This window comes from Streptomyces sp. NPDC045968 (genome assembly GCF_056430475.1).
Genome location: NZ_JBWKLF010000003.1, coordinates 623,969 through 681,639, shown reverse-complemented (window position 1 = coordinate 681,639; position 57,671 = coordinate 623,969). Strand labels below are relative to the sequence as shown.

The 57,671-nt window shown below is 71.5% G+C and carries 44 protein-coding genes, 8 tRNA genes, 1 other RNA gene, 1 pseudogene and 1 riboswitch (1 of these 55 cut by a window edge); of the genes and pseudogenes, 24 read left to right on the top strand and 30 right to left on the bottom strand.

Features of this window, described 5'->3' with window-relative positions; all coding sequences use genetic code 11:
* Positions 1-66: 66 nt before the first annotated feature.
* The 5 genes from AC07FA_RS12770 to AC07FA_RS12750 all read right to left on the bottom strand — a co-directional run bounded on the left by AC07FA_RS12770 (position 67) and on the right by AC07FA_RS12750 (position 4,637).
* On the bottom strand, positions 67-2,496 hold the full coding sequence (locus AC07FA_RS12770) for a DEAD/DEAH box helicase (protein ID WP_479075112.1): 2,430 nt from the start codon (positions 2,494-2,496) through the stop codon (positions 67-69).
* 232 nt (positions 2,497-2,728) lie between these two features.
* Entirely contained in the window at positions 2,729-3,307 is a 579-nt protein-coding gene (locus AC07FA_RS12765; protein ID WP_479075111.1) for a hypothetical protein, read from the bottom strand.
* 93 nt (positions 3,308-3,400) lie between these two features.
* Positions 3,401-3,775: a fluoride efflux transporter FluC gene (locus tag AC07FA_RS12760; RefSeq protein WP_479075110.1), complete on the bottom strand. Its 375-nt coding sequence runs from the start codon at positions 3,773-3,775 to the stop codon at positions 3,401-3,403.
* Positions 3,772-4,221 carry a FluC/FEX family fluoride channel gene (locus tag AC07FA_RS12755; RefSeq protein ID WP_479075190.1) on the bottom strand — a complete coding sequence of 150 codons (450 nt, stop codon included), beginning with the start codon at positions 4,219-4,221 and terminating at the stop codon, positions 3,772-3,774. Before AC07FA_RS12755 ends, AC07FA_RS12760 begins: the two co-directional genes overlap by 4 nt.
* A 65-nt stretch (positions 4,222-4,286) precedes the next feature.
* Positions 4,287-4,637, bottom strand: a complete 351-nt coding sequence (locus AC07FA_RS12750; RefSeq protein ID WP_479075108.1) for a metallopeptidase family protein — start codon at positions 4,635-4,637, stop codon at positions 4,287-4,289.
* Between the two features lie 101 nt (positions 4,638-4,738).
* Between AC07FA_RS12750 and AC07FA_RS12745 the strand changes: the two genes are divergently transcribed.
* The 4 genes from AC07FA_RS12745 to AC07FA_RS12730 all read left to right on the top strand — a co-directional run bounded on the left by AC07FA_RS12745 (position 4,739) and on the right by AC07FA_RS12730 (position 6,630).
* A complete protein-coding gene (locus AC07FA_RS12745) occupies positions 4,739-6,265 on the top strand; it encodes a metallophosphoesterase family protein (protein WP_479075107.1) in 1,527 nt (508 codons plus the stop codon).
* 79 nt (positions 6,266-6,344) lie between these two features.
* Positions 6,345-6,417 (top strand) — tRNA-Glu (locus AC07FA_RS12740).
* A gap of 39 nt (positions 6,418-6,456) precedes the next feature.
* Positions 6,457-6,531 (top strand) — tRNA-Asp (locus AC07FA_RS12735).
* Positions 6,532-6,553: 22 nt separating this feature from the next.
* A tRNA-Phe gene (locus AC07FA_RS12730) sits at positions 6,554-6,630 on the top strand.
* Between the two features lie 38 nt (positions 6,631-6,668).
* On the opposite strand, the gene AC07FA_RS12725 is transcribed toward AC07FA_RS12730, so the two are convergent.
* From AC07FA_RS12725 to AC07FA_RS12715, 3 genes are all read right to left on the bottom strand, one after another.
* Complete coding sequence (locus AC07FA_RS12725; protein WP_479075106.1) at positions 6,669-7,490, bottom strand: cytochrome c biogenesis CcdA family protein; 822 nt, start codon at positions 7,488-7,490, stop codon at positions 6,669-6,671.
* Positions 7,487-8,275: a DsbA family protein gene (locus AC07FA_RS12720; protein WP_479075105.1), complete on the bottom strand. Its 789-nt coding sequence runs from the start codon at positions 8,273-8,275 to the stop codon at positions 7,487-7,489. Before AC07FA_RS12720 ends, AC07FA_RS12725 begins: the two co-directional genes overlap by 4 nt.
* A gap of 67 nt (positions 8,276-8,342) precedes the next feature.
* Positions 8,343-8,702, bottom strand: a complete 360-nt coding sequence (locus AC07FA_RS12715; protein WP_479075104.1) for a hypothetical protein — start codon at positions 8,700-8,702, stop codon at positions 8,343-8,345.
* Between the two features lie 155 nt (positions 8,703-8,857).
* Here AC07FA_RS12715 and hrpA point away from each other — a divergent pair, with 155 nt between their 5' ends.
* The 3 genes from hrpA to AC07FA_RS12700 all read left to right on the top strand — a co-directional run bounded on the left by hrpA (position 8,858) and on the right by AC07FA_RS12700 (position 13,486).
* Entirely contained in the window at positions 8,858-12,805 is a 3,948-nt protein-coding gene (gene hrpA / locus AC07FA_RS12710; RefSeq protein ID WP_479075103.1) for an ATP-dependent RNA helicase HrpA, read from the top strand.
* Between the two features lie 148 nt (positions 12,806-12,953).
* A tRNA-Asp gene (locus tag AC07FA_RS12705) sits at positions 12,954-13,028 on the top strand.
* A gap of 140 nt (positions 13,029-13,168) precedes the next feature.
* Positions 13,169-13,486 carry a DUF6274 family protein gene (locus tag AC07FA_RS12700; protein WP_479075102.1) on the top strand — a complete coding sequence of 106 codons (318 nt, stop codon included), beginning with the start codon at positions 13,169-13,171 and terminating at the stop codon, positions 13,484-13,486.
* A gap of 463 nt (positions 13,487-13,949) precedes the next feature.
* Here the strand turns inward: AC07FA_RS12700 and bldC are convergent, their stop codons facing one another.
* Together bldC and AC07FA_RS12690 are read right to left on the bottom strand one after the other, a co-directional pair.
* Positions 13,950-14,156 (bottom strand): developmental transcriptional regulator BldC, encoded by a 207-nt coding sequence (gene bldC, locus AC07FA_RS12695; protein ID WP_003949541.1) that lies wholly within the window; start codon positions 14,154-14,156, stop codon positions 13,950-13,952.
* 630 nt (positions 14,157-14,786) lie between these two features.
* The gene (locus AC07FA_RS12690) at positions 14,787-15,632 is read right to left on the bottom strand and encodes a DUF8083 family protein (protein WP_479075101.1); all 846 of its coding nucleotides are present in this window, start codon (positions 15,630-15,632) and stop codon (positions 14,787-14,789) included.
* 177 nt (positions 15,633-15,809) lie between these two features.
* Here AC07FA_RS12690 and AC07FA_RS12685 point away from each other — a divergent pair, with 177 nt between their 5' ends.
* Positions 15,810-16,892, top strand: a complete 1,083-nt coding sequence (locus AC07FA_RS12685; protein WP_479075100.1) for a Leu/Phe/Val dehydrogenase — start codon at positions 15,810-15,812, stop codon at positions 16,890-16,892.
* 302 nt (positions 16,893-17,194) lie between these two features.
* Entirely contained in the window at positions 17,195-17,449 is a 255-nt protein-coding gene (locus tag AC07FA_RS12680) for a DUF3073 domain-containing protein (RefSeq protein WP_479075098.1), read from the top strand.
* A gap of 134 nt (positions 17,450-17,583) precedes the next feature.
* Here the strand turns inward: AC07FA_RS12680 and purM are convergent, their stop codons facing one another.
* The 7 genes from purM to purS form a co-directional block, all read right to left on the bottom strand.
* The gene (purM, locus tag AC07FA_RS12675) at positions 17,584-18,651 is read right to left on the bottom strand and encodes a phosphoribosylformylglycinamidine cyclo-ligase (RefSeq protein WP_479075097.1); all 1,068 of its coding nucleotides are present in this window, start codon (positions 18,649-18,651) and stop codon (positions 17,584-17,586) included.
* A 60-nt stretch (positions 18,652-18,711) separates the two neighbouring features.
* On the bottom strand, positions 18,712-20,238 hold the full coding sequence (gene purF, locus AC07FA_RS12670; protein ID WP_479075095.1) for an amidophosphoribosyltransferase: 1,527 nt from the start codon (positions 20,236-20,238) through the stop codon (positions 18,712-18,714).
* Between the two features lie 392 nt (positions 20,239-20,630).
* Entirely contained in the window at positions 20,631-21,461 is an 831-nt protein-coding gene (locus AC07FA_RS12665; RefSeq protein WP_479075093.1) for an META domain-containing protein, read from the bottom strand.
* Positions 21,462-21,544: 83 nt separating this feature from the next.
* Complete coding sequence (locus AC07FA_RS12660; protein ID WP_479075091.1) at positions 21,545-22,345, bottom strand: maleylpyruvate isomerase family mycothiol-dependent enzyme; 801 nt, start codon at positions 22,343-22,345, stop codon at positions 21,545-21,547.
* Between the two features lie 137 nt (positions 22,346-22,482).
* Positions 22,483-24,732: a phosphoribosylformylglycinamidine synthase subunit PurL gene (purL, locus tag AC07FA_RS12655; protein ID WP_479075089.1), complete on the bottom strand. Its 2,250-nt coding sequence runs from the start codon at positions 24,730-24,732 to the stop codon at positions 22,483-22,485.
* Entirely contained in the window at positions 24,729-25,409 is a 681-nt protein-coding gene (gene purQ, locus AC07FA_RS12650) for a phosphoribosylformylglycinamidine synthase subunit PurQ (RefSeq protein ID WP_479075087.1), read from the bottom strand. Before purQ ends, purL begins: the two co-directional genes overlap by 4 nt.
* Positions 25,406-25,657, bottom strand: coding sequence for a phosphoribosylformylglycinamidine synthase subunit PurS (gene purS, locus AC07FA_RS12645; protein WP_479075085.1), 252 nt, complete (start codon positions 25,655-25,657; stop codon positions 25,406-25,408). The genes purQ and purS overlap by 4 nt, the downstream gene beginning before the upstream one ends.
* A 375-nt stretch (positions 25,658-26,032) precedes the next feature.
* Between purS and AC07FA_RS12640 the strand changes: the two genes are divergently transcribed.
* The 5 genes and pseudogenes from AC07FA_RS12640 (at position 26,033) to AC07FA_RS12620 (ending at position 27,491) form a co-directional block, all read left to right on the top strand.
* A complete protein-coding gene (locus tag AC07FA_RS12640; protein ID WP_479075083.1) occupies positions 26,033-26,368 on the top strand; it encodes a histone-like nucleoid-structuring protein Lsr2 in 336 nt (111 codons plus the stop codon).
* A gap of 153 nt (positions 26,369-26,521) precedes the next feature.
* Positions 26,522-26,593, top strand: a tRNA-Gly gene (locus AC07FA_RS12635).
* Positions 26,594-26,672: 79 nt separating this feature from the next.
* Positions 26,673-26,745: transfer RNA gene (locus AC07FA_RS12630), tRNA-Gly, on the top strand.
* Between the two features lie 59 nt (positions 26,746-26,804).
* A pseudogene (locus tag AC07FA_RS12625) lies at positions 26,805-27,392 on the top strand (response regulator transcription factor).
* Between the two features lie 23 nt (positions 27,393-27,415).
* A tRNA-Gly gene (locus AC07FA_RS12620) sits at positions 27,416-27,491 on the top strand.
* Positions 27,492-27,543: 52 nt separating this feature from the next.
* On the opposite strand, the gene AC07FA_RS12615 is transcribed toward AC07FA_RS12620, so the two are convergent.
* The 6 genes from AC07FA_RS12615 to ffs form a co-directional block, all read right to left on the bottom strand.
* Positions 27,544-28,458, bottom strand: coding sequence for a phosphoribosylaminoimidazolesuccinocarboxamide synthase (locus AC07FA_RS12615; protein WP_479075081.1), 915 nt, complete (start codon positions 28,456-28,458; stop codon positions 27,544-27,546).
* Positions 28,459-28,563: 105 nt separating this feature from the next.
* Positions 28,564-30,027, bottom strand: a complete 1,464-nt coding sequence (locus AC07FA_RS12610) for a N,N-dimethylformamidase beta subunit family domain-containing protein (protein WP_479075079.1) — start codon at positions 30,025-30,027, stop codon at positions 28,564-28,566.
* Between the two features lie 181 nt (positions 30,028-30,208).
* Positions 30,209-31,915 (bottom strand): M48 family metalloprotease, encoded by a 1,707-nt coding sequence (locus AC07FA_RS12605; protein ID WP_479075077.1) that lies wholly within the window; start codon positions 31,913-31,915, stop codon positions 30,209-30,211.
* A gap of 355 nt (positions 31,916-32,270) precedes the next feature.
* On the bottom strand, positions 32,271-33,521 hold the full coding sequence (purD, locus tag AC07FA_RS12600; RefSeq protein WP_479075075.1) for a phosphoribosylamine--glycine ligase: 1,251 nt from the start codon (positions 33,519-33,521) through the stop codon (positions 32,271-32,273).
* A gap of 99 nt (positions 33,522-33,620) precedes the next feature.
* Positions 33,621-35,903, bottom strand: coding sequence for a DNA polymerase III subunit gamma and tau (locus tag AC07FA_RS12595; RefSeq protein WP_479075073.1), 2,283 nt, complete (start codon positions 35,901-35,903; stop codon positions 33,621-33,623).
* A gap of 76 nt (positions 35,904-35,979) precedes the next feature.
* Positions 35,980-36,074: signal recognition particle sRNA small type (gene ffs / locus AC07FA_RS12590), an RNA gene on the bottom strand.
* A gap of 122 nt (positions 36,075-36,196) precedes the next feature.
* Between ffs and AC07FA_RS12585 the strand changes: the two genes are divergently transcribed.
* Positions 36,197-36,284: transfer RNA gene (locus tag AC07FA_RS12585), tRNA-Ser, on the top strand.
* Between the two features lie 101 nt (positions 36,285-36,385).
* On the opposite strand, the gene AC07FA_RS12580 is transcribed toward AC07FA_RS12585, so the two are convergent.
* Together AC07FA_RS12580 and AC07FA_RS12575 are read right to left on the bottom strand one after the other, a co-directional pair.
* A complete protein-coding gene (locus tag AC07FA_RS12580) occupies positions 36,386-37,552 on the bottom strand; it encodes a serine hydrolase domain-containing protein (RefSeq protein WP_479075188.1) in 1,167 nt (388 codons plus the stop codon).
* A gap of 62 nt (positions 37,553-37,614) precedes the next feature.
* Entirely contained in the window at positions 37,615-38,808 is a 1,194-nt protein-coding gene (locus AC07FA_RS12575) for a serine hydrolase domain-containing protein (protein ID WP_479075071.1), read from the bottom strand.
* A 139-nt stretch (positions 38,809-38,947) separates the two neighbouring features.
* On the opposite strand from AC07FA_RS12575, the gene AC07FA_RS12570 reads away from it, so the two are divergent.
* The 3 genes from AC07FA_RS12570 to AC07FA_RS12560 all read left to right on the top strand — a co-directional run bounded on the left by AC07FA_RS12570 (position 38,948) and on the right by AC07FA_RS12560 (position 43,008).
* Entirely contained in the window at positions 38,948-40,189 is a 1,242-nt protein-coding gene (locus tag AC07FA_RS12570; protein ID WP_479075070.1) for a sensor histidine kinase, read from the top strand.
* A 23-nt stretch (positions 40,190-40,212) separates the two neighbouring features.
* Positions 40,213-40,938, top strand: a complete 726-nt coding sequence (locus tag AC07FA_RS12565) for a response regulator transcription factor (protein WP_479075069.1) — start codon at positions 40,213-40,215, stop codon at positions 40,936-40,938.
* A 384-nt stretch (positions 40,939-41,322) separates the two neighbouring features.
* On the top strand, positions 41,323-43,008 hold the full coding sequence (locus AC07FA_RS12560; protein ID WP_479075068.1) for a lysyl oxidase family protein: 1,686 nt from the start codon (positions 41,323-41,325) through the stop codon (positions 43,006-43,008).
* A 165-nt stretch (positions 43,009-43,173) separates the two neighbouring features.
* On the opposite strand, the gene cobN is transcribed toward AC07FA_RS12560, so the two are convergent.
* Positions 43,174-46,779 (bottom strand): cobaltochelatase subunit CobN, encoded by a 3,606-nt coding sequence (cobN, locus tag AC07FA_RS12555; RefSeq protein ID WP_479075066.1) that lies wholly within the window; start codon positions 46,777-46,779, stop codon positions 43,174-43,176.
* A 67-nt stretch (positions 46,780-46,846) separates the two neighbouring features.
* Positions 46,847-46,995, bottom strand: a riboswitch (cobalamin riboswitch).
* Positions 46,996-47,556: 561 nt separating this feature from the next.
* Here cobN and cobG point away from each other — a divergent pair.
* From cobG to AC07FA_RS12540, 3 genes are read left to right on the top strand one after another with little or no spacing between them, the layout of a single operon-like run.
* On the top strand, positions 47,557-48,933 hold the full coding sequence (gene cobG / locus AC07FA_RS12550; protein ID WP_479075065.1) for a precorrin-3B synthase: 1,377 nt from the start codon (positions 47,557-47,559) through the stop codon (positions 48,931-48,933).
* Positions 48,934-48,989: 56 nt separating this feature from the next.
* Positions 48,990-49,616, top strand: coding sequence for a precorrin-8X methylmutase (locus tag AC07FA_RS12545; RefSeq protein WP_479075064.1), 627 nt, complete (start codon positions 48,990-48,992; stop codon positions 49,614-49,616).
* Between the two features lie 2 nt (positions 49,617-49,618).
* The gene (locus AC07FA_RS12540; RefSeq protein WP_479075063.1) at positions 49,619-51,175 is read left to right on the top strand and encodes a precorrin-2 C(20)-methyltransferase; all 1,557 of its coding nucleotides are present in this window, start codon (positions 49,619-49,621) and stop codon (positions 51,173-51,175) included.
* On the opposite strand, the gene AC07FA_RS12535 is transcribed toward AC07FA_RS12540, so the two are convergent.
* Entirely contained in the window at positions 51,172-51,933 is a 762-nt protein-coding gene (locus AC07FA_RS12535; RefSeq protein ID WP_479075061.1) for a cobalt-precorrin-6A reductase, read from the bottom strand. The genes AC07FA_RS12540 and AC07FA_RS12535 overlap by 4 nt on opposite strands.
* A 14-nt stretch (positions 51,934-51,947) precedes the next feature.
* Here AC07FA_RS12535 and AC07FA_RS12530 point away from each other — a divergent pair, with 14 nt between their 5' ends.
* Positions 51,948-53,066, top strand: a complete 1,119-nt coding sequence (locus tag AC07FA_RS12530; RefSeq protein WP_479075060.1) for a cobalt-precorrin-5B (C(1))-methyltransferase — start codon at positions 51,948-51,950, stop codon at positions 53,064-53,066.
* Positions 53,067-53,193: 127 nt separating this feature from the next.
* Here the strand turns inward: AC07FA_RS12530 and cobM are convergent, their stop codons facing one another.
* Both cobM and cbiE read right to left on the bottom strand, forming a co-directional pair.
* Positions 53,194-53,943, bottom strand: coding sequence for a precorrin-4 C(11)-methyltransferase (cobM, locus tag AC07FA_RS12525; protein WP_479075059.1), 750 nt, complete (start codon positions 53,941-53,943; stop codon positions 53,194-53,196).
* Positions 53,940-55,154: a precorrin-6y C5,15-methyltransferase (decarboxylating) subunit CbiE gene (gene cbiE, locus AC07FA_RS12520; protein WP_479075058.1), complete on the bottom strand. Its 1,215-nt coding sequence runs from the start codon at positions 55,152-55,154 to the stop codon at positions 53,940-53,942. The genes cobM and cbiE overlap by 4 nt, the downstream gene beginning before the upstream one ends.
* A gap of 287 nt (positions 55,155-55,441) precedes the next feature.
* Between cbiE and AC07FA_RS12515 the strand changes: the two genes are divergently transcribed.
* A complete protein-coding gene (locus tag AC07FA_RS12515; RefSeq protein ID WP_479075057.1) occupies positions 55,442-55,849 on the top strand; it encodes a YciI family protein in 408 nt (135 codons plus the stop codon).
* 10 nt (positions 55,850-55,859) lie between these two features.
* On the top strand, positions 55,860-57,092 hold the full coding sequence (locus AC07FA_RS12510) for an RNA polymerase sigma factor (RefSeq protein ID WP_479075055.1): 1,233 nt from the start codon (positions 55,860-55,862) through the stop codon (positions 57,090-57,092).
* 34 nt (positions 57,093-57,126) lie between these two features.
* On the opposite strand, the gene AC07FA_RS12505 is transcribed toward AC07FA_RS12510, so the two are convergent.
* Positions 57,127-57,671, bottom strand: partial view of an aldo/keto reductase gene (locus AC07FA_RS12505; RefSeq protein ID WP_479075053.1) — the 3' portion only. The gene runs 439 nt beyond the window's last position; the window shows 545 of its 984 coding nt (coding positions 440-984); its start codon lies off the right edge, out of view; its stop codon occupies positions 57,127-57,129.

Genomic DNA, 57,671 nt, shown 5'->3' with positions numbered 1-57,671 from the left:
AAGCGGGCCCGTTCGTGAAGAACGGGCCCGCTTCAGCAGGTCACAGGCTTACGCCGGGGAAGGCGATCAGCCGTTGCGCTTCCAGCGCGGCTTGTCGTCGCGGCGGCCGAACGAGCCGGTGCTCGTGCCGGTGCCGGTGCCACCGCGGTGGTCGTCGCGGCGACCGGTCGGACGCTCGCTGGCGCCGCCGGCGCGGAAGCCGCCCGCGGGACGGTCGTCCCGACGGTCACGGTTGAACGGACGGTCGCTGCCGCCGGAGCGGAAGCCACCGGACGGACGCTCGTCACGACGGTCACGGTTGAACGCCGGACGGTCGTTGTCCCGGTTGAACGACGGGCGGTCGTTGTCGCGACGCTCGAAGGAACGGCCACCACGGTCGTCACGACGGTCGCCGCCACCGGCACCGCCGGAGCGGAAGCCACCGGACGGACGCTCGTCACGACGGTCACGGTTGAACGCCGGACGGTCGTTGTCCCGGTTGAAGGACGGACGGCCACCACGGTCGTCACGACGGTCGTTGCCACCGGAGCGGAAGCCGCCCGACGGACGCTCGTCACGACGGTCACGGTTGAACGCCGGACGGTCGTTGTCCCGGTTGAAGGACGGACGGCCACCACGGTCGTCACGACGCTCGAAGGAACGGCCACCACGGTCGCCGCCGCGGTCGTTGCCACCGCGGTACCCACCACGGTCGCCACCGCGGTCGTCACGCTTGCCGAAGTTGCCGCGGTCGTCGCGACGGTCCTCGCGGACGGCCGGCTGCTCCGGTACGGCTGCGGCGGCGGCCTCGATCGCGGCCTCCGCCTCGGCGGCGGCCGCGGCCACTGCCTCCTCGGGGTCGTCCCCCCGCTCGCGGGCGGCGCGGGCGACCAGACGGTCGGCCTCCTCGCGCAGCTCGCCGGCGCGGCGCTGGATGCGCTCCAGCTGCTTCGTCAGGTCGGCGACCTCGCGCTCGGCCTGCTTGGCGGCGTTGTTCGCGGAGTCGGCCTGCACCTCGGTCAGGGACCGGGCACCGGTGATCTCGGCGACCTCGGGCTCGAAGACGCCCGCGCCCTGCACGATGTGACGCGAGGCGTCGACGCCCGCGTCCTCCATGAGGCGGAAGATCTGGCGACGCTGGTGCGGAAGCGCCAGCGACACGACGACACCGGACTTGCCGGCACGGGCGGTACGGCCCGAGCGGTGCAGGTAGTCCTTGTGGTCGCCGGCCGGGTCCACGTTCAGGACCAGGTCGATGCCGTCGACGTGGATACCGCGCGCGGCGACGTCGGTGGCGACGAGCGCGTTGACGTAGCCCTTCTTGAAGTCTTCGAGGACGCGGGTACGGGCACCCTGCGTCATGCCGCCGTGCAGCGCGTCCGCCTTCACGCCGGACTCGATGAGCTGCTCGGCGATACGGTCGGCGCCCAGCTGGGTGCGGACGAAGATGATCGTGCGGCCCTTGCGGGCGGCGATCGCGGCCGTGACCGGCGCCTTGTCCTTCGGCTTCACGACGAGGACGTGGTGCGACATGGTCGAGACGTTGCCCTGGGCGCTGTCCACCTCGTGGGTGACCGGGTTGCTCAGGTAACGCTTGACCAGCGTGCCGATCTCGTTCTCCATGGTGGCGGAGAAGAGCATGCGCTGGCCGCCGCCGGGGATCTGGTCGAGCAGCTCGGTGACCTCGGGCAGGAAGCCCAGGTCCGACATCTGGTCGGCCTCGTCGAGGACGGCCACCTGGACGTTGGCCAGGGAGCAGGCACCGCGGTTGATGATGTCGCGCAGACGGCCCGGGGTGGCGACGAGGACGTCGACACCGCGCTCCAGCGCGTAGATCTGGTTGCTCATCGACGTACCGCCGCAGACGACCTTCATCTTCAGGCCGAGTACGTCGCCGTACGGCTGAAGCGCGTCCGCGACCTGCATCGCGAGCTCACGCGTCGGCGTCAGGATGATCGCGCGGGGCTTCTTCTTCTCGGTGTGACCGCCGGCCAGCGTGGCCAGGGTCGGGAGACCGAAGGAGAGGGTCTTGCCGGAGCCGGTACGGCCACGGCCGAGGATGTCCTTGCCGGCCAGGGCGTCCGGGATGGTCGCGGCCTGGATCGGGAAGGGCGCGGTGACGCCGTTCTGGGCGAGCTTGCGGACGATGCCCTCGGGCAGACCGAGGGAACCGAAGGTGACGGTCGGCTCGGCGTCCTCGGCGTCTTCGGCCTCGGCGCTGTCGTCGGCGGCGACCTCTGCGGTCTCCACGGTCTCAGCGGCGACGGTCTCGACGGGGGCGGCCTCGGCGACCTCGGCGGCGGCGGTCTCGACGACCTCCACGACCTCGACCTCGACGACCTTCACGACCTCGGGGTCGGCGGCGACGGCGGTTGCGGTGTCGGCCTCGGCCACGACGGCCTCGGCGAGCTCCGCGAGCTCGTTGTCCTCGACGCTCTCGATGGTGTCGAGGGTGATCAGCTCGTCGTTGTCGACGTTCTCGGGCATGACGGTGTGGTCAGAACTGGAAATTGACATGCGAAATGCGAAACCTTCCGGAGTCTCGGCACGCGCCCGTAACTCCGTGATTCGCAATTTCGACCGCCTCAATGCGGTCCAGCCACGGCAAGGGAGAGTACGCGCCACACGGCGCTCTTCTGTGTCGGCGCCGGGCAATGGGATCAAACGATCTATAACCATACGCACCCTTACCCACTTAGCGCAAACCGCCTGCCCGCAAGGGCCTTCCCGCACCCCGCCACGCCCTCGCTCACGCGGGCGCGACCTGCGGTGATGCCTCGGGTGTGCGCTGCGTCTCAGGGCCTTCCGGAGCGCCCATCGCGCGGTTTCTGAGCTGTGCGGCGGGCGATGCGGAGGGCGGCTCCGAGGGCTCCGGCGGCGGAGTCGGTTCCGGGTCGGGACCGGGGTCCGTGGGGGGTGGACCGGGCGGCTCGGAAGTGACCGGCGGAGGTGGCGGCTCGCCCGGCCCCGGCACCGAGGGCTGCGGGGCCGGCGGGTCGCCCGCACCGGTCGGCAACGGCGCGCCGGGCTTCGGAGCGGGCCGCGCCCCGCCCGGGCCCGCCGAGGGCGTGGCGCCCGAGGCGCTCGGGTCCGGTTTCGCGCCGGCCTCCCGGTCGGACTGCGCCTCGGCACGGCTGCCGCCGTGGCCGGCCCGGCCCGAGTCCGGGACCGTACCGCCGTTCGGTTCGGCCGAGGCTCCCTTCGGACCGGCCGACCGCGAGGGCGCCGGTTTCCCGCCGTCGTCGCCGACGCTCATGCAGCCGGTGGACGCGGCGATCGTCAACGCGGTGACGGCTGCCCAGCGGACAGGGGCGGACAACTGGCGCACGGGTGGCACCTCCGGGGCGTGAGAGGGAACGGGGAAGGCGGGGCTCCGTGCCCAACTCCCCCGACCCCACCGGGGACACGCCCGCGAAGCGAGCTACCGCCCGAACCCGCCCGCGAGCTCCGCCCCCAGGAACACCGCGCCGAGACCCGCCAGCAGGGACGTCACGACATTGGCCGCGGCGAGGAACGCCCGGCCGCTCTCGGCCAGCCGCAGCGTCTCGTACGAGAACGTGGAGTACGTCGTCAGCGCCCCGCACAGCCCCGTACCGAGCAGGGCGTACACGGGTTCGGACACCGCCGCCCCGGTCAGTACGCCGAGGAGCAGACTGCCCGCCGCGTTGGCGGTGAAGGTCCCCCACGGGAACACGTACAAAGGTCCGCTGCCGTGACGCGCCTGCACCGCGCGGTCCGTCAGATAACGCAAGGGGGCCCCGACGGCCCCGCCGAACACCACCAGGAGCCAGTTCACGCGGCCCTCTCACCGCCGCGCGCGCCCAGCAGCGCCCGGGTCGCCGCTGCCGCGGCCCACACCGCGCCGAGCGCCCCCACGACCGTCGCCGCCGCGTACGCCATGGCCGTCAGCGCCTCCTGGCGGTCCAGCAGCTTCGACACATCGGCCGCGTACGTCGAGAAGGTCGTGAAGCCGCCGAGCACCCCGACCCCCAGGAACGGCCGCACCAGCGGGTGGGCCGCCCCGTCCCGCTCGACGACCAGCACCATCAGCACGCCGATCAGGGCGCAGCCGGTCACATTGACGCCGAGGACCGCCCAGGGGAACGCCCCGTCGGCGGCCGGCCAGAGCTCCAGCGCCCCGTACCGCGCGACGGCGCCCAGCGCCCCGCCCGCCGCGACGGCCGCGAGCACCTTCCACTTCGCGCGACCGGCGGTCTCCGCCCGTTGCGCGGGATCGGACAGGTCGACATCCGGGTCGACGGCGGGGCCATGCGGACCGCCGGCTTCCGGCTCGGGGTGGAGCGTGCTCACCCGTACCCCAGGGCGTGCAGCCGCTCGTCGTCGATGCCGAAGTGGTGGGCGATCTCGTGCACCACGGTGATCTCGGTCTCGGCGACGACGTCCTCGCGCGCCTCGCACATCCGCAGCGTCGGCCCGCGGTAGATGGTGATCCGGTCCGGCAGCACCCCCGCGTACCACTCACCGCGATCGGTCAGCGGCGTGCCCTCGTAGAGCCCGAGCAGGTCGGGATCGCCGGGGTCCGGTTCGTCCTCGACGAACACCGCGACGTTGTCCATCAGCCGCATCAGCTCCGGCGGAATCCGGTCAAGAGCTTCGCTCACCAGCTCTTCGAACTCCTCGCGCGTCATCTCCAGCACCCCGCCATTGTCACGTATGACAGGCCCGCACCGCCTGCTCCGTCCGCACCCACTGCCGTACGCCCCGCATGCCCCGGACCGAACCAGGGCATACGGGCCCAATGGCCAGCGCCCCGTTCCGCGCCGCAGTCGTCCGTCTCCGGCACCGCTCCCGCTCCACCACCCCCGCCGGCACCCTCGCCGACGCCCCGCGCCCCGTCACCCGCGCACTCGGCCTCGTCGCCGTCGTCGTACTGGGAGCCTGGCTGGGCCTGCTGGTCGTCGGCAGTGTCCGTACGCCGGTAGGGCCCATGGACACCGACATGACCCTGCGCCCGTCCCTCAGCGGCGGCACCAAGATCAACGTGTCCCCGCTCGGCGCCCTGGAGCTGGACTCCCACACCGCCCCGATCCGCCTCGACGTCGACGTCGACCGGCTCGACCCGGTGCGCTCCCAGGCCCTGGTCAAGCACCCCGAACGGCTCTCCGGCCTCCAGGACGAGGTCGCGTCCGACGTCGTCTCCGGCACCCGCGACCTGGCGATCCGCTCCTGCGTGGCCGTCGTCTCCGGCGCCACCGCCCTCGGCCTCGCCGTCTACCGCCGCCCGCGCCGCGCCCTCGCGGCGGGCGGCCTGGCACTGGCGCTCCTGGCCGCCTCGGGCATCTCCGCGTACGCCACGTGGAACCCCAAGTCGGTCCTGGAGCCGAAATTCTCCGGGCTGCTCTCCAGCGCCCCCTCACTCGTCGGCGACGCACGCTCGATCGTCACCGAATTCGACGTCTACCAGCAGGAACTGGCCCGCCTGGTCACCAACGTCACTAAGCTGTACGACGCCACGTCCACGCTGCCCGTCTACCGTCCTGACCCGGCCACGATCCGCGTCCTGCACGTCTCCGACATCCATCTCAACCCGGCGGCCTGGCACATCATCGGCTCGCTCGTCGAGCAGTACGAGATCGACGTGATCATCGACTCCGGCGACACCATGGACCACGGCACCGCCGCCGAGAACGGCTTTCTGGACCCGATCCGCGACCTCGGAGCGCCGTACGTCTGGGTCCGCGGCAACCATGACTCGAAGGTCACCCAGAAGTATCTGAAGGGTTTGCGCAACGCGCACGTCCTGGACGAGGGCAGCGCCCTGAACGTCGGCGGGCTACGGGTGGCCGGCACGGGCGACCCCCAGTTCACCCCGGACCGCTCGGTCCCCGCCCAGGGGAAGGCGGCCGAACGGATGGCGGGGCTCCGGCTGGCCTCGGCCCTGCGCGACCAGGAGCGGGCCGGCACCCCGGTGGACATCGCGGTCGCCCATGACCCGAATGCCGCACGCGAGACCGACGGCACCGTCCCCCTCGTCCTGGCCGGCCATGTGCACCACCGGGTGAACGAGGTGCTGAAGCTCGGTACGCGGCTGAAGGTCGAGGGCTCCACGGGCGGCGGGGGCCTGCGCGCCGTGCAGAACGAGAAGCCCGAGAAGGTGCACGCCTCGGTGCTCTACCTGGACCGCTCGACCCGCCGCCTCCAGGCGTGGGACGAGATCACGCTCGGCGGTCTCGGCCTGACGACGGCCGAGGTCAGCCGCCACCTTCCGGAGGAGAACACGGCCGGCCGCTCCCCCTCCCCGACGGCTCCCACGCCCTCCGGCTAAACCGTTTTGGCGTTCGCCGCCGCATCCCATATGCTTCTGACGTCCCCGACGCGCTGGAAAGCAAACCGGCGGGCCCTTAGCCCTCATCGTCTAGTGGCCCAGGACGCCGCCCTTTCAAGGCGGTAGCACGGGTTCGAATCCCGTTGGGGGCACGCTTTACCGTGTGCGAGACTTGTCTCGCACACTAGCTTGGTCCTGTGGAGCAGTTTGGAGTGCTCGCCACCCTGTCAAGGTGGAGGCCGCGGGTTCAAATCCCGTCAGGACCGCTGCAGCCCGTATGAGCTGCGTGGCTGGGTAGCTCAGTTGGTACGAGCGATCGCCTGAAAAGCGATAGGTCGCCGGTTCGATCCCGGCCCCAGCCACCACCCGAAGGCCCCGTCCACTGGACGGGGCCTTCGTCGTGTCAGGCCCGGCGGCGCCACGCCCGTACCGCGAACACCAGCGCCACTGTCGCCACCACGGCTCCCAGCAGCGCCGCGTCCGGCACGTACGCGCCGAGGCGCTGGGCCCACTGCTCCACGGCGAACGAGTCGTCCACGTTCAGCAGTCCCGGCAGCGCGGTCGTCCCGTCGTAGACGAGGAAGAGCGTGCCGAGGCCGATGAAGAGGAGTCCGGACAGCAGGGTGGTGCTGTGCAGTTCGAAGCGGCCGACGCGCAGGACGCGGCCCCTGAGCCACGCCCGGCGCCCCAGCTCGTACCGCTCCCAGAGCAGGGCGAGCAGGAACAGCGGTACGGCCATGCCCAGCGCGTAGACGGCGAGCAGCAGCCCGCCGTAGACGGGGCTGCCGCTGACGGCGGCCACGGTGAGGACGCTGCCGAGGATCGGGCCCGCGCAGAAGCCGGCCAGCCCGTAGACCGCGCCCAGGGCGTACACCGAGAACGCGGTCGTGGGGCGGATGCGTCCGCTGAGGGCGGCGATCCGCCGTGAGGCGAAGCCCAGGCCCACGATCTGGGCGATGCCGAGCGCGATGATCAGCCAGCCCGCGCCGAGGACCAGTGCGTCGCGGTGGCCGTAGAAGAGCCGTCCGGCGTACGAGCCCGCGGCGCCGAGGGGCACGAGGGTGGTGGCGAGTCCTGCGTAGAAGATGCCGGTGCGGGCCAGCAGCCGTGAGGCTGAGTCGACGGAGTAGGCGAAGAAGGCGGGCAGGAGCAGGGCGCTGCACGGGCTGACCAGGGCCAGCAGCCCGCCGAGGAAGGCCGCGAAGTAGCCGATGTCCGCCGTCACTTCGCGGTGTCCTCGGCTTCCTTGGCGTCCTTGGTGTCCTTCGCCCTCTCCGCCTCGGCCGCCGCCTCGATGGCCTGCGTGAAGGTCTCCTTCGGCTGGGCTCCGGCGATGGGGCGGCCGTTGACGAGGAAGGACGGCGTGGAGGTGGCGCCGATTCCGTATCCCTGCTCCTGGTCGGCGCGGACCGCGTCCGCCGCGGCGGTGCCGTCCGTGTCGCGGACGAACCGGTCGAGGTCCTTCACGCCGGCCTGCCGGGCGAGTTCCTTCAGGCGGTCCTTGCCGAAGCCCTTCTCCTTGGCGCCCTCGGCGTAGGCGGCGCGGTGGAACTCCCAGAAGCGGCCCTGCTGTCCCGCGGCCCAGGCGGCGCGCGCGGCGGCCTCGGACTCCTCGCCGAAGATCGGGAAGTTGCGCCATTCGATGCGCAGGGTGCCGTCCCGCACGTACTTCTTGATCAGGGCCGGCTCGGTGTCCCGGGCGAACTTTCCGCAGTAGCCGCACTTGAAGTCGGCGTACTCGATGAGGACGACGGGTGCGTCGGTGGGGCCCTGTGCCAGCTTGTCGCCCGCGTCGCGGCGGGCCAGCCCGGCCAGCTCCGCGTAGACGTCGGCGGACGGATCGGCGCTCACCTCGGCGACCGAGGAGGAGGCGGCGGGGCCGGAGCCGTCCGGTCCGGTGGCGGCGTAGGAGGCGTAGCCGAGGAGCCCGGCGGCGAGGACGACGACCGCGCCGTACAGCAGCGGCTTCTTCGATGAGGACGACGAGGATGTGGACGAGGGCGTGGGCATGCGTCACTCCGTGCGGTGGTGTGCGAGAAGAGGGAGAGGGGAATCGGTGCCGGCCGGCCGGCTCCGCCTACACCCTGAGCACGGAGAGTTCTATGGGGCTGGGCGTGACAGGTGCGGGCCCGCGCACCCTGATCCGCACGAGAGGTACCGCGGGCACCGCGCCGGTGGCGGCCGGGAGGCCCCACTCGGCGAGGCCGGGCGCCTGGTCGTGCGCGGCGCGGCCCCGGACGGGTCCGGCGGGCTCGGTGCCGTCGTGGCCGCTGTCCCTGCCGCATCCGGGCGCGCGCGGCCCGTCATCGGCAGGACCGGCGGCCACGGCCGGGTGACCCCCGGCCGGCGGGGCGACGGACGCGGTGGCCGGCCCGCAGAACAGCCCCAGTACGACCGTGAGCACCGCCAGCAGGCAGCACCACTGCGTACGGGACACGGCGACCGGCCTCTCGGGACATGGGTACGGTGATCAGTTGCCCGAAATGGTACGTGGTGTGATGCGGCCCCACCCCGCGGTCACGGAGGGCGTGACGGAGACCGCGCGAAATGCGTTCGCCACTCCTCGGGCCCGGGTGCGATCCTGGGACCCGTATGTCTACTTCCTTCGCCGATCTCCAGTCACAGCTCGGACAGCTCTCACTCCGCGACGCGAACCGGCTCGGCCGGCGCCTCGAGGGTGCGCGCCGCATCCGTAAGCCCGAGGCCCGACAGTCCGTGCTGGACGAGATCGCCGCCGAGGCCGGGAAGGCGGCCGAGCGGCTCGCGGGGCGTGCCTCTCGGATGCCCGCTCTGTCGTATCCGGAGCAGCTTCCCGTCAGCCAGAAGAAGGACGAGATCCTGGAGGCGATACGCGACCACCAGGTCGTGATCGTCGCGGGTGAGACCGGCTCCGGGAAGACCACGCAGATCCCCAAGATCTGTATGGAGCTGGGGCGCGGCGTCCGGGGCATGATCGGGCACACCCAGCCCCGCCGGATCGCGGCCCGCACGGTCGCGGAACGCATCGCCGAGGAGCTGGACACGCCGCTCGGCGAGGCCGTCGGCTGGAAGGTCCGGTTCACCGATCAGGTGAACCCCGAGGCGACCTTCGTGAAGCTGATGACGGACGGCATCCTGCTGGCGGAGATCCAGACGGACCGCGAGCTGCTGGCGTACGACACGATCATCATCGACGAGGCGCACGAGCGGTCGCTGAACATCGACTTCCTGCTGGGCTATCTGGCCAGGCTGCTGCCCAAGCGCCCGGATCTGAAGGTCGTCATCACCTCGGCGACCATCGACCCGGAACGCTTCGCGCGGCATTTCGGTGAGGCGCCGATCGTCGAGGTCTCGGGACGTACGTATCCCGTGGAGGTCCGCTACCGGCCGCTCCTCGAAGAAGAGGGCGAGGACTCCGACCGCGACCAGATCACCGCGATCTGCGACGCCGTCGACGAGCTCGGGTCGGAGGCGCACGGGGACGTCCTCGTCTTCCTCTCCGGCGAGCGGGAGATCCGCGACACGGCGGACGCGCTGAACAAGCGCAACCTCAGACACACCGAGGTGCTCCCCCTCTACGCCCGCCTTTCGCACGCCGAGCAGCACCGCGTGTTCCAGCGCCACACCGGCCGCAGGATCGTTCTCGCGACGAACGTCGCCGAGACCTCGCTGACGGTCCCCGGCATCAAGTACGTGATCGACCCGGGCAACGCCCGTATCTCCCGCTACAGCCACCGCACGAAGGTCCAGCGGCTGCCGATCGAGCGGATCTCGCAGGCCAGCGCCAACCAGCGCAAGGGCCGCTGCGGCCGTACGTCGGACGGCATCTGCATCCGGCTGTACTCCGAGGACGACTTCCTGACCCGGCCGGAGTTCACGGACCCCGAGATCCTCCGTACGAATCTGGCCTCCGTCATCCTTCAGATGGCCGCGGCCGGGCTGGGCGACATCGAGAAGTTCCCGTTCATCGACCCGCCGGACCACCGCAACATCCGTGACGGTGTGCAGCTGCTCCAGGAGCTCGGTGCGCTGGAGCTGGGCGAGAAGTCCCCCCAGGAGGGGAAGCGGGGGCAGCGGCTCACGCCCCTGGGACGCAAGCTCTCCCAGCTGCCCGTCGACCCGCGTCTGGCCCGCATGGTCATCGAGGCCGAGCGCAACGGCTGCGCGCGCGAGGTCATGGTGATCGCCGCCGCGCTCTCCATCCAGGACCCGCGTGAGCGGCCCGCGGAGAAGCAGACGCAGGCCGACCAGCACCACGCCAGGTTCAAGGACGAGACCTCGGACTTCCTGGCGTTCCTGAACATGTGGCGTTACATCCGCGAGCAGCAGAAGGAGCGCGGCTCCTCCAGCTTCCGCCGGATGTGCAAGCAGGAGTACCTGAACTTCCTGCGCATCCGCGAGTGGCAGGACATCTACGCCCAACTGCGTACGGTGGCCAAGCAGATGGGCATCGAGGTGAAGGAGTCCCCGACGGGCGCCGACGCCCCGGAGCAGGCGGTGCACACCTCGCTCCTCGCGGGCCTGCTGTCGCACATCGGGCTGAAGGACACCGAGAAGAACGAGTACGTGGGCGCGCGCAACGCCAAGTTCGCGATCTTCCCGGGCTCGGCGCTGTTCAAGAAGCAGCCGCGGTTCGTCATGTCGGCCGAGCTGGTCGAGACGTCCCGGCTGTGGGCCCGGGTCAACGCGAAGGTCGAGCCGGAGTGGATCGAACCGCTCGCCGGACATCTGCTGAAGCGCACCTACAGCGAACCGCACTGGGAGAAGGACCAGGCGGCGGTCATGGCGTACGAGCGGGTGACGCTGTACGGGGTTCCCATCGTCGCCCAGCGCAAGATTAATTTCGGCCGTATCGACCAAGAGGCCTCGCGCGAGCTCTTCATCCGCAGCGCACTGGTCGAGGGCGACTGGCGCACGCACCACCAGTTCTTCCATGACAACCGCAAACTCCTGGGCGAGGTCGAGGAGTTGGAGCACCGCGCCCGGCGCCGCGACATCCTCGTGGACGACGAGACGCTCTTCGATTTCTACGATCAGCGCATCCCCGAGCACATCGTCTCCGGTGCCCACTTCGACTCCTGGTGGAAGCACAAGCGGCAGGACGAGCCGGACGCGCTCGACTTCGAGCGCTCGATGCTCATCAACGAGAAGGCCGGGACCGTCACCAAGGACGACTACCCGGACTCCTGGCGCCAGGGGAAGCTCAAGTTCCGGGTGACGTACCAGTTCGAGCCCGGCGCGGACGCCGACGGTGTGACCGTCCACATCCCGCTCCAGGTCCTCAACCAGGTCACGTCCGAGGGCTTCGACTGGCAGATCCCGGGCCTGCGCCAGGACGTGGTCACGGAGCTGATCCGTTCGCTGCCCAAGCCGATCCGCCGGCACTACGTGCCCGCTCCGGACTACGCGGGCAAGTTCCTGGACCGGGCGGTGCCGCTCCAGGAGCCGTTGCCGTTCACGCTGGCCCGGGAGCTCCAGCGGATGGTCGGCGTCCCGGTGAAGGCCGACGACTTCGACCTGGCCCGGGTCCCGGACCACCTGAAGATCACCTTCCGGATCACCGACGAGCGGCGCCGCACGGTGGCCGAGGACAAGGACCTGGACGCGCTGAAGCTCCAGCTGCGCCCCAAGGCCCGCCAGGCGCTCTCCAAGGCCGCCGCGGCCACCGCGGGGCCCACGGGCGAGTCCATCGAGCGTTCGGGCCTCACCGACTGGACGATCGGCACCCTGAACCGGGTCTTCGAGACCCGCAGGGCCGGCCAGCCGGTGAAGGCGTACCCGGCCCTCGTCGACCAGGGCGAGACCGTGGCCGTACGGCTCTTCGACACCGAGGCCGAGCAGCAGCAGGCGATGTGGCGCGGCACCCGGAAGCTGATCCTGCTCAACATCCCGGTGAACCCCGCCAAATTCGCCTCGGACAAGCTCACCAACCAGCAGAAGCTGGCCCTCTCCCGCAATCCGCACGGCTCCATCCAGGCCCTGTTCGACGACTGCGCCACGGCGGCCGCGGACCGGCTGATCGCCGCGCACGGCGGCCCCGCCTGGGACGAGGAGTCGTTCCGGAAGCTGTACGACAAGGTGCGCGCCGATCTCGTGGACCTGACGGTCCGCACGGTCGGGCAGGTGCAGCAGATCCTGGCGGCCTGGCAGGCGTGCGAGCGCCGGCTGAAGGCCACCAGCAGCCTGGTCCTGATCAACAACGTCACGGACGTACGGGAGCACCTCGCCCGCCTCGTACCGCCGGGGTTCGTCACCGCGACGGGGCTGCGCAGGCTGCCCGACCTGATGCGCTATCTGGTCGCCGAGGACCGCAGGCTCCAGCAGATGCCGACGAACGTCCAGCGCGACACCACGCGCATGGAGAAGGTCCACGAGATGCAGGACGAGTACGCCTGGCTGCTGGAGCAGCTGCCGCAGGGGCGGCCGGTGCCCCAGGAGGTGCTGGACATCCGCTGGATGATCGAGGAGCTGCGGGTCAGCTACTTCGCGCACGCCCTGGGCACGGCGCAGCCCGTCTCGGACAAGCGGATCATCAAGGCGATCGACGCCGCGGCACCCTGATCCGGCGGGCCGCACGGCCCGCCGGAGGGGGCACCGGAGGGGGCGTCCGCCCGTAACGGGAGCGCCACCCTGGGTGAGTTCGACCGCACCCTCCCGCCTCCTGTACAGTCTGGTTTCGCAGCCAGCCGCAAGGCAGCCGCGAAAACCTGGTCCTGTGGAGCAGTTTGGAGTGCTCGCCACCCTGTCAAGGTGGAGGCCGCGGGTTCAAATCCCGTCAGGACCGCAAGAAACGAAAGCCCGGATCTTCTGATCCGGGCTTTCGTGCGTCTTGACTGCGGCATCCGCCCCGGGTAACCCGTAGAGCAGAGGCTGCCCCTGTTTCCCTCGGCGAGGGGCCGCGCGGCCCACCGGGAGGTGGCACGTATGTCTGCGCCCACGGCACGGCACGAAACCCGTGCGCTGCTGCGCGCCCACCTGGCGGCGGCGTCCGGCTACAAACACCTCACCCGGCACTGCCCGATCTGCCACCGGCTGCTGCGCCTCGCCCTGGAGCCCACAGCGGCCCCACGGGCGTCCGACGCCCTCCGGGACCCCTCCCGCCCTCCCGAGGGCCCCGAGCGCCCCTCCGGGGGCACCGAGAGCTCCGAAGTGCCGGACGACGGCGCGACCGCCCCCGACGGCCCCCCGGGGCCGCGGCGGGCCACCGGGCAGAGCGAGGGCGAAAGTCCCGCCAGGACATGACCTTTGGCCGCTCCGCCCGCCTCCGGTGAGTGGCAGGCTGGATGTTGGCAAGTCTCGGCCGGTGTGACGGGTGTCACCGAACGAGTTTCTGGAAGGGGTGGCTTTACCCCCTTCTTACAACTGGCGAATTTAATATGTGCAATTGCACCCCTCACGCAACGCGCCCGCGACCGTCCCACGGAGGTCGACCCGGAAGCGCCAGGAGGCCCGCACAGGGCCCCGGACAGCTCCGTCCACGGTCGGCGAACAGCCCGGCGCAGCGGCCCGCACACGGCCCCGCCGCCGGCCGTTCGGGCATAAAAAAATCGCGCTGGACCCGGCGGAGTCCAGCGCGATCGGGTGACGTACCCGTATTGCATAGGTATGACGCCCGTTGGGGCAGGCGTCCGTCATGTGGAGCTATGGGTGGGCACGTGGGGTTGGGGGACCCGGAAGTGCCCTGTTATGGCGCGACAGGGGTGTGTCAGGCCTCGCTGCGCTGCTGCGGAATACCCGCAAGCAGTGCGCGGACCTCTGCCTCGCGGTACCGGCGATGTCCACCGAGCGTGCGGATGGACGTGAGCTTGCCTGCCTTCGCCCAACGGGTGACCGTCTTCGGGTCCACGCGGAACATCGTGGCAACCTCAGCCGGGGTCAGCAGCGGCTCGGCATCAGGGGTGCGAGCGGTCATGAGCGGCCTCCTCGGGAGAACCGAACCATCTCGGTTCTTTCCTCTAAATTCTGCACCTTGACCCGCGTTGCCCGAAATGGCGGACGCGGGCCGAGTCGGTTATAGGACGAACGGCTTGTCCTCGGCACTACAACTACACCATCCGTCCAGCCGCGTCGGCCAAACCGATGGAATTGCCCTCCCAGGTGTTCATCAGCGACGGAAGCCGATGGACCATGCCATAGCGGACAGTCACGCCACAGTGACGATCAGTCACAGAGCGATCAGGAGTCACCAGACCCCCCATAGAGTGCAATACCGAGCTTTCCGCCCATAGTTAGACGGAAGGAGTCCTCCCCGGACTCCTTGTCCTATTTTGGCACGAGGAGTGGGGATCGGCGCAAGGGCGCCGTTAGTGCTATCCGTCACGCTTGAGGCAAAGGCCCGGTTCAGGACGTAGGTCCTGAGCTCCGCCGCGTACTCCCCCGCCCCACAGGTCACACAGGTCACACAGGACGCACTTTCACGCTTCGTCAGCTCACCGGCGCGCGCCTCGGCGCACTACAAAAGCGTGGATGCGCTCCGGCTCGCACACCTCTGCGCCGGTTGATGCGCCTCTGCACCGATTGCCTATGCCTGGGAGGTTTCGCGTCAGTTGGCGAACTGACGGTCCCGCACCGCCCGCCAGCGCTCGGCGAGACGCGCGTACGCCGTGCTCGCCCCTTCGCTGTCGCCGGCCCGCAGCGCCGCGATGCCCTCGGTCACATCCGCCGCCGAACGGTCACCCTCCAGGTGCTCCGCCGGCAGCGCGTGGACCAGCCCCCCGTAGTCGAGCTCGACGAGCGCGCGCGGATGGAACTCCTCCAGCCAGCGGCCGACGTCCACCAGGCCCTCGGTCAGCGGCCCTTCGTCGACCGTCTCCCGCAGGGTCTTCAGCGCCCGCGCCAGCCGGCGCCGCGCCTGCACCATCGGGGTCCGGTAGCGCAGCACCGGCGCTCCGCCGCCCTCGCCCGCCGCCTCGTACTCACGCTCCTCGTCCGCGAAGAGCACGAACCAGCGCACCGGAACCTGCCATACCGCCGTCCTGATCCACGGCCGGGCGTCCGGATTCCGCTCCCGCCACCGCTCGTAATCGGTGAGCGCCTGACCCCGCACGACCGGGGGCAGCACCGCGTCGAACACCGTGGCCGGAAACATCCCCTCAAGTTCCTCCAGCGCCAGCCATCCCCGCAGCCGGGTCCGCCACGGACAGACGCACACCACCCCGTCCACCTCGGCGACGAACGCGTCCGCGCTCTCGTGGACGGGCACCCCGACCGGCGGGGTGGCCGCCAAGTCGGCGAGCGAACGACGCAGTTCGTCCTGGGCCGTGGGGAAGGCGGAACGCTCCGCGTACCGGGCCCAGTGGGCCCGTTCGGGCCCGGGAAAGGCGGCGAGCGGCTCGTACACCCGCAGGTAGGACGAGTAAGGGACGAGCACTGAAGACACCACCGACATGCGCCGAATCGTGTCACGCCCGTACTCCGCGAGGGGGTGATCCTCGGCACCGGCACAGATCTCCGTACGCGGAGGACTTACGCTCTTGCCCAGTCGGGCCGACCGTGCCGGTCGGCCCGGGGCCCTCCCCACCTTCAGGAGGGCCTTTCCGCCGCTTCGTACTTGGGAGTCACCACAGTGACCGATGTGACCGACGGCGTCCTGCACACCCTGTTCCACTCGGATCAGGGGGGCCACGAACAAGTCGTGCTCTGCCAGGACCGTGCCAGCGGCCTCAAGGCCGTCATCGCCATCCACTCCACCGCCCTGGGCCCCGCCCTCGGCGGCACCCGCTTCTATCCGTACGCCTCCGAGGAGGAGGCCGTCGCGGATGCGCTGAACCTGGCGCGGGGCATGTCGTACAAGAACGCCATGGCCGGCCTCGACCACGGTGGCGGCAAGGCCGTCATCATCGGGGACCCGGACACGATCAAGTCGGAGGAACTGCTGCTGGCCTACGGCCGGTTCGTCGCCTCCCTCGGCGGGCGCTACGTGACGGCCTGCGACGTCGGCACGTATGTCGCGGACATGGACGTCGTCGCCCGTGAGTGCCGCTGGACCACCGGCCGCTCCCCCGAGAACGGCGGCGCCGGGGACTCCTCCGTGCTCACCGCCTTCGGTGTCTTCCAGGGCATGCGGGCCTCCGCCCAGCACCTGTGGGGCGACCCGACCCTGCGCGGCCGGAAGGTCGGCGTCGCCGGCGTCGGCAAGGTCGGTCACCACCTCGTCGAGCACCTGCTAGCCGACGGTGCCGTCGTCGTCATCACGGACGTACGGGAGGAGTCGGTACGCCGGATCACCGACCTGCACCCGGAGGTCACCGTGGCCGCGGACACCGACGAGCTGATCCGTACCGAGGGCCTGGACATCTACGCCCCGTGCGCACTCGGCGGAGCGCTCGACGACGACACCGTGCCGGTGCTCACCGCGAAGGTGGTGTGCGGCGCCGCCAACAACCAGCTCGCACACCCGGGCGTGGAGAAGGATCTGGCCGACCGCTCGATCCTGTACGCACCCGACTACGTGGTGAACGCCGGTGGCGTGATCCAGGTCGCCGACGAGCTCCACGGCTTCGACTTCGACCGGTGCAAGGCGAAGGCGACGAAGATCTTCGACACCACGCTGGCCATATTCGCACGTGCGAAGGCGGACGGAATTCCGCCGGCCGCGGCCGCCGACCGGATCGCCGAACAGCGGATGGCCGAAGCACGCCGTCGCTGACCGGTGACGGGATCTGCGGGACCCGTCACCGGACACGGCCCGCCGACCGGCGAGACAAGACTCACGCCGGTCGGCGGGTCGGCCGCTCAGAAGAGGTTAAAATCGCAGTTGACCAGCGGGGACGGGGCTCCTCGCCGGGTCGGTACCGGGGTGCTTCATGCGGGCGGCGTACCGTATGGCCGCGGAAGCAGGTACCGTTAAAGCCCTACAGGCGCGGTCTCTCAGCCGGGAGTCCGTCCTGAAACATGAACGCGTGTCAAGACTCTGGGGCCGTCGAGCCCCGTCACCGAGGGGGTCGAGCCATGGGGCGCGGCCGGGCAAAGGCCAAGCAGACCAAGGTCGCCCGTCAGCTGAAGTACAGCAGCGGCGGGACTGACCTGTCGCGTCTGGCCAATGAGCTGGGCGCATCACCTTCGAGTCAGCCACCGAACGCTGAGCCGTTCGAGGACGACGACGAGGAAGATGACCCGTACGCACAGTACGCGGAGCAGTACAACGACGCGGACGAGGACGAGGACGATCAGTCCGGTCCCTCGTCACAGCGCCGCGGCGCTTGACCTCGCGCTGACACAACAACCCGGTCCGGGCTTGCTCGGACCGGGTTTTGTGCTGCCCTGGTGACGCCGGGCCGGTCTGCGACGGAGAGTCGGGGCGGGTCACCGGACGATCCCGGTGACCCGCCCCGTCCTGCCTACTTCGCGTAGTCGCCCACGAGCTCGGCGCCCGAGGTGTGCGCGCCCCGGTCGGTGATCTCACCGGCGACCCATGACTCGACCCCTCGGTCGGCCAGGGTGGTCAGGGCGGCGTCCACGGAATCGGCGGGGACGATCGCGATCATGCCGACACCCATGTTGAGCGTCTTCTCCAGCTCCAGCCGCTCGACCTGTCCGGCCTTGCCGACCAGGTCGAAGACCGCGCCGGGCACCCACGTGGAGCGGTCCACGGTGGCGTGCAGCGTGTCCGGGACGACCCGGGCCAGGTTGTTGGCCAGGCCGCCGCCCGTGACGTGGCTGAAGCCGTGCACCTCGGTCGTGCGGGTCAGGGCCAGGCAGTCCAGCGAGTAGATCTTGGTGGGCTCCAGGAGCTCCTCGCCGAGCGTCCGGCCGAACTCCTCGACCTGGCGGTCCAGCGACCAGCCGGCGCGGTCGAAGACCACGTGCCGGACCAGCGAGTACCCGTTGGAGTGAAGACCGGAGGACGCCATCGCGATGACCGCGTCCCCCTTACGGATACGGTCCGGGCCGAGCAGGTGCTCGGCCTCGACCACGCCCGTACCGGCGCCCGCCACATCGAAGTCGTCGGGGCCGAGGAGACCCGGGTGCTCGGCGGTCTCGCCGCCGACCAGGGCGCAGCCCGCGAGGACACAGCCTTCGGCGATGCCCTTCACGATGGCCGCGACACGCTCGGGATGCACCTTGCCGACGCAGATGTAGTCGGTCATGAAGAGCGGCTCGGCACCACAGACGACCAGGTCGTCGACGACCATGCCGACGAGGTCGTGGCCGATGGTGTCGTACACGCCCATCTGGCGGGCGAGGTCCACCTTCGTACCGACGCCGTCGGTCGCGGAGGCGAGCAGCGGACGCTCGTAACGCTTGAGCGCCGAGGCGTCGAAGAGGCCGGCGAATCCACCGAGGCCGCCCAGGACCTCGGGACGCTTCGTCTTCTTCACCCACTCCTTCATCAGCTCGACGGCACGGTCACCGGCTTCGATGTCGACGCCCGCTGCCGCGTAGGAAGCACCTGTTGTCTCAGACATTGCCTGGGATCTTTCGTGTGGAAATACGGGGCTGGTGGGGGAAGCGCCGGTCGTTCCGGGTCACGGACGACGCAGCGCGTCGGCCGCCGCGGTCGCGGCAGGGCCGGCCGCCAGCTCGGTCTCCAGCAGCTGCTTGCCGAGCAGCTCCGGGTCCGGGAGCTCCATCGGGTATTCACCGTCGAAGCAGGCGCGGCAGAGATTCGGCTTGGCGATCGTCGTCGCCTCGACCATCGCGTCGAGCGAGATGTACGAGAGCGAGTCGGCACCCATCGAGGTGGCGATCTCGTCGACCGTCATGCCGTTGGCGATCAGCTCGGCGCGGGTCGCGAAGTCGATGCCGAAGAAGCAGGGCCACTTGACCGGCGGGGAGGAGATCCGGATGTGGATCTCGGCGGCACCGGCTTCGCGGAGCATCCGGACCAGTGCGCGCTGGGTGTTGCCGCGGACGATCGAGTCGTCGACGACCACCAGGCGCTTGCCCTTGATGACTTCCTTGAGCGGGTTCAGCTTGAGCCGGATCCCCAGCTGGCGGATGGTCTGGGACGGCTGGATGAAGGTCCGGCCGACGTACGCGTTCTTGACCAGACCGGCGCCGAACGGGATTCCGCTGGCTTCGGCGTATCCGATCGCGGCGGGAGTGCCGGATTCCGGAGTCGCTATGACCAGATCCGCGTCGGCCGGGGCTTCCGCGGCCAGTTTGCGGCCCATCTCCACACGGGAGAGGTAGACGTTCCGCCCGGCGATGTCGGTGTCGGGGCGGGCCAGGTAGACGTACTCGAAGACACAGCCCTTGGGCTTCGCTTCCGCAAAGCGGGAGGTGCGCAGGCCGTTCTCGTCGATGGCGATCAGCTCGCCCGGCTCGACCTCACGGACGAAGCTGGCGCCGCAGATGTCGAGGGCGGCGGACTCGGAGGCCACCACCCAGCCGCGCTCCAGGCGTCCGAGGACCAGCGGGCGGATGCCCTGCGGGTCGCGGGCGGCGTAGAGCGTGTGCTCGTCCATGAAGACGAGCGAGAACGCGCCCTTCACCTCGGGAAGCACCTTGGTGGCGGCTTCCTCGATGGTGAGCGGCTTGTCGTCGTCATCGGTCTGGCCGGCGAGCAGCGCGGTCACGAGATCGGTGTCGTTGGTCGCGGCGACCTGGGTGGCGCGGCCGTCCTTGCGGGGCAGGTCGGCGACCATCTCCGCGAGCTGGGCCGTGTTGACCAGATTGCCGTTGTGACCCAGGGCGATCGAGCCGTGCGCGGTGGCACGGAACGTCGGCTGCGCGTTCTCCCACACCGAGGCACCGGTGGTGGAGTAGCGGGCATGACCGACCGCGATATGGCCCTGGAGAGATCCCAGAGACGTTTCGTCGAAGACCTGCGAGACCAGTCCCATGTCCTTGAAGACCAGGATCTGGGACCCGTTGCTCACTGCGATGCCCGCGGACTCCTGTCCACGGTGCTGCAGGGCATACAGTCCGAAATAGGTGAGCTTGGCGACCTCTTCACCCGGAGCCCAGACACCGAAGACGCCACAAGCGTCCTGGGGGCCTTTCTCTCCGGGGAGCAGGTCGTGGTTGAGTCGTCCATCACCACGAGGCACACCACCGAGTGTAGGCGAGATCGACCACCGGTCCGAATTCGATGGCTGCCGCACCGGGGTTCCCCGGGTACTGCGGGCGTACGCGAAGGGGGCCCCGGACAAGCCCTCCACGCGCCCCCGAATGATCACACCGTGTGACCGGCGCGGGGTGGCCGGAGGGGCCGTCTGCGCGCTTTGGGCGGCAGGCGCCCGGATTGGCGGCGTGTTACCGATCGGTTCAGGCCATGGGCCGCAGGGCGAGGCGTCACCCGCGTCGTGGCGCTCGGTGATCCGGGGAACCCCGGAAAAGCCGCTGGCCGAACGCTCGTTTCGTGGTGAGCCTCACACTGCCGGCGCGGTCGGAGCGCCCTCGGCGGAGCGGTTTCCGAAGGCACCGGCCGTGAGGACCGCGTCTACTTCCCGGTCTTGGGAGCGGAGGCGGCGAGCCCCTTGCCGTTCTCCGCGGTGAGGGACAGTGCGTGGTGGTCGATCGTGTACGCCGTCTTCCCGCGCAGGACGGCGAGCATGGCCCGTTCGACGTCCATCTCGGCGTCGCCGCACATCTTGCGGGTGGAGGCGAGCGGTCCGAAGGTGATCGACGAGCCGGACACCGTCGCCTTGCCGTGGAAACCGTTGCAGCCGAGGTTGCCCTCCACCGTGCCGTCCTTGCCGAAGGTCAGGCGGGGTGCCTTGTCCCGGGTGTCGGCGGGCAGGGAGGTCGCGGTGTCCTTGTCGGTCAGGGTGGTGACGGTCCAGGTGGTGCCGGCGAGCGGGGCCGGGGGCTCCGACGTGAGGGTGACCGTGTCCCCCTCGGCCGTCGTCAGGGTGAGGGTCTTGTTCACCACGGCGGCCTTGAGGGTGCCCGTGAACGCGCGGGACAGGGCGTTCTCGAAGTCCTGCACGTCCTTCTCGCACGCCATCTCGGTGGTGACGCCCGGCCCGAGGGTCAGGGTGGCGCCCTCGACGCGGGCGTCGGCGGTGTAGTGGTTGCAGCCGAGGTTTCCGGTGGCTTTGCCCTTGGGGCCGATCGTGACGTGGGCGTCGGCCGGTGCGGTGGACCGCTTCCCGTCGACGGTCAGGGACTCGACGCTCCAGCGAACGTCCGTGACGGGAAGGTCGGTGCGCACCCTGCCGCTGCCGTCGCCGGTTCCCGTGCCGGAGCCGGCTCCGGAACCCGACTCCGTACCGCAGGCGGCGAGGGTGAGGAGGGCCAGGACGCTGACAGCCATACGTTGTGTGCGCATGGACCTGGGACGGATCGGGGTGGCGATCCGGTTCCCCCCGGCTCATCGGCGACAGCAGGTTCAGCTCATCGGCGACAGCGGGTTCAGCTCATCAGCGGCAGCAGCTCCGCGAGATCGGCACGCTCTCCGCTCGCGCTGACCTCGGCCGCTTCCAGCGCGTCCGCCCAGCGGACGCGGCCGGTGGCGAGCCGGGTCCAGACGAGCGGACCGGTCTCGACGACGTTGGGCGGTGTGCCACGGGTGTGCTTGGGTCCGCCGATGCACTGGACGACGGCGAACGGCGGGATACGTACCTCGACCGAACCGCCGGGCGCCTTGTCCGCGAGTGCGTCGGCGAGCAACCGGGTGCAGGCGGCCAGCGCCTGGCGGTCGTACGGGATGTCCAGACCGGTCGCCGCGTTCAGATCGTCGGTGTGCGCGACCAGCTCGACGGTGCGGGTGACCAGGAAGTCACCGAGCCGGATCGTCCCGGCCCGGGTCGGCACCAGCCGGTCCCCCGGGACGGCGGGCACCAGCTCCTCGAAGCGGTCGCGGACCTCCTCGTAGAGTGCGTCGAGGTCGGGATGGGCTGCGGCCAGGGCCCGGGTGTCGTCGGCGATGCGCTCCGCCCGCCCCGCAGTGGAGAACGGCCACTCCAGCAGGGCGAGACCGGCCTTCGGACCGGCCGGCTCCGGATGTTCCACAGCGGTGGTGACGCGGGAGAGCGCCATCGTGAGGTGTGCGGCGAGCTCCCGTACGGTCCAGTCCCCCAGCCGGGTCGGGAGCGCGAGCTGCTCGGGCGTCAGGACGCGGACGGCTTCCCGGACATGGGCGAACTGGGCCAGGACAGCGGCCCGGGTCTTCGTGGCGTCGTACGTGCGCAAGCGCTTCTTGGCCGGAGGCATACGGGCGAGCGTAACCGGCGGCTACGACAATGCCCGGAGGGCCGGCTCGCAGCCATTGCGCCCGCTGGCCGGCGCAACGGCGAAGCCCCCGCCCGGACGATTGGGCGGGGGCTTCGGAGAAACGTGACCGGCCTGGATCAGCCGAACAGCGCCGGGATGACGGCCTCGTGGGCCGTGCGCAGCTCGCTCAGCGGAATGCTGAACTCGCCCTGCACCTCGATCTCCTCGCCGTCCACGACACCGATCCGGGTCACGGGCAGGCCCCGCGCACCGCACATGTCGTTGAAACGGAGCTCCTCGCTGCGCGGGATCGAGACGATCGCACGCCCCGCCGACTCGGAGAAGAGGAAGGTGAACGCGTCGAGGCCGTCCGGCACGACGAGCCGTGCGCCCTTGCCGCCGCGCAGGCAGGACTCGGTGACCGCCTGGATCAGACCGCCGTCCGAGAGGTCGTGCGCCGCGTCGATCATGCCGTCGCGGGACGCCGAGATCAGGATCTCGCCGAGCAGCTTCTCGCGGCCCAGGTCGACCTTGGGCGGCATGCCGCCGAGGTGCTGGTGGATGACCTCGGACCAGGCCGAGCCGCCGAACTCCTCGTGCGTGTCACCCAGCAGGTAGAGGAGCTGGCCCTCTTCCGCGAAGGCGACCGGCGTACGCCGCGTGACGTCGTCGATCACACCGAGCACGGCCACGACCGGCGTCGGGTGGATCGCCGTCTCACCGGTCTGGTTGTACAGCGACACGTTGCCGCCGGTGACCGGGGTGCCGAGCTCCAGGCAGCCGTCCGCGAGACCACGGGTGGCCTCCGCGAACTGCCACATGACGTCCGGGTCCTCGGGCGAACCGAAGTTCAGGCAGTCCGAGATCGCGAGCGGCTTGGCACCGGAGGCGGCGACGTTGCGGTACGACTCCGCCAGCGCGAGCTGCGCACCCGTGTACGGGTCGAGCTTCGCGTACCGGCCGTTGCCGTCGGTCGCCATGGCCACGCCCAGGTTCGACTTCTCGTCGATCCGGACCATGCCCGCGTCCTCGGGCATCGCCAGCACGGTGTTGCCCTGCACGAAGCGGTCGTACTGGTCGGTGATCCAGGACTTGGACGCCTGGTTCGGGGAAGCGACCAGCTTGAGGACCTGCTCGCGCAGCTCGGCGCCGTCGGCCGGACGGGCCAGCAGGCCGGCGTCGTCGGCCTGGAGCGCGTCCTGCCAGGACGGGCGGGCGAACGGGCGGTGGTAGGTCGGGCCCTCGTGGGCGACGGACCGCGGCGGTACGTCCACGATCTGCTCGCCGTGCCAGAAGATCTCCAGCTGCGAGCCCTCGGTCACCTCACCGATGACGGTGGCGATGACGTCCCACTTCTCGCAGATCTCCATGAAGCGGTCGACGTGCTGCGGCTCGACGATCGCGCACATGCGCTCCTGCGACTCGCTCATGAGGATTTCCTCGGGCGAGAGGGAGGAGTCGCGCAGCGGCACGGTGTCCAGCTCGACGCGCATGCCGCCGGAGCCCGCGGAGGCCAGCTCGCTGGTGGCGCAGGAGAGCCCGGCGCCGCCGAGGTCCTGGATGCCCGCGACGAGCTTCTCCTTGAAGATCTCCAGGGTGCACTCGATGAGGAGCTTCTCCTGGAACGGGTCACCGACCTGGACCGCCGGCCGCTTGGCGGGACCGGTCGACTCGAAGGTCTCCGAAGCCAGCACGGAGACGCCGCCGATGCCGTCGCCGCCCGTGCGGGCGCCGTACAGGATCACCTTGTTGCCGGGGCCGGACGCCTGGGCCAGGTGGATGTCCTCGTGCTTCATCACGCCGATGCAGCCGGCGTTGACGAGCGGGTTGCCCTGGTAGCAGGCGTCGAAGACGACCTCGCCGCCGATGTTCGGCAGGCCGAGGCAGTTGCCGTAGCCGCCAATACCCGCGACGACTCCGGGCAGCACACGCTTGGTGTCGGGGTGGTCGGCCGCACCGAAGCGCAGCGGGTCGACGACCGCGACCGGGCGGGCACCCATGGCGAGGATGTCGCGGACGATGCCGCCGACGCCGGTGGCCGCGCCCTGGTAGGGCTCGATGTACGAGGGGTGGTTGTGCGACTCGACCTTGAAGGTGACCGCGTACCCCTGGCCGACGTCGACCACACCGGCGTTCTCGCCGATGCCGACGAGCATCGCGTCGTTGTCGGGGACCTTCTCGCCGAACTGCTTGAGGTGGACCTTGCTGCTCTTGTACGAGCAGTGCTCGGACCACATCACGGAGTACATGGCGAGCTCGGCGCCGGTGGGACGGCGGCCCAGGATCTCGCGGATCCGCGCGTACTCGTCCTCCTTGAGTCCGAGTTCCTTCCAGGGCTGCTCGGTGTCCGGGGTCTCGGCCGCGTGCTTGACCGTATCCAGGCTCATGCGTTGACCAGCTTCTTGATGATCGAGGTGAAGAATCCGAGACCGTCGGTGCGACCGGTTCCGATGAGCGGCTCGACGGCGTGCTCCGGGTGCGGCATCAGACCGACGACGTTGCCCGCGGCGTTCGTGATGCCGGCGATGTCGCGCAGCGAGCCGTTCGGGTTCACGTCCAGGTAGCGGAACGCGACGCGGCCCTCGGCCTCCAGCTCGTCGAGCGTGCGCTCGTCGGCGGTGTACCGGCCGTCCACGTTCTTCAGAGGTACGGAGATCTCCTGGCCCTCGGTGTAGTCCGAGGTCCACGCGGTCGCCGCGTTCTCCACCTTCAGCTTCTGGTCACGGCAGATGAAGTGGAGGTGGTTGTTGCGCAGCATGGCGCCGGGCAGCAGATGTGCCTCGGTCAGGATCTGGAAGCCGTTGCAGATGCCGAGGACCGGCATCCCCGCCTTCGCCTGTTCGATGATGGTCTCCATCACCGGCGAGAAACGGGAGATGGCTCCGGCCCGCAGATAGTCGCCGTAGGAGAAACCCCCCGCCAGGACCACGGCGTCGACCTGGTGCAGGTCCTTGTCGCGGTGCCAGAGCGATACGGGTTCGGCGCCCGCGATCCGGACGGCCCGCAGGCTGTCCTGGTCGTCGAGGGTGCCGGGAAAAGTGACGACGCCGATACGAGCGGTCACTTCTCCTCCTCCACCTTCACGAGGAAGTCCTCGATGACGGTGTTGGCGAGGAAGGTCTCGGCGAGCTCGTTAATGCGGGCGAGGGCTGCGGCGTCGACCGGCCCCTCGACCTCGAGCTCGAAACGCTTTCCCTGACGTACGTCCGCGATTCCCTCGAAGCCGAGACGGGGCAGTGCGCGCTGCACAGCCTGTCCCTGCGGGTCGAGGATCTCCGGCTTGAGCATGACGTCGACTACGACGCGTGCCACTGGCACTCCCGGTGGTGTGGTGCGGCTGTGTCTCCGGGGGGTTCCCCAGACCCCCGCGGGTCCACTCAGCGTACCTGGCCAGAAATTCTACGCGGGTAGATATCCTTCGGCGCAGATCACGCCGAGATATCGGCCGCGACAACACGCAGGGAAAGTCCTGGAAAAAAACTCCTCACCGGATTGCACATGGACACGCTGAAGCAATTGACTGGGCTTCACAATGCGGCACCCATCGCTGTACAAATGATTACCGGGGGAAAGCGACATCACCCCCGGAACAGTCGACACCCAGTCGATCCGCATCCGCCTGACAGCCGGAAGGCCGGCGTCACCGCATGTCAGACGCGGCGATGCCGTAGGAAAGGACCGATATCCGTGGCTCAGCGCGTAGTGGTTACGCTCTCCGACGACATCGACGGGGGAACAGCGGCGGAAACGGTCACCTTCGCCCTGGACGGGAAGTCGTACGAGATCGACCTCAATCCCGTCAATGCAAAGAAACTGCGCAAGACGCTGGCGCCGTACATGGCGGCCGGCCGGAAGCAGACAAACGCCGGCAAGCACGGCAAGTCTCCCGTGTCGTACCACCACACGTCGCTCGCCCCCGACCCGGCGGCGGTCCGCGCCTGGGCCAGGTCGCACCGGATGGAGGTGCCGGCCCGGGGCCGGATTCCCAAGAAGGTCTACGAGGCGTTCCACGCCGCCAGTTGAGAGGCACCGGCGCCGAAGCCGTCCTGTCGGCGCCCGCTCCGGACTCTCCTCGCGACACCTGCGGGGAGCCGACTTGCGCGACACCCCTGCAGGTCGGCTAGAGTCTGGAGCACGCCGAAGGGCAAGGCCGAAAGGCCGGGCCCCGAGCAGCGTGCGGGTGTAGTTCAGTAGTAGAACATCCCCCTTCCAGGGGGAAGGCGCAGTGTGCAATTCCTGTCACCCGCTCTGCATCGCACTATCTGACCACTTAGTGGATCAGGTAGAGTGGTGAGCGCTCCACCGGTGAAAGCCGAGTGGTAGCAATGCGGACGTAGCTCAGTTGGTAGAGCGCAACCTTGCCAAGGTTGAGGTCGCCAGTTCGAACCTGGTCGTCCGCTCTTGATCAAAGGCCCCGGTCGATATCGACCGGGGCCTTTGTCGTATCCGTTATCGGCGCATGACGTTTGTCCGGCGCGGGCAAGACCTCACCGCCGAACTGCTGGCCGCACTTCTCGCGCGGAATGACGACATCCTCCTGGTCGCGGAGGCGGCGGCCGGTCCCGAGGCCCTCACGAGGGCGCCGGCCCGACGTCGCGGCGCTGGATCTGGAGATGCCGGGGGGTGACGGTGTGAAGGTCGCCACATCCCCGCGGGCGGAACTGCCGGCTTCCGGACCATGATCGTGACGAGTCATGGCCGGCCGGGGCACCTGAAGCGCGCGGGCGGCGGGCGCCCGGGCGTTCGTACCGAAGACGGTCAGCGCCCGGAAGCCGACCGAGACCATCCGTACCCTCCACGCCGGAAACCGTTACGTGGAGCCGGAGTTGGCCGCCGACGCGATCTCCGCCGGGGACTCGCCGCTGACCGGCCGGGAGGCCGAGGTGCTGGAACTGGCCGCAGGAGGAGCCCTCGTCGCGGATATCGCGGAGCGGGCCCCCCGTCGCAGGGGACCGTGCGCCACTGCCTGCCGTCGGCCGTCTCCCCACTCGGTGCGGAGAACCCTCATGCGGCCGTGCGTCTCACCCGGCGGCGAGGATGGGTATAGTAGGCACCGCGCTTCGGCGCAGTGCGAACGTAGCTCAGCTGGTAGAGCGCAACCTTGCCAAGGTTGAGGTCGCGAGTTCGAACCTCGTCGTTCGCTCCACGCAAGAAGGCCCCGGTCCTCGTGACCGGGGCCTTCTTCGTATCCGCGGGCGCTACGACCAGTTGGTGCCGGTCAGCAGCTCGTAGGCGTCGATGTACTTGGCGCGGGTGGCGTCCACGATCTGCTGCGGCAGGGCCGGGGGCGGCTGCTCGCTCGCGCGGTCCCAGCCGGAGGCCGGCGAGGTCAGCCAGTCACGCACGAACTGCTTGTCGTACGAGGGCTGGGCCCTGCCCGGCTGCCAGGTCTCGGCGGGCCAGAACCGCGAGGAGTCGGGGGTCAGCACCTCGTCCCCGATGATCAGCTCGTCCGTGCCCTCGCTGTTGGTCGCGAACCCGAACTCGAACTTCGTGTCGGCGAGGATGATCCCGCGCTCGCGCGCGATGTCGCGGGCCCGGCCGTATACGTCGAGCGTCGTGCGGCGCAGCAGGGCGGCCGTCTCCGCACCGACCTCCCGGGCCACTTCCTCGTAACTCACGTTCTCGTCGTGGTCCCCGACGGCCGCCTTGGTGGCGGGCGTGAAGATCGGGGCCGGCAGCTCGGAGCCGTCCACGAGGCCCTCGGGGAGACCGAGGCCGCAGACGGTGCGGGACGCCTTGTACTCGACGAGTCCGGAGCCGGTCAGATAGCCGCGCGCGACGCACTCGACGGGCACCATGCGCAGCGACGTGCAGATCAGCGTCCGGCCGGCCCAGTCGGCGGGCGCTCCGGCGGGGAGCTCCGTGGACAGGACGTGGTTCGGTACGAGATCGGCGAGCTGGCTGAACCACCACAGCGACAGCTGGGTGAGGACACGGCCCTTGTCGGGGATCTCGGTGGGCAGGACCCAGTCGTACGCGGACATACGGTCGCTGGCGACCATGACGAGGTGGCCCGCCTCGTTCCGGTACAGGTCGCGCACCTTGCCGGTGTGCAGGTGGGTGAGACCCGGGACCTGCACGGGCTCGGGCTTTTCTACGAAACCGGACACGCTGCCTCCGCGTAGGTTGATCCAGGAGTCGTTCCGATTGTCCCGTATCAGGGTGGAGCCACGAGGGGCGGGGCCTCCAGATGGGTGCGGAAGTGCCCGGGAGGGTCAGTCGCGCTTGCAGATGCGGTCGAGGAGGTTGGCCGTGGCGCGCTGGACGCGGGGGTCGACATGGCCGGGGCGGTCCAGGGCCGGGGACCAGGCGAAGGTGCCGGAGGCGAAGACGAGTGCTCCGGACGGGGCCCGGTACAGGGAGGTCTCCTGGTGGCGGAGGGCTCCGTCGCCGTCCCGGTAGGGCGAGTGGGCGAGCAGGATGCGGTTCTCGTGCTCGGGGAGCGTGGTGCGGGGGAAGTAGCGGTCGGCCTCGCCCGCGACCAGGCCGTCGATCTCGTCGCCCTCGGTGGCGCCGCTCGCGTCCCAGAGCCAGTGCTCCGCGTTCCGCACGACCAGCGGGTGGGGTTCGGGGACCCGGCCCGCGTACTGGATGCCGAGGAGCTGCTGTTCGGCGCGGTCGAGCTCGCGCCAGAGGGCGGGCTTGCCCGGTCCTCGGCGCTTGCGGCAGGTGAGCAGGCGGTCGGGGACGCCGGAGGCGGACGGGGAGAGGCCGACCTGCCAGTACATGGTGTTGGCGGAGAGGAAGACGAGCGAGGTGCCGGTGTCCCGTGCGCGCTCGGCGGTCCGGCGCATCGGCACCGACCAGTACTCGTCGTGGCCGGGGAAGACCAGGCCCCGGTAGCGGCTGGGGTCGACGCGTCCCGCGTGGAGATCGCGGGCGTCGGCGTACGCCAGGTCGTAGCCGTACCGCTCGGCCCAGCGGATGAAGTCGTAGGCGTGCCCGACGTGGAGGGGCAGTCCCGCGCCCGCGTACGGCCGGTCGAAGGAGATGGTGGCGGCCGCGTCCTCCTCGCCGAGCAGCCGCCCCTGTGCGTCCCAGGCGTGGTAGAGGCTGGCGCCGGTACGGCCGTCCTCCGGGTAGAGGTTGTACGCCTGCCATGTGATGTCCGGGAGCAGGAGAAGCAGGTCGGCGGGATGGTCGTCGCGCACCGTGAAGGGGATGTGGGAGCGGTAGCCGTCGGCGGTGGTGAGGACGGCCACGTACGCGCCGACGGACCAGTAACTGGGGATCTGGAGCCGCCAGGAGAGCCACCAGTGGTGGCAGGAGACCGTGCGGTCCGCGGCCAGCGGGGCCGGCTGGACGATGCCGGAGAGCCGGGGGCTTGTGGTGATCTTGGCTGCGCCGTCGCCGCCGTAGTGACCGATCCGGTAGACATCGACGGAGAACTGCTGGGGCGGGTCCACCGTGATGTGGAAGTCGATCGCCTCACCGGGGGCCGCGGCGCCGGGCGAGACGAAGCCCTTGATCTGCCGGTGCACGTCATCGGCGGTGCGGGTGCCGCCGCCGGTGCCGCCGCGGCCGAGCTCGGGGTCCGCGTACCAGGGGACGACCTGGCCGGTGTCGTCGAAGTAGGTCTCACTGCCGCGCAGCCAGGGCAGGGGGCCCTGCCCGAAGGGATCGCTCACGGCATGCGCGAGGGCACCCGACTCCCATCGTCGAATCTGCTCCGCCCCCATACCGCTTCCCTCCCTTGGGTCCCCCGGACAACTCTGGTGCGCCGATTGTCAGCGCCGATCCCCCAGCACATCACATAACGCATGCACTCCGTCACCGTTCGTCGCGAATTGACGTGAACGGAACCTGGGATTCCGGGTAGTTGGGGCGGGAGGTGAGGAAGGTGGCTCCCGCTCCGCCGGGTCACACGAGGCGGACGGGCTTGTCCGTGCGGACTCCGACCTCTGAGAGCCAGGTACGCAGCGGTTCCGCGTCGCCCTCCTCGACCAGGCTGAGGACGGGGCCGCCCAGGTCGGCCGGGCGCTGCCCCTCGACGAGCAGTGCGGGGCCGTCGAGCCAGTCGAGCCCGGGAGCGGCACCCGCCGTGTCGACGGCGGCGCAGCAGACCATCGCGACCACGTGGTCGGCGAGCAGCTCCGTGCCCGTACGGGGCGGCTGGAGCGGGAAGAGCGGGAGGGGGTCGGAGCCCCAGAAGTCGAGGGGGTCGGTGCCCGTGCCGCTCTTCGCGGTGCCCGTGCCGCCGGCCGTCACCCGGGGAGCCTGGGCGGCCTCCTCGCGGGCCACTGCGGCACCGATCCCGGCGGCGAGCTCCTCGCCGCCCGCCGAGGGGCCGGTGAGATGGCCGATGACGCGGGCCAGCGTGGGGACCGCCGGGTCGGCGGGGTCGATCGTGGCCGTGGGCGGTACGCCCATGGAGTCGAGGACCCGGTGGAGACGGGCGGCCTCGGCGCGCCACTTCCGGTCGACGACCTCTTCCGGATACTGCTGCCAGTCGACGGGGGACCAGTCGGGGCCGTTCTCCGCGGGCCCGCCGTGGAAGAGCCTGGCCGCCAGCAGCGAGGCCGCCTCGTCGGCCGTACCCGGTTCTTCGAGGAGGTCGCAGGCGGGACGCTCACCGAGGCGGGAGGCGAAGCCCTCCGCGAGCCGGTCCCGGCGGGACAGCTCGGTCAGGGCGGAGACGACGCCCGCGTCGAGCCGCGACGGCCAGCGGCCCATCCGCCAGGCGGGCAGCGCGACCCGGGTCAGCAGCCGGTCCCAGCCCGCGTAGGCGAGGCCGACCTGTTCCTGGGCGACGATCCGCAGCCCGTAATCCACGCTCTGGGCGCGCATCGACGCGGCGGCGGCGACGCATCGCTCCATCTCGGCCGCGTGCTCGCGACAGCTGCGCAGCAGAACCCGGGCGACCCAGCCGACGAAGGCGAGCGGCAGTCCGCGTACAGCGCCCTGCCCGGGCGCGGCCGCGTCGGCGACCGCGGCGTCGAGCCCACGTACGAAACGGCGGGCCGCGGCTATGTCCGGGTGTGCGGACGAGCCCGTACCGGCGACGACCGGGGCGAGGACCGCCCGCAGCTCGGCGACCCGCATCCACCAGAGGAAGGGGGAACCGATGACGAGAACGGGGGCGGCCTGCACCCTCCGGCGTGGCCGGCCGGCCACGAGTCCCTTGGCCACGGCGGACGCGCGGGGCTGGGCGGAGGGATGCGTACGGTCCTCCAGCCAGCTGTCGCAGTCCGGAGTCAGCGCTATGGCCGACGGGGCCGGGACATCGAGCCGGTCGGCCAGGTCCCGGACCAGCCGGTAGAGGTCGGGCGCGGACTCCTCCGTGACGGCGACGGTCGGACTGACCGCCGGCCGCGCCCTGGCGACCGCGAAGGCGACCGCGGCGGCGACCAGCAGCACGACGAGCGCGCAGGCCGTCACCGTCCACCGCACGGTGTCCCAGACGCTGCCGGTGATCCGGCCCTGTACCGCCGCGGCCAGCAGCACGACGGCCACGGCCGCCGGCAGGATCGCCACGGCCACCGCTCTGCTGCGGATGCGCAGCAGAGCGAGAGCTCGGGCACGCGCGGCCAGCGCGCCCAGCTCCTCACCCAACCCGGTACCGGACACGGCCGGATGTCACCCCCTCTGCCCCCGCGACGGTGTTGCTCACTCCCCCACTGTGGCACCCGTCACTGACATCGCAATGCCGGTGGGCCAAGTGCCGGAACGCTTGCGCCGCACCCTAGTTGGGAGCTCGCCGGTCGTCATCCGGATGGCCGAGTCGTCACCCGATGGAATGGCTTTGGCTAAAGCTGCTGACGCGCCGGTTCTGATGGGTACGCAATTTTCGCGCTGCACACCCGCGCGCAGGGGCCGTGCGCCCCGGCGCACGAGCGGCGTACGGACGGGGGCGCACACACACCTGCCCGGCGCCTCCGGAGAGGTGCCGGGCAGGTGTGACGCCTTGGGCGGCAGGGGGAGGTCAGGCCCCGGCGGCCTTCAGGGCGATGTCCGTGCGGTGCTGCGCACCGTCGAGCCGGATACGGCCGAGCGCCGTGTAGGCACGCTCCCTGGCCTGGGAGAGGTCCTTGCCGGTCGCGGTCACCGAGAGCACGCGGCCCCCGGCGCTGACGACCGCGTCGCCGTCCTGCCGGGTCCCCGCGTGCAGGACGAACGCGTGCGGCGCATCCTGCGCCGCGACGTCCGCCAGCCCCTCGATCGGGTCGCCCGTGCGCGGCGTACCGGGGTAGTTGTGCGACGCGATGACCACGGTGACGGCGGCGTCGTCGCGCCAGGTCAGCGGCGGTACGAGGTCCAGGGTGCCGTTGGCGGACGCGAGGAGGACACCGGCGAGCGGGGTCTTCAGACGGGCCAGCACCACCTGGGTCTCGGGGTCGCCGAAGCGGGCGTTGAACTCGATGACCCGGACGCCGCGCGAGGTGATCGCGAGACCCGCGTACAGCAGCCCGGAGAAGGGGGTACCGCGGCGGCGGAGCTCGTCCACGGTCGGCTGGAGGACGCTCGCCATGACCTCGTCGACCAGCTTCGGGTCGGCCCAGGGAAGGGGCGAGTACGCGCCCATGCCGCCGGTGTTCGGGCCCTCGTCGTTGTCGAGGGCCCGCTTGAAGTCCTGGGCGGGCTGGAGCGGCACCACGGTGGTGCCGTCGGTGATCGCGAAGAGGCTGACCTCGGGGCCGTCGAGGAACTCCTCGATGACGACGCGGTCGCAGGCCAGCGCGTGGGCACGGGCCTCGTCGACGTCATCGGTGACGACGACGCCCTTGCCGGCCGCCAGACCGTCGTCCTTGACGACGTACGGGGCGCCGAAGGCGTCGAGGGCCGCGTCGATCTCGGCGGGGGTCGTGCAGACGTAGCTGCGGGCGGTCGGGACGTTGGCACCGGCCATGACGTCCTTGGCGAACGCCTTGGACCCCTCCAGTTCAGCCGCCTCGCGCGAGGGTCCGAAGCAGGGGATGCCGGCGGCGCGCACGGAGTCGGCGACCCCGGCCACAAGCGGTGCCTCCGGGCCGACGACCACCAACTCGGCGCCCAGTTCGGTGGCGAGGCGCGCGACGGCGTCGCCGTCGAGCGCGTCGACCGGGTGCAGTTCGGCCACCTCTGCGATGCCGGCGTTGCCGGGGGCGCAGTACAGAGCGGTGACGTCGGGGTCGAGGGAGAGAGAGCGGCACAGGGCGTGTTCGCGGGCGCCGCCGCCGATGACGAGGACCTTCACGGGGTGCAGCCTAGCCGCCGGGCGCCGAGGGACTCGACGGGCGCCGCCCTGCGGACGGGGCGGGGAATGCGCGGGACAGGAGCAAGGGGCCTCACTGCCTCACTGCTCGTTGATGAACTCCTCCACGACCGTGGCGCCCAGTTCGCGGACGATCAGGTCGTGCCCGGAGAGCGCCGAGTCGACGAGATCCGGATCGTCGGCCTCCGGGGTGTCGTCCTCCGGCGCCACGGAACGCGGCGGCTCGGGAGCGTACTGCGCCTGCGGCCCGGCTTCGGCCCGGGGCCCGCCGGAGCCCTGCGACTGCGGTGCGTAGCCCGAGGACTGGGACTGCGGGGGCTGCTGTGCCTGTTGTCCGCCCTGCCCCTGCTGCTGTCCCTGGTACCCCTGCTGCTGGGCCGGGGGTTCGTACGGCTGCGGAGTGGGCGCGGGCTGGTAGGGCGCGGCCGGCGGGCGTCCGCCGCCGGTCTGCGGCGGCTGGCCGGAGCCGCCCGAGGGGTCGATGACCGCCTCCACCTTCCACTGGGCGTTGAAGCGCTCGGCGAGTGCCTGCTTCAGCACCTCTTCGCTACCGCTGGTCGCGAAGTTGTCGCGGGCACCGGCGCTGAGGAAGCCGATCTGCAGGGTCGTCCCGTCGAAGCCGGTGACCTGGGCGTTCTGGCTGAGCAGAATCCACGTGAACCGGCGGCGGTTCTTGACGGCCTCCAGGATGTCCGGCCACATGTTCCGCACCTGGGCGGCTCCGACGCCCTGCGCCATGCCCTGGCCCGGCTCGGGAGCCGGGGGCGTGGTCGGGGGCGCGGGCGGGGTCGGGTTCGGGGAGGCGACGGGTGCGGCCTGGGGTGTGGCCTGGGCGGGAGGCGTCCGGCCCGGGACGGACGCGGTCGGCCAGCCGCCGGGTCGGCGTCCCGCATCGGCTCCGGCAGCCGCGGGCCATGCCCCGGGCCGCTGCCCTGCGGGCGGCTCGGCCGGGGGCTGCTGGGCGGGAGCCGCCGGCTCCACGGGCGCGGGCTGTGGCTGGGTCTGCGGCGCGACCGGCTGCGGGGCGGGCGGCTGCGGGGCGGGCGGGGCTGCGGGGGCCTCGCCCCGTACCGCCGCGCGTGCGGCAGCCGGGCCTGCTTCGGGCTGACCGGCGGGCTGTACGGCGGCGGGGGGCGGCGCCATGGTGTGGGCTTCCGGCCCCGGCACGTACCCCAGGGCGGGGCCCGCCGGGGCGGTGGCGAAGGAGGCACCGCGCTCCAGCCGGTCCAGCCGGGCCTGGAGCGAACGCTCGTCGTCGAAAGCGGCGGGCAGCAGCACCCGGGCGCAGATCAGCTCGACCTGGAGCCGGGGAGACGTCGCCCCGCGCATCTCCGTGAGCCCCTCGTTGACCAGGTCGGCGGCGCGGCTCAGCTCGGCGGCACCGAAGACCGCCGCCTGGGCCTGCATCCGCTCGACCACATCGGCGGGCGCGTCGATGAGGCCCTTGTCCCCCGCGTCCGGGACGGCGGCGAGGATCACCAGGTCGCGCAGGCGCTCCAGGAGGTCGGCGACGAAGCGCCGCGGATCGTTTCCTCCCTCGATCACGCGGTCCACGACCTCGAAGGCCGCGGCCCCGTCCCCGGCGGCGAAGGCGTCCACGACGGAGTCCAGCAGGGAGCCGTCCGTGTACCCCAGGAGCGAGGTCGCCATGGCGTATGTCACACCGTCGTCGCCCGCTCCCGCCAGCAACTGGTCCATGACCGACATCGAGTCACGCACGGAGCCCGCCCCGGCCCGCACGACCAGGGGCAGCACACCGTCCTCGACGTAACTGTTCTCCTTGCCGCACACCTCGGCGAGATATCCGCGCAGTGTCCCCGGCGGAACCAGCCGGAACGGGTAGTGGTGCGTACGCGACCGGATCGTGCCGATGACCTTCTCGGGCTCGGTGGTCGCGAAGATGAACTTCAGATGCTCCGGCGGCTCCTCGACCACCTTCAGCAGGGCGTTGAACCCTGCCGGGGTGACCATGTGCGCCTCATCGATGATGTAGATCTTGTAACGACTCGACGCGGGCCCGAAGAACGCCTTTTCCCGCAGGTCACGGGCGTCGTCCACGCCTCCGTGCGACGCGGCGTCGATCTCGATCACATCGATGGAACCCGGCCCGTTGCGCGCGAGGTCCTGGCATGACTGGCACTCCCCGCACGGCGTCGGCGTCGGCCCCTGCTCGCAGTTCAGACAGCGGGCGAGGATGCGCGCGCTGGTCGTCTTTCCGCAACCGCGCGGCCCACTGAACAGGTACGCGTGATTGACCCGGTTGTTCCGCAGGGCCTGCTGGAGAGGGTCAGTGACATGCTCCTGACCGATGACCTCGGCGAACGACTCGGGGCGATAGCGGCGGTACAGCGCAAGGGACGACACACATACGAGGTTATCGGGGCGGACTGACAACCGGCCCCCACCGGGCACACCACCGGCCGGACAAGCCCCGGAAAACACAAGGGCCCCCCACGCACCCGCCAGAGCCAACCTACCCTTGCTGCCTTCCGGCCCTGGGGGAGTTCAGTCAGATAGCGCCACGTGAGGGGCTGACGCCCACCTTAGCCGATCCCCACCCCCCGAAGTCCACCTGATCCACCTCCGGGGACGCGTCCGGACGGCCTCGGGGGGAACGGGTTCGCGAGCACTCCTCAACGTCTTGTATTGTTTGCCGCGGAGGATTCGCCTAGTGGCCTAGGGCGCACGCTTGGAAAGCGTGTTGGGGGCAACCCCTCACGAGTTCGAATCTCGTATCCTCCGCCATTGCTCTCACCGGGCAATACGTCGAAGGCCCCGACCGGGAAACCGGTCGGGGCCTTCTGCGTTCCGTCGTCGCCCTGGCACGGAAGGGCTCTCGGCGGGGCTCAGCGGCACAACGCGGTGTCCACGGCGCGTTCGAGATTCCTCCGGTCCGCCTCGTCGGTGAGCTGCATCGTGACCGCGACGCTGGCGGCGCGGCCGTCGTCGGTGGCGCCGCCCCGGGTCTCGTACCCGGGGAAGCTGCCGCCGTGGCCCCAGGAGAGACCGCCGCACGGCAGCGGCCTGCTGACGAGTCCGAGTCCGTAGCGGGCGCCCGGGCCGAAGGTCTCTTCGGCGGGGACGGTGGAGCGCATCTGGGCGAGCTGGGCCCTGGGCAGGAGGCGGCCGGCCAGGAGTGCCCCGAAGAAGCGGTCGAGGTCGGAGCCGGTGGAGATCATCTGGCCTGCCGCCCAGCCCCAGGAGGGGTCCATCTCCGTGATGTCGCGCAGCGGCGCCTCCGCCGATTCCTGGTAGTAGCCGTGGGGGTGGGCCTCTCGGATGCCCGCGTCACCGGGGGCGGGGAAGTAGGTGTGGCGCAACCCGGCGCGTCGGACCACGCGCCGGTCGATCTCGTCGGCCAAGGGGCGGCCGGTGACCTTCTGGACGAGCAGGCCGGCGAGCACGTAGTTGGTGTTGCTGTACTTCCACCGCGTCCCGGGGGCGAAGTCGGCCGGGTGGCGGAGGGCTGTGGCGAGCAGTTCACGGGGGGCGTAGTAGCGGACGTCGTCGCCGAGGTAGTTGCTGTAGTTGGGGAGTCCGCTGGTCTGCTGGAGGAGCTGGCGGACGGTGATGCGCCGTCCGTCGATCCCCTTCCCGCGGACGAGGCCGGGCAGGTAGGTGTCGACGGAGGCGTCCAGGTGCACCCTCCGCTCCGCGACGAGCTGGAGGACCACGACCGCGACGAAGGTCTTGGTGTTGCTGCCGATCCGTACCTGCCCGTCGACGGGTACCGGTGCGCCGGTGGCCAGGTCGCCGGTCCCCGCGGTGTAGGTCCGGATGCGGCCGTCACGGTCCTTGACGCTCGCCAGCGCGGCGGGTGTCCCGCCGTCGCGCACCAGCGCGTTCAGGGCCTGCTGGACGGCATCCGGCCTGGCGGCCGCGACGGCGGGCGGGGCCAGTGCGCCCAGCGTCATGGCTCCGATGGCCACCGCGGCCGCGGCGGCCAGGGCCCGGCGCCGGGTGTCCTGCCGCCGGCTCGGCGAGCGACGCGCTTGCCGTGTCTGTCCACGCATGAGACGCATGAGTCCACTCCTGACGGATCGTTGGATCGTTGCCGGGTTGCCTGGGGCGTGATTCAGCCGCACAGGGCCCTGTCCACGGCCTCGTTCACGTGCCGCGTGGCCGCCTCGTCCGTCGGGATGCTGGTGACCGCGACGTTGGCGGCGCGGCCGTCGTCGGTGACACCGCCCCGGGTCTCGTACCCCGCGATGTCGCCGCCGTGGCCCCAGTAGACGCCGCCGCACGACAGCGGCCTGCTCGTGAGCCCCAGCCCGTAACGGAGGCCGGAGGTCCCGGCGGGGACGGTCGTGCGCATCTCGGCGAGCTGGGCCGCCGGGAGGAGGCGGCCGGCGAGGAGCGCGGTGAAGAAGCGGTTGAGGTCGGAGTTGGTGGAGATCAACTGGCCTGCGGCCCAGCCTGCGGAGGGGTCCATCTCCGTGAAGTCGCGCAGCGGTCCGTCCGCCGGACTGCGGTGGTAGCCCTGGGGGTGCGGCTCCCGGATGGTCATCTCGCCAGGGGCCGGGAAGTAGGTGTGGCGCAGCCCGACGCGCTTGATGATGCGCCGGTCCATCTCCTCGGCGAGGGGGCGGCCGGTGACCTTCTGGACGATCAGGCCGGCCAGGACGTAGTTGGTGTTGCTGTAGCCCCACTTCTCCCCCGGAGCCGCGTCGGCCTTGTACCGGAGGGCGATGTCGAGGAGCTCGCGGGGCTCGAAGTACCGGTTCCTGATCTCGTCGTCGTCGACGTGGATGCCGTACTCGGGGAGTCCGCTGGTGTGCTGGAGGAGCTCGCGGACGGTGATGCGGCGCCCGTCGATCCCCTCTCCGCGTACGAGGCCGGGCAGGTAGGTGTCGACGGAGGCGTCCAGGTCGATCTTCCCTTCGCCGACCAGCTGCAGAACCACGACCGCCGTGAACGCCTTGGTGTTGCTGCCGATCCGTACCTGGCCGTCCCTGGGCACCTTCGAGCCGGTGGCCAGGTCACCGACTCCCGCGGTGTAGGTACGAGTACGGCCATCGCGGTCCTTGACGCTCGCCAGCGCGGCGGGCATCCCGTCGTCGCGCACCAGCGCGTTCAGGGCCTGCTGGACGGCATCCGGCCTGGCGGCGGCAGCGGCGGCGGCGCCGGAATCGGAGGCGGCGGGCGGGGCGAGGGCGCCCAGGGTCATGACGCCGATGGCCACCGCGGCCGCGGCCGACACGGCGCGTCGCCGCCTGCCGCCCTGCTGCCGGGTCGGAAAACGAAGGCCCTGCCTGGTCTGAGCACGCATGAGTCAACTCCTGGGAAGTCGTGTGGTCGGGGCACGATCCTTGTTTCCAGGGCCCTCCGACCGCATCGCGGGAAGGCGGGAGAAATCGCTCCCCCGATCGGGGGAGGCCGCCGGTGGGCTGCCCGGCGATACTGGCGAAATGATCAGGCGAATTCGGCTGCTGCTGCGCGGCTCCACGTACTCGGGTGTGCTGTTCGCCTACTGCGGCGCGTTGGCGAGCCTTCCGCTGCTGCCTTTCGCCCTGGTGCCGGCGCTGTCGTGGCGATCCGCCCCCGAGAGCGTGCAGATCGTCCTGGTCCTGCTGGTCTGGGCGGGACTGGTCGGCCTGGTGGGACTGGCGCGCCCCGTACGGCGTGCGCTGATCGCGTCCGCCCGCCGGCTGCTGCGGGTGCCACTGCCGAATCCGGTGGCCGGTCGCCGAACCGCCGGTTCACTCGGCCTCGACCGCTGGCGGACCCCGCTCTGGCTGGTGCTGCACGTGGCCGTCGGGTGGACGGGCGCGCTGGCGAGCGGGGTGCTGTTCATCATGGGCCTCTCGCTGCCGGGCAACTGGCTCGGCGGCGAGGCGCGGGCGAGCCTGTTCGGCACGTCGGTCCGGGTGTCGGGCGGGTGGAGCTACCTGGTGGCGGCCCTGTGCATCCTGCTGGCGGTCGCCGTCTGCGTACTGGTGACGAGAGCCCTGCGGTGGTCGGCGCCACGGCTGCTGGGGCCGTCGAAGGCCGAACGGCTCGCGCTGGCAGCCGAGCGGGAACTGCTGCTGGCCGAACGCAACCGGATCGCCCATGAGTTGCACGACTCGATCGGGCACACGCTGACGGCGGCCACCATCCAGGCGGCGGTGGCGGGCGAGGTGCTCTCCGCCGACCCGGCGGCGGCGCGGGCCGCCATGCGCAGCATCGAGGAGTCGACGCGGGCCGCGCTGGAGGACCTGGACTACGTGCTCGGAGTGCTGCGCGAGGAACAGTCGGGCACGGCGCCGACCCGGACCCTGGCCGACCTCCCCGAGCTGCTGGACCGCCTGCGGCACGCGGGGGCGGTGGTGGAACCGGAGCTGTCGGGTGAGTTGGCGCGGGTACAGGGGACGCTCTCCCGGGCGGCGTACCGAATCCTCCAGGAGGGACTGACGAACGCGCTGCGCCACGGGGCGGGCGGCCCCATCGAGGTCCGGGTGGCGGCCGGGCCGCACGGACTGGACCTCACGGTGGTCAACCGGACCGGGGCACGGACGGGCCCGGGCACGGGAGCCTTCCCGACCTCCGGCCACGGTCTGCCCGGACTGGCCGAGCGCGTCCGGCTGCTGCACGGTGAGTTCCGGTCCGGCCCGGACGGGGCGCAGCACTGGCGGCTGGCTGTCCGGCTGCCGGTACGGGCGTCGGCGTGAGCGGGTCCGAGCCGGGGGAAGACATGGCCCTTCCCGCAGTCGCCGGCCCCGCAGTCGACCTTCCCGCCGCCGCCTTCCCCGCAGTCGCCGGCCCCACAGTCACCCTCCTGATCGCGGACGACGACGAGGTGACCCGCAGCGGCCTGCGCATGCTGCTCGCCGCACAGCCGGGGATCACGGTGGTCGGCGAGGCCGCCGACGGCGTCGAGGCGGTCGACCGGGCGCGGAGCCTGCGGCCGGACGTGGTCCTGATGGACGTCCGCATGCCACGTCGCAACGGGATCGAGGCCACCCGCCAACTGCTGACCGAAGAGGCCGACCCGCCGAAGATCGTGGTGATCACCACCTTCGAGAACGACGGCTACGTCACCGCCGCCCTCAGCGCGGGCGCCAGCGGCTTCGTCCTCAAACGCCTCCCGGTCCGCCAGATCGCCGAGGCGGTCCGGGTGGTGGCGGCGGGCGAAGCGGTCCTCTTCCCGGCCGCACTGGGCCGCATGGTCGCCCCCCGCCCGCTGGGCTCCGCCGAGGCCCTGCCGCAGGCCGCCCTGACCGGCCGGGAGGAGGAGGTCCTGCGCCTGATGGCCACCGGACTCTCCAATCCGGAGATCGCGGGGTCCCTCACGGTGAGCCTGGAGACGATCAAGACCCACGTCGGAAACGTGCTGACCAAGCTCGGCGCGCAGAACCGCACCCATGCGGTGGTGATCGCGTACGAATCCGGCCTGGTGGTCCCGGGCTTCACCGGCTGACCGGCTTCCACCCCTCTGCGCGGTCACCCGCCCGGACCTCTGGTGCCGGCCCGGCGACGCGCGAACTCGGCGCCCGCCAGCCGGCATTCTGTGCGCATCGCCGGGTCGGGGAGCCACCGCGCCGGTCACCTGCCGCTGGAGGCCTCGCAGTCCTCCTGCGACTCACGTGCCCTACTACAAGAACAGCCACCGCACCCCCGAAACCGCCCCCCGCGGCTGAATTCAGTGCCCATACAGCGCTTTTCAGCCAACCATGGGTGACTCCTGGGTCCTCAGACAACCTCTGATGCCGTTCACCGGCTCTCCACAGACGGGGAAAGTGTTCCGCTCCCAGCAGGCGTGCGGAACCCGTGTATGACGTTGTATGAAACGGAGTACGGGAAAATGACCACATCCCGCCACACCCGTCTGTGGCGCTCGACGATGGCCGCGGCTGCCGCGATCACCGTGACCGCCGGAGTCGTGGCCGCCGCGCCCGACAGCAAGGCGTCGGCCGTGCCGAAGCTCAGCCTGATCGCGGCCTCCACGTCGGTGACCCTCGACTCGTGGAAGGAAGACCCTGGCGTCTATCTCGACCTCGGTACGTACGTCACCGCCGAGAACGGGCCCTTCGAGCTCAAGGTGACGCGTAAGTCCTACAAGGACCCGGTCGTCGCCACCCAGATCATCCGCGAAGGGAAGAAGACCAGGACCAAGGTCCTTCCCCGCGGTGTGGTGAAGGACTTCGCGGGGCTGCCCGGCTTCGTGCGGATCGTCATCACCGACGCCGCCGGCAAGGTCGTGCAGAGCCGTTCGGAAGCCTTCTGTCCGAACAACGCCTCCGGGCGGGTACGTCCCGACGCGCCGTCCACGTCGAAGTATCCGGAGAGCTGCCCGGTCAACCCGTTCACCCTGGGCTCGGTGTGGGGTGTCGAGAAGGGCTGGGCGTCCAACACGTACGCGGGCTACTACGGCGCACCGGTCGACCTCAAGCCGGGCAAGTACACCGCCAAGGTGTCCGTGAACAAGCAGTACCGGAAGCTGTTCGGCATCGCGAACCAGCCCCGGACGGTCAAGGTGACCGTCCGCGAGCGCAGCTGGGAGGACGAGCCCGGCGCGGGGCAGGCGCGGAGCAAGTCCGCCATGGCCGGTCATGCCGGTCACGGCGCGATGCGCTCGCCGGCCCCCGCGGCCGCGACGAGCGGTGCCGGTCCCTCGTACAACGTGGGTCACGGGCCCCTCACCCCGGCGCCGCCCGCCCTCCCCTGGGCGCTCAAGAAGAGCGCGCTGCGGGCGTCGAACATGGGTGACGCCCCCGGTCAGACCGACGGGTCCCGGAAGGCTCCCGCCGTCGCGCCCAACGCGGCGCGGCCGAAGGGCAAGGCGTCCGTGCCGGCCGTGCCCAAGCCCGACCTCCGTTCGCTGCCGGCCTACGGCATCCAGATCAGCGACGGCCAGGAGAACGTGAAGGGCAAGGACTACCTCGCCTTCAGCGCCAACGTGTGGAACGCGGGGCCCGCCCAGCTCGTCGTGGACGGTTTCCGCACGCCGGGCAAGAAGCTGATGGACGCCTATCAGTACTTCTACGACGCCAAGGGCAAGCAGGTCGGCTACACACCGACCGGCACCATGGAGTGGGACCCCCGCCCCGGTCACGAGCACTGGCACTTCACCGACTTCGCCAGCTACCGGCTGCTGAAGGCCGACAAGAAGGAGCAGGTGCGCAGCGGCAAGGAAGCGTTCTGCCTCGCCAACACCGACGCCGTCGACTACACGGTGAAGAACGCCAACTGGCACCCGGACAACACCGACCTGTCCACGGCGTGCGGCCAGGAGAACTCGATCTCCGTGCGCGAGGTGCTCGACGTGGGTTCGGGCGACACGTACACGCAGGACCTCCCGGGCCAGTCCTTCGACATCACCAACCTGGCGAACGGCACCTACTACATCCAGGTGCTGGCCAACCCGGAGAAGCGGCTCAAGGAGACCAGCCTCAAGAACAACAGCGCCCTGCGCAAGGTGGTCCTCGGCGGCACGCCCGGCGCGCGCACGGTGAAGGTGCCCGCGCACGACCTGGTGAACGCCAACTGACGTCGGCCCTCCCGACATAACCGGCGCTCACGGCATACGGCGGCCCCCGGAACCTGATGGTTCCGGGGGCCGCTGCGTCGTCAGGTGGGGGGGGGGACGACTCCGGCGTCCGTAGGTGGTTGGGACGACTCCGGCGTCCGTACGCCGCCGCGCGGGCGGCCGGGCTCAGTCCTCGCCCTCCAGATCGCCTTCCGTCTCCAGGAAGACCTTGCGCAGGGCGTCGAGGACCGCGGGGTCGGGCTTCGCCCACATACCGCGCGACTCGGCCTCCAGGAGGCGTTCCGCGATGCCGTGCAGCGCCCAGGGGTTGGCCTGCTGGAGGAATTCGCGGTTCGTCGGGTCCAGGACGTACGTCTCGGTCAGCTTGTCGTACATCCAGTCGGCGACCACGCCCGTCGTCGCGTCGTACCCGAAGAGGTAGTCGACCGTCGCCGCCAGCTCGAAGGCCCCCTTGTACCCGTGGCGGCGCATCGCCTCGATCCACTTGGGGTTGACCACCCGGGCCCGGAAGACGCGCGAGGTCTCCTCGACCAGCGTCCGTGTCCGGACGGTCTCGGGGCGGGTCGAGTCACCGATGTACGCCTCCGGGGCGGTGCCCTTCAGCGCGCGGACCGTGGCGACCATGCCGCCGTGGTACTGGAAGTAGTCGTCCGAGTCCGCGATGTCGTGCTCACGGGTGTCGGTGTTCTTCGCTGCGACCTCGATGCGCTTGTACGCGGTCTCCATCTCGTCCCGCGCGGGGCGACCGTCCAGCTCGCGCCCGTACGCGTATCCGCCCCACACCGTGTAGACCTCGGCGAGGTCGGCGTCCGTGCGCCAGTCGCGCGAGTCGATGAGCTGGAGCAGACCCGCGCCGTACGTACCGGGACGGGAGCCGAAGATACGTGTGGTGGCGCGGCGTTCGTCGCCGTGCTCGGCCAGGTCGGCCTGGGTGTGCGCGCGTACGTAGTTCTGCTCGGCCGGCTCGTCGAGTGAGGCGGCCAGCCGTACCGCGTCGTCCAGCAGGCCGATGGTGTGCGGGAACGCGTCGCGGAAGAAACCGGAGATGCGCAGCGTGACGTCGATGCGCGGCCGGCCGAGTTCCTCGTACGGGATCGGCTCCAGGCCCGTGACACGGCGCGAGGCGTCGTCCCACACCGGGCGGACCCCGAGCAGCGCGAACGCCTCGGCGATGTCGTCGCCCGCCGTACGCATCGCGCTCGTACCCCACAGCGACAGACCGACCGAGGTGGGCCAGTCGCCGTTGTCGTTGCGGTAGCGCTCCAGCAGCGAGTCGGCGAGTGCCTGTCCGGTCTCCCAGGCGAGCTTGGAGGGGACGGCCTTCGGGTCGACGGAGTAGAAGTTGCGGCCGGTCGGCAGGACGTTGACCAGACCGCGCAGCGGGGACCCGGAGGGGCCGGCGGGCACGAAGCCGCCGTTCAGCGCGTGGACGGTGTGGTCGAGTTCGTCGGTCGTCGCGGCGAGGCGCGGCACGACCTCGCGGGCGGCGAAGTCGAGGATGTCGGCGACCGCCTGCGGCTGCCCCGCGGCCACCGCCGCCACTGCCGACGGGTCCCAGTCCGCGTCCTCCATCGCCTGGACCAGGGCGCGGGCCTGCTCCTCGATCTCGTCGGCCGCGGTGCGGGTGGCAGCCGACTCGTCGAGGCCGAGGGCCTCGCGCAGACCGGGCAGCGACGACGTTCCGCCCCAGATCTGGCGGGCGCGCAGGATCGCCAGGACCAGGTTGACGCGCTCCTTGCCGGTCGGGGCGCCGCCCAGGACGTGCAGACCGTCGCGGATCTGGACGTCCTTGATCTCACAGAGCCAGCCGTCGAGATGCATGATGAACTCGTCGAAGCCCTCGTCCTCGGGACGGTCTTCGAGCCCCAGGTCGTGGTCGAGCTTCGCGGCCTGGATGAGGGTCCAGATCTGGGCGCGGATCGCCGGGAGCTTCGCCGGGTCCATCGCCGCGATCTGGGCGTGCTCGTCGAGGAGTTGCTCCAGCCGCGCGATGTCGCCGTAGCTGTCGGCACGGGCCATCGGCGGCACGAGGTGGTCGACCAGGGTGGCGTGGACCCGGCGCTTGGCCTGGGTGCCCTCGCCGGGGTCGTTGACCAGGAACGGGTACACCAGCGGCAGGTCACCCAGGGCCGCGTCCGGGCCGCAGGCCGCGGAGAGACCGGCGTTCTTTCCGGGCAGCCACTCCAGATTGCCGTGCTTGCCGAGGTGGATCATCGCGTCGGCGCCGAAGCCGTTGTCCTCGGCGGACGCGGCGATCCAGCGGTACGCGGCCAGGTAGTGGTGCGAGGGCGGCAGATCGGGGTCGTGGTAGATCGCGATCGGGTTCTCGCCGAAGCCGCGGGGCGGCTGGATCAGGATGAGCAGGTTGCCGCGGCGCAGGGCCGCGAGCACGATGTCGCCCTCGGGGTTGCTGGACCGGTCCACGAACATCTCGCCGGGTGCCGGGCCCCAGTGCCGCTCGACGGCCTCGCGCAGTTCGGCGGGGAGCGTGGCGAACCAGCGGCGGTAGTCGGCCGCCGGGATACGGACCGGGTTGCGGGCCAGCTGCTCCTCGGTGAGCCATTCCTGGTCGTGGCCGCCGGCCTCGATCAGGGCGTAGATCAGTTCGTCGCCGTCGCCGGAGACGAGGCCGGGGATCTCTTCCTCGGGGCCGAAGTCGTACCCCTCCGCCCGGAGCCTGCGCAGGAGTGCAACGGCGCTGGCGGGGGTGTCGAGGCCGACCGCGTTGCCGATACGGGAGTGCTTGGTCGGGTACGCGGAGAGGACCAGCGCGATCCGCTTCTCGGCGGCCGGGATGTGACGGAGGCGCGCGTGCCGTACGGCGATTCCGGCGACCCGTGCCGCGCGCTCGGCGTCCGCGACGTAGGCGGGCAGGCCGTCCTCGTCGATCTCCTTGAAGGAGAACGGCACGGTGATCAGTCGGCCGTCGAACTCGGGGACCGCGATCTGGCTGGCGGCGTCCAGCGGGGACACGCCCTCGTCGTTGTCCTCCCAGTCGCTGCGCGAACCGGTCAGGCAGAGCGCCTGGAGGATCGGTACGTCGAGTCCGGTCAGCGCGCCCGCGTCCCACGACTCGTCGTCCCCGCCCGCGGACGCCTCGGCGGGCCGGGTGCCGCCCGCCGCGAGGACCGTGGTCACGATGGCGTCCGCGGCGCGGAGTGCGTCGATGAGCTCGGGCTCGGGGGTACGGAGCGAGGCGACGTACAGCGGCAGGGGGCGGGCCCCCGCGTCCTCGACGGCCGAGCAGAGGTCGTCGATGAACGCGGTGTTCCCGCTCATGTGGTGGGCGCGGTAGTAGAGCACCGCGATGGTGGGCGCGCCCTCGGCGGGCCGGCGGGCGGTCCGCTCCAGCGGACCCCAGGCCGGGGCCGGGGCGGGCGGGTCGAAGCCGTGGCCGGTGAGCAGGACGGTGTCGGACAGGAACCGGCCCAGCTGCGCCAGGTTGGCGGGGCCGCCGTGCGCGAGGTAGGCGTGCGCCTCGGCGGCGATGCCGATGGGAACGGTGGAGGCGGCCATCAGCTGGGCGTCGGGCGCCTGTTCGCCGGTCAGTACGACGATGGGGCGGCCGGTGGCCAGCAGCTGGTCGAGGCCCTCCTGCCAGGCGCGTATGCCGCCGAGCAGACGGACGACGACGAGGTCCACGCCGTCGAGGAGCTCCGGGAGGGTGTCGAGCGTGAGCCGGGAAGGGTTGGCGTAGCGGTAGCTGACCGGGCCTTCCGATGCGCGGGCGCTCAGCAGGTCGGTGTCGGACGTCGACAGAAGCAGAATCATGCTGCGTCAGGCCTTCCTCGGGGTGTCCACGCCCCGGGCGGTGTCGGAATGGGGTTCCCCCCGCCCGGACGTGTCCGGGCATTCGGGAAAGGGAGTTCCTGACTCGCTCGGCCGGGTCTCGGCCGGGCTCACAGTGGCGGGACCGCGCCGGAATCTCACCGGGCTTCCTCCCCTGTCGCCGTCTGGCGATGGCGGTCCGAGTGACCGCCGTGTGCATCCTAAGCGGCGGGGGTGGGCGGATGGGGGGCGCCCGGGATCTTGTCCTCGGCGCCGGACGGGGCGCTGGTCGGCCGGGGCCGGGGCGGGGGTTCGCCCTCAAGCGCCGGACAGGCCGGGGGCGGTGGGCGGGCCGCCAGGCTTGGAGGCGTTGGCCGCCAAGCTCGGGTTGTCGTCATAGGTCGCGCGGTCTCAGCCCGTTCGGCGGTTGAGGCCGGTCTGTGGACTGAGCCGAGCCCCCTCCCGCCTGGCTGGAAAAATGGCCGGGTACGGACGCCCGGTACGGCCCCGGGGTCCGCGTCCTCAGGTGGCCGGAAAAATGGCTGGGGGCGGACCTCCTCGGCGAAGGGGGACGGCGGGCGTCGCCCGGACCGGCCGAGGGGGCGTGCGGGGCCCCGCACGGAGCCGGCGTACCTGCCGGTCTCGTCCGGCTTCCGGGTGCCGCGCCCGTTTCGGGCAGAGACCCCGGAGGGCCCCGCCCCGCCCACCGGACCTCGCGGACCGTTCGGCGTCCGGTCCGGCATCTCGCCGGGCCCCGCCGGCGCCGGTGTGATGGTCGGTATGCTCGCCGCCATGTCCGCATCCGCCCTTTCGCCCCGGTCCCAGGGCGCCGCCTGTGCCCGGAGCAGTGGTGATGCCTGCCCCGGCACCCTGCGGCTGCACCGCGCGGACGACGGCGCGCTCGCCCGGGTCCGGATACCCGGCGGGGTCCTGACCGTCATTCAGGCGGAGGCCCTGCACAAAGCGGCCCGGCGGCTCGGTGACGGCGACCTCCATCTCACGTCACGCGGCAACGCCCAGCTCCGCGGTCTCGCCCCTGACTGCGGCCCCGAACTGGCCCAGTTGCTCGGGACCGCCGGACTCCTGCCCTCCGAACGCCACGAACGCGTACGGAACATCGTCGCCTCCCCCCTCTCGGGCCTCGACGACCGCGGGCTGCCGGACATCCGCCCGTGGCTGACCGAGCTGGACCGGCTGCTGTGCCGGAGCGAGAGCGCGACCGCCCTCTCCGGCCGCTTCCTCTTCGCCCTCGACGACGGCCGCGGTGACGTGGACGCCCTCGGCGCCGATGTCACCCTGACCGCGGCCCCAGAGGACCCCGCGGGCCCCGCGGACCCCGAACGAACAGACCCCGCGGACCGCGGCACCGCCCTGCTGCGGATCGGCGCCGGCGACACCGTCCTGCGCCTGCCCGCCGCGGACGCCCCCCGCGCCGCCCTCCTCGCCGCGGAGACCTTCCTGGACGCCGCCCGGCCCTCCGGCGCCTGGCGCGTGAAGGACCTGCCCGACGACATCCGTACCGCACTGCCCGCCCGCATCGCACGGCAACTCGGCGGGATCACCACCGCAGAAGCCCCCCGCCCCGCGCGGGCGACCCCGCCGACCCCCGGCCCCGTCGGCCGGCACGGCACGGTCGCCCTCTCCACGGGCGTACCGCTCGGGCGTCTCGGCCCCGCCCAGTGGCAGTTGCTCATCGAAACCGCCCGCCGGTGCGCCGGCGAGCTCCGCCTCACCCCGTGGCGCGGCGTCATCGTGCCCGGCGCGCCCGCGGACCGGGCCACCGGACTGCTCGCCGAGCTCGACGCGGCCGGTCTGATCACCGGCCCCGCTTCCCCGTGGACCGGCGTGGGCGCCTGCATCGGGCGGCCCGGCTGCGCCAAGTCGCTGGCCGACGTACGGGCCGACGCGGCGGCCGCCGTCGGCCCGCCGGGGCGGCTGCCCGTGTACTGGTCCGGGTGCGAGCGCCGGTGCGGCCACCCGCACGGGGAGTGGGTCGACGTGGTCGCCACCCCCGAAGGCGGCCACCGGATCACCGTCGTACGCGATGACGGCCCGCACGATCCGGTGACCGTGCCGCCGGACACGATCTCCCTGGCCACCGCGGTGGCCACGGCCCGGGGCGCCCGCGGCAAAGCCGCCACCGGCGCCCGCTCATGACGGACCGCCATCACCCCGGCCGTCCCCCTCATCCCGACAGAGAAAGCGAAGGCACTGTGCATCAGTACGAGAAGGACGGACCGGCGATCTACCGCCAGTCCTTCGCCACCATCCGCGCGGAGGCGGATCTGGCAGGGCTGCCCGCCGACGTGAGCCAGGTCGCCGTCCGCATGATCCACGCCTGCGGCATGGTCGACCTCGTACGCGATCTCGCCTTCTCCCCGGACGCGGTGGCGCACGCCCGTGCCGCACTGCGGTCCGGCGCGCCGATCCTCTGCGACGTGGCCATGGTCGCGAGCGGTGTCACCCGCAAGCGGCTGCCCGCGGACAACGAGGTGGTCTGCACCCTGTCCGACCCGTCCGTGCCGGAGCTCGCGGCGAAGATGGGCACCACCCGCAGCGCCGCAGCCCTCGAACTGTGGCGGGACCGCATGGAGGGCGCCGTCGTCGCCGTCGGCAACGCGCCCACCGCCCTCTTCCGGCTGCTGGAGATGATCGAGGAGGGCGCCCCGCGCCCCGCAGCCGTCATAGGCATGCCGGTCGGCTTCATCGGAGCAGCCGAGTCCAAGGACGCCCTGGCCGCCCACCCGTCCGGCCTGGAGCACATGATCGTGCGCGGCCGCCGAGGCGGCAGCGCGATCGCCGCGGCAGCCCTCAACGCGATCGCCAGCGAGGAGGAGTGACCGTGACCACCCAGCAGAGCACGGACAGCACGCGCGGCCCCCGGTCCACCGGCCGGCTGTACGGCGTGGGCCTCGGCCCGGGCGACCCGTCCCTGATGACCGTACGGGCCGTCCAGGTCATCGCCGAGGCCGACGTCGTGGCGTACCACAGCGCCCGGCACGGCCGCTCCATCGCCCGTTCCATCGCGGCCGAGCACCTCCGTGCCGACCACATCGAAGAGGCGCTGGTCTACCCCGTCACCACGGAGACCACGGACCACCCGGGCGGCTACCGGGGTGCGTTGGAGGAGTTCTACACCGAGGCTGCGGCCCGCCTCGCGGTGCATCTCGACGCCGGGCTCACCGTCGCCGTGCTGGCCGAGGGCGACCCGCTGTTCTACGGCTCGTACATGCACATGCACAAGCGGCTCGCGGACCGTTACGACACCGAGGTCATCCCCGGTGTCACCTCCGTCAGCGCCGCCGCGGCCCGCCTCGGCACCCCGCTCGTCGAGGGCGAGGAGGTGCTGACGATCCTGCCGGGGACCCTGCCCGAGGAGGAGCTGACGGCACGTCTCGCGGCCACCGACTCCGCGGTGGTGATGAAGCTGGGCCGTACGTTCCCCGCCGTGCGCCGCGCCTTCGAGGCTTCCGGGCGGCTGCCCGAGGCACGGTACGTCGAGCGGGCGACGATGGCCGGGGAACGCACCGGCGACCTCGCGGACACCGACGCCGATTCGGTGCCGTACTTCGCGGTCGCGGTACTGCCGAGCCGGATCGACGCGCCGCGCCCCGAGCGCCCGCCCGGCTCCGGCGAGGTCGTCGTCGTCGGCACCGGGCCCGCGGGTCCGCTGTGGCTGACGCCCGAGACGCGCGGGGCGCTGGCCGCCGCCGACGACGTGGTCGGTTACACGACGTACCTGGACCGGGTTCCGGTCCGGCCGGGCCAGTCGCGCCACGGCTCCGACAACAAGGTCGAGTCCGAGCGCGCCGAGTTCGCCCTCGACCTGGCCGGGCGCGGCCGGCGCGTGGTCGTGGTGTCGGGCGGTGACCCGGGGGTCTTCGCGATGGCGACGGCGGTGCTGGAGGTGGCGTCGCAGGACCTGTACAAGGACATCGCGGTACGGGTGCTTCCGGGCGTGACCGCGGCCAACGCCGCCGCCGCCCGCGCGGGCGCCCCGCTCGGCCACGACTACGCCACCATCTCGCTGTCCGACCGCCTCAAGCCGTGGGAGGTCATCGCCGAGCGGCTGCGCGCGGCGGCCTCGGCGGACCTGGTGATGGCGCTGTACAACCCCGGCTCGCGCAGCCGGACCTGGCAGGTGGGCAAGGCCCGCGACCTGCTGCTGGAGCACCGCTCCCCGGACACCCCCGTGGTGCTGGGCCGCGATGTCGGCGGGCCCGCGGAGAGCGTGCGTACGGTACGGCTGGCCGATCTCGACCCGGACGAGGTCGACATGCGGACGATCCTCATCGTCGGGTCCTCGCAGACCCAGTGGGTGCGGCGGGGCGGCGGCCAGGAGATCGTCTGGACGCCGCGCCGGTATCCGGAGGCCCAGGACGGGTCCGGCACGGCCTAGGGAGCGTCCGTCACCGTCTCCCGCAGCCAGGCCACGGCCTCCTCGGGTGTGCCGGCCACCGGGACCCCTTCGGGTACCGGCGGCCGGCCGACCACGATCACCGGGATCCCGGCCTCCCGGGCGGCGGTGAGCTTGGGGGCGGTCGCGTCGCCGCCGCTGTCCTTGGTGACGAGGACGTCGATGCGGTGGCGGCGTATCAGGTCCCGTTCCCCGTCGAGGGTGAACGGGCCCCGGTCGAGCAGGACCTCCATGCGCGCCGGGTACGGCGCGTCAGGGGCGTCCACCGAACGCATCAGGAACCACGGCTCGTCCAGCCCCGCGAACGCGGCCAGTCCCATCCGCCCCGTCGTGAGGAAGACGCGCCTGCCCAGCGCGGGCAGCAGCCCGGCGGCGGCGGTCAGGGAGCCGGCCGGGTGCCAGCGGTCGCCCTCCACGGGCACCCACCCTGGGCGGCGCAGTGCCAGCAGGGGAACATGGGCTGAGGCGGCGGCCGCAGCCGCGTTGAAACTGATCGTCTCGGCGAAAGGATGGGTGGCGTCGATGAGGGCATCCACGCGGTGCGCACGCAGCCACTCGGCCAGCCCCCCGGCTCCGCCGAAGCCGCCGATCCGCACCTCCCCGGGCGGGAGCGCGGGACGGGCCACGCGGCCCGCGAGCGAACTGGTCACCCGCGTTCCTGCGGGCAGGGTGTCCACCAGCGACCCGGCGAGCCGCCGGGCTTCCGTCGTGCCGCCGAGCACGAGTACATGCAGACGCATCGGATGGTCCATCCATGAGCAGTGAGGCGAAGGGCGGGCGCAGCGCCCAACTCAAACACACCGGCCTGCGGCCCGGGTGGACCACCGGCGCCTGCGCGACCGCCGCGGCCACGGCCGCGTACACGGCGCTGCTGACCGGCGACTTCCCCGATCCGGTGACGATCACACTGCCCCGGGGACAGACGCCGTCCTTCGCCCTGGCGGTGGAGGAGCTGTCCGCCGACCGGGCCATGGCCGGGGTGGTCAAGGACGCGGGCGACGACCCGGACGTGACGCACGGGGCGCTGGTACGGGCGACCGTGCGCCGCTCGGAGCCGGGCTCGGGGGTGGTGTTCCGGGCCGGTCCCGGCGTGGGCACGGTGACGCTGCCCGGGCTGCCGCTCGATGTCGGGGAGCCGGCGGTCAACCCCGTGCCCCGGCAGATGATGAGTGAGCACATGGCGCGGGTGGCGGCGGAGCACGGCGGCTCCGGGGACGTGGAGATCACCGTCTCCGTCGACCACGGCGAGGAGATCGCCCGCTCCACATGGAATCCGCGCCTCGGCATCCTGGGGGGTCTGTCGATCCTCGGTACGACGGGTGTCGTGGTGCCCTACTCCTGCTCGGCCTGGATCGACTCGATCCGCCGAGGGGTGGACGTGGCCCGGGCCGCAGGCCACACGCATGTGGCGGGGTGCACCGGCTCAACCTCGGAGAAGACGGTGGTGGCCGAGTACGGGCTGCCGGAGATCGCCCTGCTGGACATGGGGGACTTCGCGGGTGCGGTGCTGAAGTACGTACGCAGGCACCCGGTGGACCGGCTCACGGTGTGCGGCGGGTTCGCGAAGCTGTCGAAGCTGGCGGCGGGCCATCTCGACCTGCACTCGGCCCGCTCCCAGGTCGACAAACCGTTCCTCGCGGAGCTGGCGCGGACGGGCGGCGCGGACGAGGCCCTGGCGGAGCGGATCGCCACCGCGAACACGGGTCTCGCGGCGCTCCAGCTGTGCGCTGCGGCGGGGGTCCCGCTGGGCGACCTGGTGGCGGTGGCCGCGCGCGACCAGGCGCTGTCGGTGCTGCGGGGGGCGCCGGTGGCGGTGGACGTCATCTGCATCGACCGTGCGGGGGCGGTGGTGGGCCGCAGTGCGGTGCGGTAACCACGGGACCACCACCCCGAGCCAGGTCCGGCACCCCGAGCCCGATCCGGCGCCTCCGAGCCCGTCCCGCGTGTGAGGACGGGCCCCGGAATCCGGACCGGGCCCACCACACCTCGGCCCCCAGGCGTCAGCACACGTGCCGGTCACGTTCCGGCGAGTACAGGTGGCTGTCCCGGAACTGCTCCGCCCCCAACGTCCGGCCCACCATGATCACCGCCGTCCGGATCACCCCCGCCGCCTTCACCTGGTCCGCGATCGAGTCCAGCGACCCCCGCAGAATCAGCTCGTCGGGCCGCGAGGCCATCGCCACCACGGCCGCCGGGCAGTCGGCCCCGTAGTGCGGCAGCAGTTCCTCGACCACCCGGTCCACGTACCGCGCCGCCAGATGCAGCACGATCAGCGCACCGCTGCGGCCGAGCGTCGCCAGGTCCTCGCCCTCCGGCATCGCGGTCGCCCGCTGCGCGATCCGCGTGAGGATCACGGTCTGACCGACCGTCGGCACGGTCAGTTCCCGCTTCAGCGCGGCCGCCGCCGCCGCGAACGCCGGCACCCCCGGCACCACCTCGTACGGCACGTCCGCCTCGTCCAGCCGCCGCATCTGCTCGTTGACCGCGCTGAACACCGACGGGTCGCCCGAGTGCAGCCGCGCCACGTCGTGCCCCGCCGTGTGCGCCCGTATCAGCTCCGCCGTGATCTGCTCGATGTCGAGCTGCGCGGTGTCCACCAGCCGCGCGTCCGGCGGGCAGTCGTCGAGCAGTTCGCGCGGCACGAGACTGCCCGCGTACAGGCAGACGGGGCTCGCGGCGAGGATACGGGCGCCACGCACCGTGATCAGGTCGGCCGCACCGGGGCCCGCGCCGATGAAGTACACGGTCATCTGTTGTCTCCTGAGTGTTTGCGTACGGACCACTGGGTTACGGGCATGGCCTGGCGCCAGCCGGTGAAGCCGCCGACCGGAACGGCATGGGCCACCGCCAGGCGTACCAACTCGCCGCCGTGCACCCGGTACCGCTCGGCGAGCAGCGCCTCCGACTCCAGGGTGACCGTGTTGGCGACCAGCCGGCCACCGGCAGGCAGTACGTCCCAGCAGGCGTCGAGCAGGCCGGGAACGGTGAGCCCGCCGCCGATGAACACGGCGTCGGGCGCGGGAAGTCCGGCGAGGGCGTCCGGCGCCCGGCCGCTGACGACCCGCAGACCGGGGACCCCGAGCCGGTCCGCGTTGCGCGCGATGCGCAGGGCCCGCTCCGGGTCGCGTTCCACGCTGATCGCCCGGCAGGACGGCGCGGTCCGCATCCACTCGACGGCGATCGATCCCGAGCCGCCGCCGATGTCCCAGAGGAGTTCACCGGGGGCGGGCGCGAGCGCGCCGAGCGTCGCGGCCCGCACATGCCGCTTGGTGAGCTGGCCGTCGTGTTCGTACGCCTCGTCGGGCAGCCCCGGTACGGCGCCGAGCCGCAGGGCGCCCGGTGCGCGCACGCACTCCACCGCAACAACGTTCAGCGCATCGCCCGCCGGCCGCGCCCACGTCTCGGCGACCCCCTCCGCACAGGTTTCCCTCTCGCCGCCGAGCTGTTCGAGGACCCGCATCCGGCTCGGCCCGAATCCCTGCTCGCACAGCAGGGCGGCCACCGCGGCGGGGGTGGCGGCGCCGGCGCTCAGGACGAGCAGTCGGCGCCCCTCGTGCAGTGCGGCGGCCAGCCGGGCCGCGGGGCGGCCGACCAGCGTGACGACCTCGGTCTCCTCCAGCGGCCAGCCGAGCCGGGCGCAGGCGTGGGAGACCGAGGACGGGTGGGGCAGGACGTGCAGCGCACCCGCCCCCAGCTCTTCGGTGAGGGTGCGGCCGATGCCGTAGAACATGGGGTCACCGCTGGCCAGCACGGCGACAGCGCGTCCCGCGTGCTCGGCGAGCAGCCCCGGGACGGCGGGCCTGAGCGGCGAGGGCCACGGCACGCGCTGCCCGGCGCAGGACGCCGGCAGCAGCGCGAGCTGACGCTCGCCGCCGATCACGACGTCGGCCGCGAGGAGCGCCGCACGTGAGGCGTCCGGCAGGCCCGCCCATCCGTCGGCACCGATGCCCACGACGCTCACGGCACGCGAAGGCTCAGGGGCGGATGGTATGGACGGTATGGCGGGTGCGGAAGTCAAGGCCGGTACCTCGGTGTTCGGGGAATGACGCAGCCGAACTCTACTGTCAGGCCCCGCCGGGCACCCCGGCCGCACCCGATGCCGCTCGGCGGCGAAGTGATTGCGCGGAGTGACGCCGCAGGGTGATTCCGGAAGGACTTCCGCGCGGTGTCGAGATTCCGCCCCCGGTTCCGACGTCCCCTGTGAGAGCCGCCCACGGGGGGCGGCGCCCCGACCGAGGAGAAGGAATCATGAAGTACCTGGTGATGGTGCAGGGCTCGCAGGCCGACTACGACGCGATGGGCGGCAAGGCGTCCGCGCAGAGCCCGGCCTGGAGCGAGAAGGACGTGCAGGAGATGTTCGCCTTCATGCAGGGGATCAACGACGACCTCGCGGAGTCCGGCGAGTTCGTGGACGGCCAGGGCCTGGCCGAACCCGCGAAGACCCGCTTCGTCGGTGTCGGTGAGGACGGGCGGACAGTGGTCACGGACGGTCCGTACGGCGAGACGAAGGAACTGCTCGCCGGGTACTGGGTCCTCGACTGCGAGAACCTGGAGAGGGTCACCGAGATCGCCGCACGCATCGTGCGCTGCCCGCAGCCCGAGGGCGCGCCCGTGTACCCGGTGGTGATCCGGCCGATCGACGAGGGCCCGTGCTGAAAGGTGCCGTGTGAGCCGTACGACCGGGATCGAGGACCTGCTGCGCCGGCACGCGCCGCAGGTCCTCGGCGCGCTCGTACGGCGGTACGGACACTTCGACGCGGCCGAGGACGCCGTACAGGAAGCTCTGCTCGCGGCGGCCCGCCAGTGGCCGGCCGACGGGCTGCCGGACAACCCGCGCGGCTGGCTCATCAGGATCGCGTCGCGCCGGCTGGCCGACCAGCTCCGCAGCGAATCGGCGCGGCGCCGGCGCGAGGAGACGGCGGCGGCGCTCACCCCACGGGACGCCTTCACCGCTCCGCCGCCCGGTGAGAGCCGCGCCCCGTCCGAGGACGACACCCTCACCCTGCTCTTCCTGTGCTGCCACCCCGCGCTGTCCCCCGCCGCCCAGGTGGCGCTGACCCTGCGGGCGGTGGGCGGTCTGACCACGGCGGAGATCGCCCGCGCCCATCTGGTGCCCGAGGCGACCATGGCGCAGAGGATCAGCAGGGCGAAACAGAAGGTGCGGGGCACGCCCTTCCGGCAGCCGGTGCCCGAGGACCGTGACCAGCGGCTCTCCGTCGTGCTCCAGGTGCTCTACCTGATCTTCAACGAGGGGCATACGGCGACCTCGGGCCACGATCTGCACCGTGCGGACCTGGCCCGCGAGGCGATCCGGCTGACCCGTTCCGTCCGCGGCCTGCTGCCCCGGGAGGGCCGGGTGACGGGCCTGCTGGCCCTCATGCTGCTCACCGAGGCACGCAGCGCGGCCCGCACGGGACCGCACGGCGAACTGATCCCGCTGGACGAGCAGGACCGTACCCGCTGGGACCGACACGCGATCGCGGAGGGCACCGCCCTGGTGGCCGAGGCCCTGTCCGAGGGGCCCGCCGGGGCCTATCAGATCCAGGCGGCGATCGCCGCACTCCACGACGAGGCCGAGCGCGCCGAGGACACCGACTGGCCGCAGATCCTCGCGCTGTACGACGTCCTCGTGCGGCGCGCGGCCGACCCCATGGCGGAGCTCGGCCGGGCGGTCGCCTTCGCTATGGTGCACGGCCCCCGCGCCGGCCTCGCGGAGATCGACGCCCTGGCGGACCGGCTGGCGGGTCACCACCGGCTGGATGCCGTACGCGCCCACCTGCTGGAGAGGGCCGGGGACCGGGACGGGGCCCGCGCCGCCTACGGGCGGGCCGCCGCCCGCACCCTGAGCGAGCCCGAGGTCCGTTATCTGCGCACGCGGGCGGCCAGGCTGGCGCCCTGAGGACGCGGGGAGGCCGGACCCGTCGGCGACACCGTCAGCCGGTCGCGTCCAGCTTCGTGCGCTGTTCCGGCGTCAGTTCCAGCTCCACGGCGGCCAGGCTCTCGTCGAGCTGCGCCACCGACGACGCACCGACCAGCGGAATCATCGGCACCTCGCCCCCGATCAGCCACGAGAGCACCACCTGGTTCACGGTGGCCCCGGTCTCCTTCGCCACCTCGTCCAGCACAGCCAGCCGCGCGGGCGTACCGGGGTGGTCGTGCTCGGGTCCCAGCGGCTTGTCCGGGCGCACGTAGGCACCCGCCAGCAGCGGCGAGTAGGCGACCATCGCGAGCTCCGGTTCGGCGCGGAGGTAGCTGAGCATGTCCCCGCCCACCACACCCTGGCTGCCGCCGGAGATCTGGCTCGGCAGATCGGTGCGCTGCCGCAGGTACGTGTGGTGGTACTGGAGGACCTCGTACCCGGGCAGTCCCGCCGCCTTGGCGATGTTCCTGGCGCGTTCGACCTTCCACGCACTGTGGTTGCTCACGCCCAGCAGGCCGGCCGTGCCCTCCGTGACCAGGCCGGCGAGAGCCTCGACGG

Coding starts and splice junctions, on each gene's coding strand:
- AC07FA_RS12530 (WP_479075060.1), top strand. CDS start 51,948: ATGAGCAGTGAGGCGAAGGGCGGGCGCAGCGCCCAACTCAAACACACC.
- AC07FA_RS12665 (WP_479075093.1), bottom strand. CDS start 21,461: ATGCGCACACAACGTATGGCTGTCAGCGTCCTGGCCCTCCTCACCCTC.
- AC07FA_RS12580 (WP_479075188.1), bottom strand. CDS start 37,552: ATGCGTGGACAGACACGGCAAGCGCGTCGCTCGCCGAGCCGGCGGCAG.
- AC07FA_RS12570 (WP_479075070.1), top strand. CDS start 38,948: ATGATCAGGCGAATTCGGCTGCTGCTGCGCGGCTCCACGTACTCGGGT.
- cobM (WP_479075059.1), bottom strand. CDS start 53,943: ATGACCGTGTACTTCATCGGCGCGGGCCCCGGTGCGGCCGACCTGATC.
- AC07FA_RS12720 (WP_479075105.1), bottom strand. CDS start 8,275: ATGCCCACGCCCTCGTCCACATCCTCGTCGTCCTCATCGAAGAAGCCG.
- cobN (WP_479075066.1), bottom strand. CDS start 46,779: ATGATTCTGCTTCTGTCGACGTCCGACACCGACCTGCTGAGCGCCCGC.
- cobG (WP_479075065.1), top strand. CDS start 47,557: ATGCTCGCCGCCATGTCCGCATCCGCCCTTTCGCCCCGGTCCCAGGGC.
- AC07FA_RS12745 (WP_479075107.1), top strand. CDS start 4,739: ATGGCCAGCGCCCCGTTCCGCGCCGCAGTCGTCCGTCTCCGGCACCGC.
- purL (WP_479075089.1), bottom strand. CDS start 24,732: ATGAGCCTGGATACGGTCAAGCACGCGGCCGAGACCCCGGACACCGAG.
- hrpA (WP_479075103.1), top strand. CDS start 8,858: ATGTCTACTTCCTTCGCCGATCTCCAGTCACAGCTCGGACAGCTCTCA.
- AC07FA_RS12575 (WP_479075071.1), bottom strand. CDS start 38,808: ATGCGTGCTCAGACCAGGCAGGGCCTTCGTTTTCCGACCCGGCAGCAG.
- AC07FA_RS12560 (WP_479075068.1), top strand. CDS start 41,323: ATGACCACATCCCGCCACACCCGTCTGTGGCGCTCGACGATGGCCGCG.
- AC07FA_RS12565 (WP_479075069.1), top strand. CDS start 40,213: ATGGCCCTTCCCGCAGTCGCCGGCCCCGCAGTCGACCTTCCCGCCGCC.
- AC07FA_RS12610 (WP_479075079.1), bottom strand. CDS start 30,027: ATGGGGGCGGAGCAGATTCGACGATGGGAGTCGGGTGCCCTCGCGCAT.
- bldC (WP_003949541.1), bottom strand. CDS start 14,156: ATGACCGCTCGCACCCCTGATGCCGAGCCGCTGCTGACCCCGGCTGAG.
- AC07FA_RS12660 (WP_479075091.1), bottom strand. CDS start 22,345: ATGCCTCCGGCCAAGAAGCGCTTGCGCACGTACGACGCCACGAAGACC.
- AC07FA_RS12770 (WP_479075112.1), bottom strand. CDS start 2,496: ATGTCAATTTCCAGTTCTGACCACACCGTCATGCCCGAGAACGTCGAC.
- AC07FA_RS12515 (WP_479075057.1), top strand. CDS start 55,442: ATGAAGTACCTGGTGATGGTGCAGGGCTCGCAGGCCGACTACGACGCG.
- AC07FA_RS12680 (WP_479075098.1), top strand. CDS start 17,195: ATGGGGCGCGGCCGGGCAAAGGCCAAGCAGACCAAGGTCGCCCGTCAG.
- AC07FA_RS12690 (WP_479075101.1), bottom strand. CDS start 15,632: ATGTCGGTGGTGTCTTCAGTGCTCGTCCCTTACTCGTCCTACCTGCGG.
- AC07FA_RS12700 (WP_479075102.1), top strand. CDS start 13,169: ATGTCTGCGCCCACGGCACGGCACGAAACCCGTGCGCTGCTGCGCGCC.
- AC07FA_RS12535 (WP_479075061.1), bottom strand. CDS start 51,933: ATGCGTCTGCATGTACTCGTGCTCGGCGGCACGACGGAAGCCCGGCGG.
- purM (WP_479075097.1), bottom strand. CDS start 18,651: ATGTCTGAGACAACAGGTGCTTCCTACGCGGCAGCGGGCGTCGACATC.